Here is a 56,628-nt window from a genome sequence, read left to right as displayed (position 1 = left end):
TACGAAGAAAATAATGAATTTAATTATCCAGATATTCAATCAGATATTTTACCTGGAGTAACTACTGAGGGTATTATTGCTTATCCGACTATACCTGAATCAGGAACATTAAAAGTATTTATGGAAGGCTCATCTAATAACTATGAAGTAGACATTAAACCTTTTGAATTTGAGGTTACTTATTAATAATTCAAAGAAGCCCCTCTCAATTAAGAGAAGGGCCTTTTGTATGGAGTTTAATATCTTCTCTACTGGGTAAACTACAAGTAGACTTTGATTGATAAGTCATAAAACTTATCGAGACAATCATCCGAAAGGTGGAACTTTCGGGTGATTTTTTTATTTACTTATCAACTCTAATAAATTCTTCCTTAAACGATTTATTACAATAGCAGCTTCTTCCCTTGTGAAAGGAGATCCCGGTCTTGTACCATCAAAGTAACCATTTGCTATAGCCTCTTCCCAATCCTTTTTCGCCCAATCGCTAACCTTATCAATGTCGCGTTCTGCCACTTTTGGTTCCTCCTTCTTTTCGCTTATTAAAATCTTTCCAGAAATAACATCTTTATAATTCCATGTATCTCCCGGGCAGTTCTTCCATGCATAACCTGGGCATTCTTGATGTCCAAGAGTAATCTTCATGTTTGACAGCACTTTATATAGCTCCTTATTTAATAGATAAAGAGATTGCATTTGCTCTGCTGTTGGCTTCTCTGCTGCACCTTCTTTCCGAAAATCACCTACTAAGCAAGTTCCAATAGACCTCGTATTTATATCACCCGCATGGTAGGTTCTTCGGTCAAGATCATCACACTGATAAATAGTCCCGTCAGGCATGATTACAAAAGCGTACGCAATGCCTGGCCATTTATTTGTATCTATGTGAGTATTGGCAAAAGCTTGTGGAGTGGATCCCTTTAAATGCTGAGCAGTCATGGAGTGATGTACAACATGAGTATCTTTTATAGCAGTACCAACGACTGGGTATCGACCATTACGTCGGATGCTTCCTCGAATATCTTTGTATTTTGGTAGGTCATTAATTGCCATAAACACTAGCTCCTTTCTTTAAAAGCCATCCGTGTGGACAGCTTATTTTAATCCTTGTTTTTTCAATACTTCCTCTTGCTTTTTAGCTTTCTTCGTTAATACATACTGGTTTTTATAAACACCATATAGTGCTAAAACTAATGGAACAGCAGCAATCAAGAAATTCGTAAATGCGTCAATTGTGGTTTCATTAAACCAAGTTATCTCAAAGCCAAGTGCTTGAAAAAACAAAAGCACTGCCCCCAGGACACCGCCAATCATCGCTACATATTGTTTTGCTTTATCCAATTTAAACACTCTCCCTTTCCATGTTGTCCAGCCTCTTATGGGCCTGCTTTGAGCTTTCTTCCACACGAATTACTCGTTCTGATAACTCAGATACCCGCCTTTCATTCGCTTTTATATCAATTCTTATTGACTCAACCCCACTATTGATATTGTCCAACTTTGTTCTTATCACAGCAGATTCTGAAGCACCTGTTTTAACATCCTTATCCCTATTAAGACTGAATGCCAAAAAAGATATTACAGCCCCAATAATCGCACATAGAACCCCGATTTGTACTTCCATTCCTTCACCCCTTTTTCAAAATAAAAAGAGCCCTAAATGGACTCTTACATTGTTTAAAATATTTCATTAATCACCAGTATAAACCGCATCTTCAAATTGTAATTTATAGTCTCTTTGAAGTTTAACTGCACATGCTCCACAGAAATAATTATTTTCTTCTTCGCTGTAGTAAACTATCTGTCCTGTTATAAAATCATCACCATTACATTTTTCACCCAAATCACAATAATTTTGTTTTGTTTTTCTCAATTTTCAGTCCCCCTTTTCTATAACAATTTTTAACCTAGGAGTTTGAATCAATACATAAAAAAAATACACCTCAATGGTGTTATCGATGCTGCATTTTATCTTTCTACTGTTCAATTAATCCTAACCATCGCAACCGATCTTCTAAGTGTTCAGGAAATTCTATAATTATTGATTTGTCATCCTGTACCCAGAACCTAATAAATCCTAAAAGATCTAGTGAATTAGCTACTTTTTGAACCCTTTTTCTTATTCTAGGGATATCTGGATTAGCCATCACATACATACTTTTTTCACTACTATTACTTTTATATTCCATCAATTTCCCAATTTGATTATAGGTATGAACTTTAATTTGCCCCTGACCAAAAACCGTATCACCATCATGGTCATTTCCATGCGAACCTTTGGATTCAACATAAATTTCCCAACCAAATTTTTCTCCTTGAACATCAATACCTCGTTGCTTCCCTTTTAATGGGCTAGGACTGTCAAACTCTTTATGTTTTAGGAATTCCCATACTGAAATATTAACTGTATCTTCATTCATTACAAATGGATCAGGTATCCTCATCTTACTTAATGGCTTCGGCATTCTAATCCCCCTTTTGTTAATATTAACAAAAAAAAGGAGATACGAAAAGCCTACTCAGCGCATGCTTTACATGCAATTGCTCAATATTGCGTATAATCTTCCGATTGTGTATTAAATATTTTTAAACTTTTCATGAAACCTTTTAATTTTACCACATTTACTTCTATATAATAGGTATCAAATGACAAGGAGGAGAATTGTATGTTTGATAAAAATACCTATACAATTAGTGAAATTGATGAAAAACACATACCGTCTGAACAAATTGACCTAGCGAATAAGAACCCCATAACAACTTCAGGTAGAGATAGACAAGGTTATTCAATCCAAATTAATGAGTTTGCACTTGAACCGATTCCTACCAATGTTCATTGGGGATTGCTTGAAGCTAGGTTATCTGGTTGTAATTACTTAATAAAAAATCTGAATTATAAACCCAACTCTATATTCAAAAGCATATGTTACACTGGCGACAGAGAAATTGATCCACAAGAATGCTATTTTCAAGTTGTCAAAAGATAAAGAAAGAGGGGTTTATCCCCTCATTTAAAAATAAAAAAAGCCTACTCAATGTACGCTTGGTCAGTAATTTCCGTATATTGTTCTTTTGTAATCATGTTTGCCTTTACGAAAACCTTCAAATTCTCGTTATCGTAAGATGGATGTTTTGTATCATAGTACCTTTTAATTGTAGTAAACCACATTATAGATTACCTCCCATTTTTAGCGTCGCAATTTCCATTAACATTTCACCTTGATTAATTTCCAACTCTACAATCCGAGCTTTATCATTAGCACTTTCTAAAAGGATCATCCCTAGGTCTTGCTGTAACTGTTCAATTTCTTCATCTTTGGTTACTGGTTTTAATTCTGGGTATTCAACAATCACATCATTTTCTAATTTAAACCATCCACCAATCACTTCCATCGGTAATGATTCTGCCTCATATTCTATATAATTACCAAAAGGATATGTGATAGCATCAGTTATTCTCCCATCAGGTTGTACTTGTAGATAATACTTCACATTTGATTGCCCCTCGCTATATTAATTTAAATGGTAATGTTTTTATTTTCTTATTAGCTGCATTTGCAATGTCAGTTACTAGTGCTACACCAAAATTTATATAATTGGGATAATATAACTCAGAAATACTTCTGTATTTGTGTATAAAATCACCTAAAATATCAGCTTTATACATTGTGACGAATGGCGCTGCGGTATGAGGCACCGCTATATATGGATTCAAGTTAGCAAATCTCAAACCACCACCGTCCGATATTGGCGCTCCTGTTGGTATATCCGTAGGGGTGGCTAATTTTGTAAAATTATCACCATCTCTCTTGTATAGCCGAATATAAGGCGATTGCGTACTAGACAACCCTAAATATACATCGTCAGAACTGAAATCCACGCCGACGGAAGAACCAGTTGGGGATAATGGTAGAATTCCCAAATAAGTGTATGAGTCACCACTTCTTTTGTATACTCTGTTAGACACACTACCAGTTGCACCATGAGCGACTACTAAATAAGTTCCGTCATTACTATATGAAGCGTCATATACCGAACTACCCGGTAGTGTGGGTAAATTGGCTAGCTTAGTAAACGTATCATCTCTATTGTTTTTATAGATTGTTAAGTTTGGAGAGTTTTGATGTCCTATAACAAAATGTTCCCCATCTGGCGACCATGTGTGATTATAGATATACTGTGACGTTGGTAGAGTGGGGAGATTTGCTAATTTTACAAAAGTGTTATCAGCCTTATTTCTCTTAAACATGTGTACCCCACTACCTTGATAGGCACTTGTGTTGAAACATAAATAAACACCATCCGGACTCCATGAAGCGAATCTAATATAATAACTTATCGAATTGAAGGCAGCTGTGTCTAACTTAATAAATACGTCACCGACTCTTTGATAAACTATTGGGATGTATCCATCACCAGGTTGTGGAACTGCTAAAAGTTGACCATCTGGACTAAATTCAGGATTATGCACAGATGTTGTTGGTGCCACGCTTGGGTCTGGTAACGGAATGTAAGAATCGCCACTTTTTTTAAATAGTTTCAAATATGGAGCAACGTTGATACCCACAGCAAGGTAGTTGTCATCTGGACTGAACGATGCGCCCCTAGAGCTTCCTGAGTTCACAGGGAGTGTTAAATCCGTCATTTTCACTGGTGTATCAAAACCGAAATACCTACGTGTAGTTACGAGGTCTCCTCTATTCAGCGCTTCTATATATGTTCCATACGCTTCACCAACTCCATTGATTTCCAGACCTCCACCGCCACCAAAACCATGCAATAATTCAATGTCCATTAAACAAGCACCTCACTTACTAACGTACCAGAACCATCATAAGTTCTACTATAAACCTTTTGTCTATAGATAGTAGTACCATCATTTTCATACCATGTTGCTGTTCTTGTCGTATACAACGGCGCTATCCCACTACTAAGAACACTTTTTAGATAAAGAGTGCCATTTGCTCTTTTTAATTCTACTGTTGTAAATATCCCATCAGGATCTTTCCCAGATTTATACATTGAATATTCTCTCATCTCAGTGTCTGTCTGAGCCAAATCATCAATTTGATTCTGCAAATTACCCGCGGCGTTTGTGTCTAGTATGTCACGAATACTTTGGAACCATTGGTCAAAATCTGCTTCTTTTCCGGTTTTCATATTGTTGAACCAGGATTGATACTGATTAAAAATTGTAGTGGTATCCACTTGATCTACGGTACTGTGAACCATTCCACATAAATCTTTATTAAGACGTAAATCAGTAATATTTGCTTGGAGAATCGATATAGATCCTTTGCTAATATAAATATCAGCCAATGCTAATTCATAGGCATCTGCATCCCGTTGTAATTGTGGTGCCACAGGACTTGACGCAAATGATCCCTTTTTTACGAGGGGGGTAATCATTCTGTTTAAATAATCTAAACGAAGTACGATCCTGTCAATTCGATTTAGAACACCATCAGCAACACCAATGGTTAATGTAAAATCAGCATCATTTGTAATATAGTAACCCTTTATCCATGCTTTTCCGGCTTTTAAAGATACAGTCATATCCCCATTTGTTACAACTTGAAATCCTGTAGAGGGATTTGGGAAAACACCATTTGATATAAAGGTAGCGAAATAAGAGGCAAAATCATCTGCTTTATATTTTCGATCTCCATTCACGCTGTTGAAAATCCCACTTTTGATGGTCATTTTTTCACCGCCCTTTTTACTTTTTCTATGAAGCTAGGAATATTCGAACCAAAGTTCAATTGAATGGTTTCCCCTTGCTTGTTTTCCTTTTCTATAACCGACATAATCCTAGTGTGAAGAATAATCCCTAAATCATCATTACGTGTACTAACCTTATCCCCCATCGAATAATCCAATCCGTATATATAATTCCCTTGTGGGTCTACGTCACTTTCAAAGGTCTTTATCCCTTGATGCTCAGATAATGTATTTTTGCCCTTCTCTGTAAGTAGTGATTGATATTCAGCCTCTGTAAGATTTATTTGGTTGTTTTTATCATCCGTATAGGATTTCCTAATATCAGTAGCTTCAACTACCATTTCTTTTCTGTTAAATCCTGATTGATCATCATTCACAGTGATGATGGATTGTGGCTTCCCTTCCACAGTTTCACCTAGCACGATGGCTGTTGTTCTATGGTCTTTATTGCTTTCCGTATAGTGCTGCTTCAAAACGTTATCAAATTCTTTAGCAAAAGTAACATGAGCATGATTAGATTGGACTGTACTTCTATCTACACCTTGCCATACATCAAATACGAATTTCTTATTCTCATGATCAAGGAAGATATCAAATGACACATCATGTTTTTTGCATAATTCATACAGGTATTCATCTAATGGGACATTGACTGCTCCCTCTGTGGTTTCAATAGGAATCCCTCTGTTTGAAGCAATAACAAGATTAGGAATCATCCTATTTGGATTTGTTGGACTTACGGCATTCACCTGGACAAAAGACTTCATCACGTTTTCAATAGTTCCTGTAAACTCCTGTTGCCCTAGTACTAGACGATCATTTAGGATGAGATTCATCGAATATGCGATGATTTTTAATTCTGTGGATGCCTCATCTAGATACTCCCTGGTCTTTATGATGTAACCCCTTGTGATATCGGCTGTTTTTGTAATAATGTGGTCTATTTGCAAGAGGTCTGCATAATCTTTGGTTCCATCCACAGTGAGGCGACAGTCACTCAGTGTATCATAATTAAGGGTGAGATCAGTCGCAATAAAACCATCGATGATTCCTAAACGGTTAAAATTTATGTCAAACACATAAAACTCCACCATTACACCCCCAATAATCGCGGTGTGAAATTCATAGATACTTCCAAGTTATCTAATCCCTCGTCTGCGTTATATCGAAATAAGTTATCACCAATTTCAAGCTGCAAAAATGTGCTTGCTAAGTCTAGTTGATTAAAAATATTGGATGTGACTCCATTCCGTGTAAGAGTCAATTTTTTCTTACGTTTAAAAGTCGAAATTTCTATAATATCCCCAGCTATCATTGTGGTATTAAGTTTAAGTAGTTCATAGGTATTCACATTGACCAAAGAAGGATTTTTAAGTGTACCTAGTGCCTTAAATCGAATGATCATCCCTGTGCTTTCTTGTCCTTCGTTCTTCACATTGACAATAAGGGACTGTGAACGGTAGCCCATTTCAATTCCAGTATCTTCTGGTATTTCAAGAGGGAATTCAAAAGCGCCAACCCATAAAGCTATATCCACACCAACAGCTTCCTTTTGATAAAAGTACGGATCATTAGCACTGAATTGGAGGAACCCTTTCTGCCAAACTTTATTTTGGTTTTCAAAACCTACCGGGAAAGAAGGGGCTCCCTCTAAATTGGCATTAATGTAGTATTCCTCACCAGACTTTGTTGTAATATCAATTCGAAAAGGATTGGTCTTCGGATTGAATACTTTGAATGCATAGTTCCTTTTCTCTTCAATCCACCATGAATCAGAAATAGCATTATGGATATAAAAAGGGATATCAAAGTCTCGATTATCCAACATTGTATTTTGATAGTTAGAGCCATCTGTTGTACTTTCTGAATAGTTCACGGAAGCACTTAGCCCACTTAAAGCAAAATCTTCAATCAAACGAAAATGGCGACCGAATGTAATCGAATCGCCACGATTGTTTGTGATAGTCATATTCTTGATTAACATCCGATCACACTCCGTTTAGAATTCAAAAGCTAATCTTCTCAACATTCTTTCTGTGCTTTTGGTTGAATCAGCATTGGTAGTAATCTGAATGGTATTATGCATAGTTCTCGAATAATCATAGTTATTAGGGACATTATTGGTAGGACTTGCTTTTGAATTATTTTGGATAAAAGGACTGATAAATGAACTAACTTTTCTACCTGTGAATGTGTCAGGAATATTAGGGGTTGCTGCCTTAGCCATCATTGATGCTGTGTTCGTAATAGGTTCAAACATTTTTTGCATACCATCAATTAAACCTTCACCGACAAATGTTCCAATTTCCATCATGACACGAGATGGAGAATGGATATCCAGGGCGCCTCTTATCGTTTCTGCTACGGCATTGGCAATTGCTCTCGCTTTAGCCATCAGAGCACCTTCCATCGATTCAAGCCCTTTAATCATGCCTGTAATAGAGTCTCTTCCAATATTATTAAGGCTTGATTTCATGGCATTAAACTCACCTGTTGTACCGGTTCGAATCTGCTTGATTTTATTTTCCCATTCAAGTCGAAGTTCCTCTAACTGCTTTTCAGAGTTGCTATGAAGCTCAGCTATTTTTTTAGCCGTATCTTCTTTCATTCCTTCTAGCTCAGCTGTTGCTTGTTTACGAGCCAGGCTGTTTTTTGTTCCCCACAGACCTGCGTATTCAGCCAACTGTTCATCAGTTAAACTGTTAAGTGCCGCAATTTCAGCAGCAGCTCTTGGCCCCATATCCCGCAATTCAGAAAGAAGATCTTCACTGACACCCCTACCAGCAAGCCTTTTAATATTTGCCGACCATTCTGCAAAAGTCGCTACCTGATCCTGTAGATTCTGCATTAGTTGCTGTCCGGATACATCTGATTTCTGTGTAATTTCATCAAATATCCCTGCAAAAGAATATAGCGACTTAGCTCTATCATCGACTGTTTTTTGATATTCGGCATTAAGTGCTTTTTCACCGTCAATCAGTTTTTGATTCACATCTTGCATCTTTGCAACGTATTCGTCATTCAGGGAATTGAGTTTATCATGAATTTCCTTTTTCACACGGTAAACATTTTGTTCAGCTTCTTCACGTTCCTTCGATCCAGTCTTATATCTGTTTTGGACTCGTTCCCACATCGCTAATTCTTGAGAAAGAGATATTTCATTATCTCGTTTCTTTTTCTCAATATATTTCTTTGATGTATCGTAATTTTGCTTATCCAGTTTTTCAATATCTTTTGCATGCTTCTTCTCAATATCAAGTATGGCTAAATTAACTTTCCTGATTTGCTCAGGTGTTTTGGCATAGTTGTCACGCACTTTTTCAAGTGATTTAATGTGGGCAGATGCATCAACTTCACCCATTTTAAACTTGTAATTAGCAGCATCAAAAGCTTCTTTGAAGTTTTTAGCTGCAGCTTGGGCAACTTTCTTAGCTGCGGCTGCCACTGCTTTTTCTTGCTTGCTCAGACCTACAACTACACCAGCGCCAGTTTCTTTACCTATTTTTTCAGTTTCTTTAGAAGGTGAATGAATATCTAATGCTTTTTTCATACTGCTAATTATTCCATTGGCTATTTCTTTTGTTTTTTCCCAAACTGCAGAAGCCATTGATCCAATACCATTAATCAGACCTTTTATGATGTCTTTTCCGATCTGTGTAAGGTTAATTCCTCTAAAAAAGGACATGACCCCGTTCCAAATGGATTCGATTGTTGTTCGGACAGTGCTAAAGATATTACGAATACCAGTAACCATATTAGTAAAGTTTGTAACTACTCCATTCCAGATATTTCGAGCAATACCCAAAATAGTTTGGGAGATGGAATTCCAAATCGATGCACCGAAAGTTCGAAGTGTGCCGAATATGTTTGTAGCTTGGCTATATAAGTTTCGGAAGAAACCTAAAACACCGTCTACCATGCCCTTTGCAAGATTTGAACCAGTAGTAGTGAAACTCTTAAACAATCCTACAATGCCATCAGCAAGACCTTTAACGAGGTTTACACCTAACTTCGCAAGATTAGTAAGAAGCGTTCGCAATCCACCTACAAAAGTTAACGTCATCCAACCGATAATAACGTCAATTGCTCCCATGAATATTTGCTTGATACCTTCCCACATTTTGCCGAAGTCCCCAGTGAACAGTCCTGAAAACACTTTAATTAATCCCATAATGACATTTAAGGCTCCGTCTATCACCTGTTTAATCGCTGTCCATACCATTTGGATAATAAAAAGGACAGCAGGCATGACGAATTCAATAACAGCCATTATCCCTTTAAATACATTACTAATAGCTTCTAAAATCTGCGTTCCATTTTCGTCCCAGAATTTCTTAATTTCTGAAAACTTTTCTCCTAAAAATGAAGCAACCGCGGAAAAAATTTGAATGGCTATATCTTTAATGCCAGAAAAGGCACTGCTCATTTGATCCCTTAAACTTCCCCACACGCCGGAAAGTGAAGAAACCATGACTTCCCATTTAGATAGTACCTCTCCTGTTGTCCAATTAATTTGATCCACATGTTCTTTCGCTTGTGATTTTGCTTCTTCTACAACTTTACTATGCATATCCTCAGCGTATTTAACAGACATGTCGTGAGCTTTTTGAGCTTCACTAATCATTCTGTCGGCCTGTTCGGCTGAAATGTCCCCTGATTCATCTCTCATTCGAATAATCGAAGCAATAGTTTCCTCAAGTTGTTTATCAGCTTCATTCACTGCTTCAGTTCTTTGCTTAATAGAATTTTTGACAACCTCAGCCGCTTGTTGTGCTGATAAATTACTCGCTGTCTGTTTCATCCTCTCAAGAATAACCTTGGATTCAATTTCATTTTGAGAGAGAGATTTCACAGCCTTTTCGTTCATTTGTTCGCGAATCGTATCAAGAATATGTTGTTCTCTCTCGGTAAGTGCTCGATTTTCGGCATAAGCATTTCCGACAATTTCATTAATTTTGTTTCTGAAATTCTGCTGAAGTTCAACCTCGGATTTATTTCTTTCCTCCATTTTCCCGAGAATTTTATCTTCTTCTGCATTAGTTAAAACAGAAGAACGCAAGAAGTGAGACTTTGTTGCTTCGATCTGCTTTGCGTGCTGTTCACTCATTTTAGAAAGAATTTGTTCACTCATTTGTCCATAAGTGCTGACTAGCGCATCTTTTGTTTCTGCTGTTACTTGTTTTTGTGTAATTGAAAGTTCTTTTACTTTTAGTGAAGCTTCATCTGAGAGTTCGAAAAATCCGTCTAAAGCCTTCTTTGTGCTTTCTGAGACTTTATCACCAAAACGTTCGATTTCTGGTATAGCTTTCCCTTTAAAAGTGTTATATAAGTTCGTTGCAGCGATTCCAATACCAGCGATAGATGCTATCGTCACGCCAATTGGTCCTGTCAATAAAGCCATTGCTCCGCCAGCACTTGCGATTGATCCCGCTACAGCGCTAAACACTGAAATAAGAGCCCCTACCCCTGAGATAGCTCCACCTATTATCATAATAAATGCACCTAGTGCAGTGACAATTCCCAAAAAAGCCGCTGAAACTACTGCACCAATTGTTATAAAACTTTGCATCCTAGGTGATAAATTATTAAAAGCATCAACAGCCTTTTGAACGACTGCAACAACTTTATCAATAGCTGGTAATAATGAGTTCCCTATTGCAATTGCAGCAGTTTCAAGAGTTCCCTTTAAAAGCAAGATACGACCTTTTACGTTATCCAATTTTTGAGCAGCTACATCAGCAGATTTAATCTTATTCATTGCCTCTACCATGTGAGTAATGCCATCTGCGCCTTCTTTATACAGGATGTTAGCAGCACGAATCGCATCGGTACCAAACATAGTTTTTAATGCCATTTGTCTCTGCTCATCAGTTAATTTAGCTAGTTTTGTTTTAAGCAACTCTGCAATTTCTGACATTGATTTAATTGATCCATTTGCATCGTAAAAAGCACTTGTTCCTTTTTTGGTAAGAAGACCAAGTGAACTCATCTGAGCCGTTGCTTCTTTAGTTGATGGTGATAAATTTAATAGCATGGTTTTTAATGACGTACCGGCATCACTGCCTTTAAGTCCATTTTGAGCAAATGTTGCTAAGGCTCCTGCCGTGTCTTCAAACGTTAGACCAACACCGGAAGCGACAGCCGAAACCATTGATAATCCAAATTTCATTTCAGAAACAGAAGTGGCAGATGCGTTGGCTGCACCTGCTAATAAGTCTGCAGCACGCATAACTGACAGATTATCATCTTTAAATGCATTCAAAGCTGTGGAAGCAATCTCGGCAGCATCAGCTAGTTCTAACTCTCCAGCTGTTGCAAGGGCCAAAGCTCCTTCAAGCCCACCTGACGCTACTTGTGCAGGTGATAAACCGGCTTTAATAAGTTCCTCAATGCCTTGCGCTGCTTCCAATGCAGAATACTTTGTTTCAGCTCCCATTTGTAAAGCCAATTTCTCAAGACTATCCCCAAATTCATTTATCTCATCAGGAGCCATTACAGACTTAACGGATGACATTTGTGATTCAAAATCCATAGCTTTCTTAGCAGTAAGTCCCAAAGCGCCTCCCACTGCTAAAAATGCCACACCGAAGCTTTGAGCGATCTCAGAACCAAGACCTTGCATCCGTCCACCGATATGCTGCATCTGTTCTCCAACACTACTAAGACGAGAATTCAATCTGTTCCACGTACTAGATTGATTATCGATTTGTGCATTTGTACGCCTTAACTGCGCTTCTGTTTCCCTCATTGCCTGAGTAGCTCTATTTAGTCTAATCTCTAGCTCTTGGGTTTCCCTGGCATTTGCACCCATTTCACGAACAGCTTCACGATGAAGGCGATTGAGTTCTTCCACACGCTGTTGTTGAAGACGGAGAGAACTAGTTAAATGGTCAGATCGTTGTTGCAATTGTTGAGTTGAATTACCAAAGTCACGAATACCTGCTGTAGCAGCATCAAAAGAAGAATCCAACACTCTCATTTGTTGAGTGATTCTGTCCACACTTTGATTAATTTGGGTACTTAACTGTTGGAATCCATTAGACTGCTCCTGAATTTTACGGTTTGTCTGTTGCAATTGGTTTTCTGTTCTTCGCATAGCAGAAACAGCATTATTGTATTGAATCAATAGTTTTTCCGTGGATGCTGCTGCCGCCCCGTTAACTCTTACGCTTTCCTGGTACTGGTTGTTCAGTTCGTTCACTTTCGCACGGTGTGTTTGGAGAGTACTTGTTAAAATAGTAGATCGCTGTCTCAATGTGTCCAATGAATTATCAAAACGGCCTGCTCCAGCAGTGGTGGTCTTAAATTCACTATTTAAAGCCGTCAACTTTCGGTTTATTTCCTGCATGCCTCTTGTAAAATCAATTGAATCTAGTCCCAAGGTGACCCTTAAGGAACCAACTTCTCCAGCCATATATTAACCTCCTTTCCTAGATTGGTAACTGATCAATGGTAGTCCGTTTTTGACTAACCTTTGATTTGGATTGCTTTTTATTTCTCTTGTGTCTTGCTAGAGCAAAAAACCAGACTATATCCATTTGATCAATTTCATGTAACTTATAAGGAGTCTCACCTGACATTAGATCAAGATAGAGATCCTTAATGGCATCCAATGGGTTTACTGGTTCTTTTTCTGCAAAAAATCATCACTTTGTAATTTTGTAGCTTCATCTCCAATTACAACGTTGATTACTTCGTGGAGAGTTGGAATTAACTTGTTGGAAGCTAAGCCATCATAAAGTTCATCGAAAGTGAATTTATCACCGAAAACTTCAACAACATAACAAACTACTTCATCAATAGTTTTTGCGGTAGCTTGCCCTTGTAATTTTTCTTGCATTTCAAGCGCTTTTCGAAATTTACGAGAACTAATAAACCCTGTGGAGAATGTCTTTTCTTGTCCTTCGATTAATAGTGTAATTTGCATAATAAAATTTCCTCCTCAAAATAGAAAAAAGAGAGAACAATGTCCTCTCTCGTCCAAATTATTTAAACTGTAGGCATCTCTTTGTAAACATTTTTAAACCAGTTCCCGATGACACTTGCTTTAACATCTTCGTCGTCTGAATCTACCTTCGCTCTCCAGTTTCCTTCTTCATCTACTAAGAATTTCGCTTTCACAGTAGGTGTTTGGAATTCCACCTCTTCACCCTTTGTCTTATACGTTTCTTCTGACAATTCAAATTTACCCTTATATAGCCAAACATATCTGTATTCGCCGTTAGACTTCATTGATCTAAACCCAAGTGCAAGATATGGAGCTACATCGGAGGAATTATCAACGATAACTCCATCTGTATTTGCTGTTTTACCCATGATTAATGCGTATTTACTGGATGGTAAATCATCAATATTTAATTCAACCTCAATATCCCCCATGGAAGATGCTGTTTCTGCAGCTCCATCATCTGCATACAAAGTTACAGATGATGTATTTGGTGTGATCTTAGCTTCGATAGCCTTTGCTAGTTTTACTGGTACCTCATAAGTTCCATCATTAAATAAAGCAACGTGAATATCTTTTAAACCGACTAATGCCATAATGTTCCCTCCTAATATAAAAAGACCCTGTTAATCAGAGTCCTGTGTGAATGAAAATCGTAATACTTTATGATAGATTTGCGTGTCTTTTTCATATAGATCTGTGGCAAATGTACGAACGAACCCCACGGATTTCAGAAGTTTTTTCACTTGTTCAACCGTAGATATATAATCCCCTTTTGACCAAATATCAACTTGGAGTGAATACCTTGTTTCTTTTTCATCATCATCAAGATACAAGGTGCCCTTCTCATTGTAGAAAAAGAAGGTGATATAGGTTGGACTATTACTCCTGGCTGTTTGGAAGTCCACTGGTATTCCTAATGGATTCAGGGTGTTAATGACGAGTGCATTTAAACTCATAACCTCAGTTCCCCTTTAATCACATCTTTCATGATTTCTTGGGCGCCATCTTTCTTGTTTTCGAACACTGGCCCCATAAATGGTTGAGCATCCATTTTGCTAGTGCCAAATTCTAAAAAATGCCCATAGAAAGCTTTACCCTGTTGATCAGGACCAATATGGATTTGATTCTCTTTCAAATCCGAAATAATAATATTTTCTTTAAGATTCCCTGTAACTTTCCCTTTTCTTACTGGGGTTTTTTCTTTGATGTGTCCTTGCAAAAATTCAGCTCCTTTGGTCAGAGCTTTTTCTGTTACTCTACCATCCACAGATTTGCCCATCTGCTGTAGATGAGCCATGAGTTGTTGCATACCTTCTAATTCCATAGGCATCTAAATCAACTCCCTACCGACAATTGTGAGAGTTTTATTCAACTCTCCATCATTTATTACAGACAGGATTTCAAAGGTTCGGCCATTATACTTAATCCTCATATCCGCAGTTATTCCAGGTGTATAACGAATGACAAAAGAATTTGTATTTTGGGCATGAGTGGTAGCTGCCTCATAAAACTCATAAGCAGATCCTTTATCACTTAACGTCTTGATCATGGCCCATGCAGACTTTACATTCAGATACTTTTGTTCTTCTGGAGATCGAAAACCGTTTTCGTTAGCATCTGCTTCATGTTTTTGAATGGTGATTCTATGCCTAAAAAGCCCAGAATTCATCTTGGGCTTATATTTATTTAATTGCATTAAAATCATCCTCTTCAAGTGCTTTAGTAATTCCTAAACTATTAATCTGACTAAGAAAATTGTCATTGAAAAATTCTATTGCGTCGTTATAGACGTATCGCGAACGCTCAAAAACAAGTTCTTTAAATACCTCATCCGTATTAAGATCATAATTTCCACAGATTCTTTTTAGTTCAACGTTAGACGCAGAAAGGATGCGAATTAGGTTCTCATCTTCATCATCCCCTAAGTGCATCCTCTCTTTAAATTCTGTTAAAATTATTCCAGTGATGCTCATTCACATCAATCCTTTTCAGAAGCTTTCTTTTCCTCTTTTGCTTCTTCGATAAACACGCAATTATGCGTTGAATGTACCTTAGATAATTCATCAATACGCTTTTTAGTTGGTTTATAATCACCTTTAGGATACTCGTCACCAACAGCATATTGAGTATTTTTATTCTCTTTGTCGCGAAATTCATTAATTACTTTATACTTCATTTGCTATCACCTCCTTCGCATTAGACTACAGGCGCTGTTAAATCTAAGTCTAAATCATATACTTGTGCCGCATAGTTATCTTTCGGTTTTCCGGTAGCAAATTGTTTAGCAATATAAAGCGTTGCATCTTCTAGCGCCAATGTTTGTTCGAACTTTTTGATTGGTTCAGTCCCCCCTATTGCCGCGATGTATTCTCCCTTGACAAAGAAAGCAATTTTCCCTTGTGGAACGAACACCGATTCAGTTTGAATTGGATTAAACGGTAAATTAGTAACATAAACACCAGACGCATTCTGAGTCGTTGCATTAGCTTGAATATCAAAAGTGTCAAATGGGTTAGTCACCATAACAACCTTTCCAGCGACATTGCGAACTTTATCAACTTCATCTTTCCCGACAGGACGAATTGCCAGCTTTTTGACCACGCCCTTTAATTCATTAATTGTTGTACGACCTGGTTCAAAAGTTAGCGTACCAGCAGATGCTTTGTCAGGATAAACACCATTTACTACAGAACCTTTTAAATCCTTTAAGAGTCCAATAGGTTGGTCTTTACCTGTTCCTGCAACAAAGCCCTTTTCTAATCCAACAGCCATAGCCTCTGTAATCATAGTACGAACATAGCGTTCTACCCACACAGGACCAAGTTTTAGCATGTCATTTGCTAATGGGATAAATGCTGTTAATTTAAGTTGACTGATAGATTCTTTACGAAATGTAGCATTTAATTGCCCTTGGATATCACCGAACAATGGACCCCACACAGCTGCACCTTCTGGATCACCGTAAATAAATTCAGTTACTGCCCCTAAATTTTGCAAACCGATATGCTGCAATAGTGGGTGAGCTTCCACAAGATCATCAAAGATTCGCTCTTGAGTCGTCTTAGGCAGCGTTTCAGTATCTTTAAATCCTCCATCTTGCACAACAGCATTAAAGAACTTCATTTCCTCACTTGTAAGGACGTTAGCGCCCCTTGCTTGCATGATAGAACGGTCTAGCATAGATGTATTTACTTGATTCATAATATCGCCTTGTACGTCCTGTGCTAGGGCTTCTAGCATACTATTCAATGCAGTTGCCTGTTCTTCTGGAGTTCCTTCTTGTGTAGCCTTTGCAAATGCTAGTTTCTTTTCTTCGAAATTATTAAATGTAATTGGCATGTAATTACACGCTCCTTCTTATTTTAAATTTAAAAAGAGACTGCCCAAGTTCTGTTTAGGTTCAACAGATTTAGGATCAATCTCTTTTGGCTTTAATTCGTTTTTGATTTCAATTTTAAAGTCGGCAAACATTTGTTTAAGTGTGTTTTCATCAATGCTTGCAGTTGCAACTATTGGTTTCTTTGGTTCTAGCGATACGGAAATTTTATTATTAAATTCCTTCGCTTTATTCTGGAATAATTCAGATTCAACCTCTTCTGGTTCTGCATCAATGATCTCATCGATTAAACCTAATTCTTTCGCTTTAGTTGCAGAAAGGTAAGTTTCATCTTCTAGTAATTTAGCCATCGTTTTTTCATCGACACGATGTTTGTATGATGCTAAAACAGACTCACCAATGCTATCTAAATCATCAGCTGATTTACGTAACTGTTTCGCATTACCAGCAACAATTGTCCAAGCGTTATGAACCATCACTTGAGAATTCGAATATGCTTTAATAGTATCGGCGCCCATACATCCGATAGATGCGGCACTTGCTGCAATCCCCGGAATTACTACGGTCACGTGTCCTTTATGTTCACGTAATGTATTACATAAGTCGATGCCTAAAAACACATCACCGCCGTATGAATTGATATGCAATTCGATGTCCTCATCTTCTTTTACATTTCGCATTTTATAATTAAATTCATAAATACTTGAATTCCAACTTGTAAAATCGCCTTTAATCTTATGCTTCACTCTTTCTCACCTCCTTTAAGCGCTTCTGAGCTTTCTTGATAGTTTTTAGTGATTACAAACTTATCGAGCATTGGATCATCAGCCCTTTCTTCACCTAATTTTTCACGTAATTCATTCCCATTAAATATTCCACTTGACCTCAACTTGTCCACTGCTGTTGCAACGTCAAAAATATTACTGTAAGAAATACGTCGAATATCCATCCTTTTACCTTTCAGGTAGACGGACTTATCAATGAATTTAGCATCGCACTCATCTTTAATTTTTTTAAGCAGTGGATCAATACAGAAAATCATATAATTCCTTGTTTGCTTTTCTACATCTGCCATTTCACCTTTTAAAAGCGCTATGGGAATACCAAGTGCATTTGCAACCTGATACAGAAAACCGTCTGTGACCTTGTTTACTTCGTCCACAGGATGGGCATTAGTATTTGATTTTTCATCAAGCTTGAACCCCTTCTGCTGAGGAACAATTGCAACGGATTTTTCGGAAAATGCCTTATAAATCTTGTTTATATAGTTTTGTAGTTTAGCTTGCGCAGCTTCACTTTTGTCTTGAACAGTTTCAATATCGACAACGCCGCGTATTTGATTTTTACGTTTCTGGAATTCTACAATTCTACCGAAAAGCTCACCATAATCCGTGTATAATCCATCTAGCAAAGTCGTTAGTTTTTCATTGGTGTATTGTAAATAAAAAACATCACTCATTTTGAATGTATGATTAAAAGTGTAATTTTTTATGGTGACATCACTAAAACTATCTTCAAAAACCGCATATTCTGTATGAGTAAACGAATCCGCAATCAGCAAGTCATCTGTGTCTGATTTTATGACCAGGACCTCGTTTTCTTTTATCAACTTATGAACAAGCTCTTGCCAAAAAGTTGATGCTGTTTGGTTCAAGTTTGGCCTAACATTTAACCGATAATACAATTCGTCCTTAATGATTTCCTTTCCATTCTTCATGCGAAAATCAGACTGACTAATAGTACGTGCGATCATGTCCACACAAATTTGAATAGCAAGCTTTTTCATGTGTATTTTTTCAGAAGTACCTTCGATTAAATCAAAATCGAGCATAAATTCTAGTTCTTTGTTTCGGCTTTTTACGAGATCTAAGAATCCCAATATCTCACCTCCTTTTCTAAAAATCTATGTCACCTAAGAAAAAGTCCACATCCTCTTCAAGAATATTATCCGCTTGCCACAAGGCGTGAATAAATGCCTGAAATCCATCGGTTTTGCGACGGAATTCATCTTTCTTGAGGTATTCCTTGTTGCCGTCTTTTTTGATGTGGACGTAGACGTTGTTCGTGTACCATCGCATCAAAGGATTATCATCAAAGATGAGATTATGTTTTGCGAACATCGTTTCTACCCTTGGGGCTAATAAAGAATGAATAGCTTTAGGATTACGGATATAAAGCAAAGTAAATCCTTCCGCTTCCAATGCAGTTTTCACCAGGTCTAATCTAAAGGTATCCGCAACAATCGTTGTAAGCCCGTAAATTTCCCGCATTTCAACAAACCAATTGACGATATGACGAATATCAATTACTGGTTCGTCCACAATTGAGAGGAATCCATCTTCCTCCCATTTCTTAATTGGCACCTTTAACTTAACCGTGTCTAAAAACCCTTTTCGGACAAATGAATGGGATTTCCAAACATAATCTTCGCCAACTTTAAATAACAGACCAACTGCCGCAAAATCCTTTATACTGGCGAAATCCAAACCGCCTACACATGTGCGATGTGACAAATCTGGGAATGTTCTATTTGTGGCCATAATGTCATCCCAACTTGCAACTGCTTTTGCTAAGTCTATTTCAGGAAGATTCATACGCTTAGTCATAAATTCTTCACGATTAGATGGGTTATTAGCTAATTGCTTGAACTGCGTGAGAACCTTCTTAAACAATCCTCGAGCATAAGTGCTCATAGGGTTTGAAAACATTGGATTGGCTTTTTCCCATTGCTCAGTATCATCAACCTCTTTAGGATCATCAATCTTGCAGATAAAAGGAAAAAGAGGATCATCTAAATCCTTACCTTCAAGAATATTCATAGCTCGTTCTTTCATTTTGTCTAAAAAGCCTTCACGAACATAACCATCTGTCCCAATAAAAAATTCCCTAGCATTCGGTACTTTTCCAAGTCCGCTAGAGAATACGTTAACGACATCAAAATTTTCATAACGATGAATCTCATCATAAATTACACATCCATCACGAAGACCATCTTTAGAACCTGCGTTTGATGTGTGATATTGCAATACGCTTTTTGTATCGTTTCCATGTATTTCAACCTTTGTCCGATAAAACATATCTTCCAATAGATCGTGGGATTCAATCGTCTCATAAATTTCTCTAAAAGAAACTTTCGCTTGTTTCTCGTTGTTGGCCACAATCGAAATATTATAGCGCTGTATCCCATGCAAAGGACTTATAAAAAAATGGCTTAAGGCAGATATAAAACCATTCTTCCCACCACCACGAGCCATCATAATTAGAAACTGTTCGTAGAATACAGAGTCATCCTCTTCATAAAAAAGAAAAACAAATGCTGCAATGAATTTCTGAAATGGTTGTAAAGGAAAATACCACTTCTCAGCAAATTTAATAAAGTTTTCGATCATTTCATCATCAAAATATATATCATCACGTATTAACACGTGTTCTTGTAAATATTCAATTAGCATAATGCGTTCTTTATTGAGTTTTATCTTACCTGTTTCATACAGCTTTATATATTCGTCAACATGTCTATTCGAAATCATATGAGGTCACTAGCGCTGCGCTTGGTCTCCTTAATATCACCGAACTCAAATGTCTTTTCGATACTCAATAAAGATGCATTAATTTTATTTCGCTCACCTATCAGAGGGTGGGCCTTGGTAAAAGACTGCGATCCATTTTTTGTTGTAACAGACTCCCCTTCTTTGTTGATAATTGTATTGATCTTTCTAAACGATTTGACCAGATTTATATAACGTTCGACTTTCTCGACCTGGACTAAATCAGTTGTATCAATCTTTCCCATAAGCTGATCCTTAAGGTCTTTTATGCTTACAGCCACCTACCCACCCCCCTAACGTGAAAAAATGATGTTGAATCTGGAAAATCGAGCCCCCTCTCCGGTCCCCTGAGTTTTAAAAAATTCCAAAATATTCGACCGGGGGGCCTTACCACATCTCGTCATTCCACTTCGTCTGCTTTCCTTTCTTACCAAAACCTTTTTCAGGATGCATTTTGTTATGACAACTAAGACAAAGTGTTTCAAGGTTATCTAATACCAACGCAAGCTTCGGATGATGTTCTATCTCATACTTGTGATGCACATTCAACTCAATACTCTTGCGTTGCCCATCTACCTTAAGTGAGTCAACGTGTACCATCCCTTGTCGCTTGCACTCTTGGCACTCATAGTTATCTCTCTTTAGAGCCTCGAGTCTTAGCTGCTCCCATCCACCCGACCTATAGAACTTCTTCTTCTGTTCCATTGTTTTATACTCTGCCAAGGTAACGATTCCTCCCAATAGAATAAGCACCCATCAAGTAGATGCTTACTGTGCCTTTAGCTTATGGATCATTTCATTAGTCACTGGCTTATATGTCTGCAGCTTCTCATACTTCTTCATCCACACGTCTTTATCCCATTCCTTGCCGTTCCTTAGCTTACTCATCTTTGCCCACTCATTAGAGAACTTGCTTATACGATTCCGTATGGTTCGGTTAGTTACCGTAACTAAGTATCGATGGTTACAAAATGAACAGGAAAAGAATGTTTCGGTTATTCCTTTACCATGGTCCTTTTCTTTCAAATCAATTGCGAACATCTGCTGGCAATTAGTACACCGACATGGCTGCATGATCCTCACCTTCTTTCTACATAATAAAAAGCACTCCTTAATGGAATGCTAATATTTAATATCTTTAATTTTTTTCAAACAACATTTCAAATTTATAATTGTCGTCATATAAAGTAAATCCATTCTTGCTATAGAATGATATTTGTCTTTGATGTTGCTCGAGAGAGTCATTCACAATACTTCCGTAAATTCTTTTGGAACCAACATTTTCCGCATATTTAATTACTTCCTGAATTAATACTGTTCCATATCCTTTATTATGAAACTCTTCGCCAATGACAACAACATCTATGATTTCAATTTCATCACAAAATCTATGAAAATGAATTCTAAAACACTCTATATGTCCGAATGTATAGGTAAATAACCGAAATGTTGCTAAGCTATCAAAGACTTTAGGTTTAACTAATAATACAGGTTCATTTCTCTTAGTATAGACAATCTCATAATTGTTTTCTTTTGATCTTTCAAATTCTTGTAACCCCACAAGTTTAATACTGTTTTCAGGCTCATCGCTTGTAACTTTACGCTTTTTTATACCTAATAAATCTTCAATCGTGAATCTTTCCATGTAAAATCATACCACCATTCATATCAATTATTTATTAATTTCGGCATGGAAATCACGTTTCCTTCTATGATTAAAATTAACTATTTCCTCCTCATAACTCCCTTCTTTCTCCAAATAAAAAGCACCCTTAAAGGGATGCTTAACGTACATCAATGTATAATTGGTCTTCTTTATATAGTTCTGGATAAATCCCTAATTCATTCCATACTTTCATTACTATGTTATTTAGTTCATCAAATATTCTTGAGGACTCCCAATTTGGATATTGATCAAACATATAAGATAATGTATGGCCCAAATCATCCCATACATAACTAAGAAATGTCTTATCTATATGCTCATTTATCACCGTCATTATTTCAGTATTTTGTAAAGACAGACCATGTATTAACCCGAATACCGTCGCGCCAATTTTCATTACAGGATTAGTTAATTCCTGTACCCTATTAAATAGTTCATTTATATCATCATGACTCCTGTATTGTTTTATCTCTTCAATAATTTTCTTTTCCGAGTCGCTTATCAAGTCCAATAAGTATTCTGTAAAAAAGTCTGATTCTTCATTTATTAAATAAGTTCTTGCTGATAACCTTGGTGCAATATACTCATCCCAAATTATCCCTGAATGGGCATATAAAATTCTTAACAGAGCATTCTTATTTAATTCTTCCTCAATTTCATCATTTATCTTTTTCATCTTGCTTTTATTAAATTCATCATGTACATGACATAGTTCGTGATGAATAAGATTAATAGCTAATTGTGATTTTTTTCTATCCTCGTCAAACAGATAAAAAAATAATCCGTTTTGAATAAAAATAACAATCTTTAATTCTCCGTTTTCTATATAACTAATAGTTTTACCTGCTGCCATGCCCATCTCGTTATTAGTATACCCTACAGGCAATCCATGCTTCTTTTGAAAAAATGTAACGCTGTCTCCGAAATCTTTTGGAATTATTATTTCCTCTAACGGGTTTAGTTCCAGACCGATTCCTAAATCGGTAATAATCAATTTCTCAAATTCTATTTTCATCTGTTCACTTAATTCTACTGGTAATTCTTCGAACGAATCGATTGTGATTTTCAAGTTTATACACTCCTTCCTTGTTTAACTTTCGATAAAAGGAAACAATATCCTTCTTTCTCCAAAATAAAGAGCACCCATGTAGGATGCATTTTACAAATTATTATTTTCCTGTATTGATAAAATTCAACATTTTATCTTGATCTCTTTCGGTTACTTCATCAATTTTATTATTATATTCTTCTGCGGTAAAGTAACCTTTTTCTATCAAGATTTCTGATATAGCTCGTGTTCTAACCCAGTTTTGCATTGTAGCTATCGAAGTTCCAATTTGAGTGTTCCATTCATTTCCTTCTTCATCTTGCTCATGAAGTTCAAGAGAGAAATTAGCTAAAGTATCATCTGCTAATTTATCTTGATAAGACCTACTATAATTCTGAACCTTAGCTTTATAAGCCATTCCTAAGTCCTCTATAGAAACATTCAAAGAATTACTACCTATTAATTCAGAAAAAAGATGATATTCATTACTTCCTGAAGTTTGAAATTCCATTCTAACAACTTTCTTATCTTCACTACTTAGGTCTTCAACTCTTCCTTGGATTTCTACATCATTTAAAACTACTTTCATTATGATACACTCCCTTCACCCTCAATTATGAGCAAAAGGAACTAAATGGACAATCCCTATCGTTCGTCAAAATGTGACAATATATCTAAAATAAAAAGCACCCTCGAAAGGATGCTCCAATTCATTTTACATAGATTTTCGCTATAACCTCAAAATTGTCTCCACGGCGTTGTTCTTCAATTTCAAAATTGCTTTTATCGACCGTATACATCTTGCCTTTAACTTCAACTGTTGTTCCGATTTTAGGTAGTAGATAGCTTTCGTCCGGCGAGTCAACACCTTTTAACATTTTCATTTTCGTCTCGTGAATCATTTTCTCTTTACGATAAAATTGGATAATCATAAGAATTCCTCCCTTCACAGGAAGAATTCTACAGATAGGTAAATAGTCCTTGTTAAGATTTTGTAAATTAAAAAGCACCCATCAAGTAGATGCGTACTGTGCCTTCAACTCACTCATAATCTTTTTGTTTTCCTCAGTTAACTTGTCGATTTTCTCTTTCTTATGCTCTGCCAATTGTGGAATTCCACAACCTCTTATTTCAGCCCAAAGCTTTTGTATTTGCTTTTGACATTTCCTAGCTCGATCATTTGTAAATGCAGCACTAAATCGTGTAGAACAATGCGGACAAACGAAATATGTTTCGACTACACCTTTACCATGCTTCTTCTTTTTTAAGTTGATAGGAAACTCTTTGGTGCATTCATTACAGTTTGCTTTCATTGACCTCACCTTCTTTCTCTCTTTTATAAATCATCCAATTCAATCCATCCCTCATCATCAGGTATGATCCTATATTCATCGGACTGGATTCTTTGAAGTAATGATTCCTCAGACATTGTACCTGAAGTATCATAACAAGAATCATAATCTTCGTGGGTATAATCAAATTGAACCCACCAGAAGCTGCGTTCCTTTGTAACCAATAAGATTTCCTCGCTATCAGTACTTTCCACGAAAAACTTATCTGGTAAAGTAATCATGATCCTCACCCTTCTTTCTCCAAAATAAAAAGCCATCTCGTATTTGAGATGACTCTTAAAAGATTATATATTATATTAAAAATGTGATTGCTATTAGTTTGAAACGCTATGTATGTATTTATTATAATTAAGTTGGAATAGAACTTTTCAATCGTCTCTTCTCTTCCTGAGGAGCTCCACTATTTATCCAACCAATAACGTTTTCTTCAATATTCACCGGATTAATCCAGGTTAGTTCTTTTAATTCTTCAATTATATGAACAATACTACTAAAATGATTTCTAGCCCTTTTATCGCTTGAAATAATTATTTTATCTGTAAGCAAAGCTGCTTCTATTAAATGAAGATCTTTGGTAATTGCTTCAATTCTTTGTTTATCAGGAAGATCTTTCATTCTATCTCTAATCTCGAATACTCCTTCACTATCATGAATAAATAATACTCGTTTTCTACTTTTCATTGAAGCTAAAACTTTCATCGCTAATAGCGATCTATGGTTACTCCACTCTTCTTCTAACTGCTTTGTAAAACCTAATTTGTGCTCGCTATCTAGAACTTCTAAAAGCAATTTTCTACACATTGTTGATATAGGTTTATCTTTAGCTGATGCAGAAGAAGCAACACATGCGTCAATTATCATTACTTTTTCGCCCATATTATTAATCTTCCTCTGCTGCATCTAGATAATTTATTTCAGCCATCAGTTCGACTTCATCAAAATCGATCGGCCAATCACCAAACGCCCCATTACTATCCAGATTCGAACTGATAATTTCTGTTTCTCCAAAATCTTTATTTCTACTAAACCAATGAAGCGCAGCATCTTTATTATTAATTTCATTTTTAGCTACAGCAGTTTGAATTCCTTTGATAATTAAGGAACTGTGGGTTTCCATAACCACCTTTACACCTTTAGAAATAATCTTACTTAATATAGAAGCAAACATATATTGTGCCCTAGGATGTAAATGTATCTCAGGTTGTTCTATATATACCATTTGACCCGGTCTAGCGTAAACCAAAGCAACTAATACAGGTAATGTTTGTGATACCCCTAAACCTACATCAGCTATATTAACTAGGTCATTTAACGAATCTTTAACCCCTCTTCCTACGTTTATTGATACTTGCGTGTCATCAATTCTCGTTGTTCTCACCTTGTCAGTCAGTCCTAATAAACTTAAATAATTTCCTAACTCACTTAATTTAATCTCATCATTCGTTTGCCATTTATTTATTAAGCTCGCAACATATTTTTCAAAATTACCAGGTAGGTATGTATTTTCAAAATCAGAATCTACAGCAGTAGTAGGATATGTTCTTTCAGGATTCCCTCTTAGTCCTGGTAAGTGTAAAATGTTCCTTATAGCTCTGTCAAAAGTTTGGGATGGAAATTCAGTAAAAACAAGGTTTTTATCATTACCTAAATGTATATTCGCCTTTAAAAAACATCTATTTCTCACTACTGAAGCTTGTAAACCTCCATCCATTTTTTTCATAAGATCTGAAAGGTAAGGTGGAATAATAGATTTTATATCTTTTCTCATCTCGTCTTTATGTAGTGTTATTTCGGTTTCTTGCTTCTTATAATTTTCATCTAACTCCGTTACCTTGTAATATGTTTTATCAATTGTAAATCCATTTGAGACTTTACGATAAGTAACGTCACAACGATCCTCATTATTTATTTCAAATCCAACCTGAAATTGTTCCTCCTTCTTTCCATTAAAATTTGTATGTAATAGTTGGTCTGCGGAAGTAAATCTAACATGTGCCCCATTCAAAAGTAGTGGACCAGGATCAAAACCTTCCTCCAACGTTTGTTTCATCATTAGTAAAGGTTGTATAAAGCTAGATTTACCAGAACTATTGGTACCAGCAAGTAGCGTAAGAGGTTTTATTTTAATAGATTTACTTTCTCTAATTGATTTATACCCACTAACAGTAATTTCGGTGATTCCCTCATTTTCTCTTGCAGTTCTTCTTTTAGATAATAATTTCTTCTTATTTTTTTTACTCATATATCCCTCTCCATTTTGCAACTAGGTAAATAATAATGGAACCTAATTTGCAGCGTAATAACAACTTAAAAAGTAGACAATTACCAATCTTCTTATCGAAGAATATCATATACCAATATATAACATAAATCTACTACTTATTACATAATTCTCATTAGAATTAATGATAATAAAAACGTTATGATTCCTTTACTTCCCCCAATATAAAAAGCACCCTCGAAAGGATGCTTAATGGTTTGTTGGTAAAGAATCTTTCTTTCTCACTAAATATATTTTATAACTAAGTACCCTTGTCCTTATTCTTTCTCCTTCTAAATTTTTCAGTTCATATATATCTAAATCTGATATTAAGACCTCATTATTTTCTGTCAGAAAAACATTATATCTAAAAAACAAAAAAAGTGGATTTAAATAAACTAAACTATTTTTCACATATATAAATCCTAATAACGAGAACAAACCTAGGTTCACTAATAGACTATTAGCTTTTGTTATATCTATAGACAATATCGGAACTAAGTATGTAACAACATAACTCAATAAATTATCTTCGGTTTTACATACTCCAATAAATTTATGCTTTTCATTTAACCTTATTTTCATAATAATATAAAGTGAAATAAATGAAAGAATAATTAAAATCAAAAGTACATAACTAAATGTAGAAGGAAGAAAATTTTCATACAACAATATATTTTTAAATTCCCTCCAAGTACTGTAATATTCATAATTATCAATGATGAGTAAGACGTATAGAGGAAAAAACGATGATACATATAAACCTATTCTAAATAGGACTGAAATCATCGAAAATCACCCTTCTTTCTTCTTAAACTCCTTCATCAAATCCATCTCGGTTATTAATCCATGACCTATAAAAAGAATCCCTCATAAGTCTTGTAATATCTAACAGCTGAGATTTGTCTTCGTAGACTAATTTTGTATTTTCTTCTGCTATTTCTATATTTAATCCAAATATATCAATAACTTGAATAACATTTTCAAAATTTTCAAATACTTGGTGCATACTATCTTCTTCATTGAGCAATTTAGTTAAGGCTCTTGTAACTCTTCCATCTGACAAACAATCTTCCCGAAATTGTTCATAATTTGTAATTCGGTTTGTTCTTCTCACAAGGTCAAGTGTTTGACTTGCTTTTTCATGGTATTGATCTTGGATAGAGAATATTCTTTCTAATGAAATGTGATTTAAAATCAACATTTCTTCACCAAGAATAACAATGTCTACATTTGGGTCTATCCCGAGCAAAGTGCCATCTAATTTCATAAAATCTCCATTAGTAAATTTCCCAAAAAAACCGCCTTTTAACCGATTAAACTTGGTAACCCTTCTAAAGAATAAGATATCTCCTTCTTCAGTGTATATTTTTAGACAATAAAAAGTTAATTTACTAATTTCTTCAGGTGGAATTTCTTTACGACTTACAAAGTCTTCACTCATGCTTTCAAGTATATCATTAAAACTTGTCACTTCGTTTGGAGCGTAGGTTTCTATGCATCCTTCTATTGTACCAATTGGACTAAATGGACGCTGTTCGACATTTTGTACTTTTTCTACAGCCAATTTTACAATATCCTTTATTTCTTTTTGTAGATCTGGATCTATTGTTGGTGAATAAGATTGATATTTACCGTTAGGTTTTTTTCTTGTGAAATACAACCTCATATCTAAATCTTGATCATCTAATCCGTTAAGTATGTTTACTAAATCTGTTACATTCATTTTTATACCTCCCTCCACCAATAATTATTGATGAAAGGAAATACCTGGACAATCACTATCGTTCGACAAATCACGACAATGCACCTATACAAAAAGACCCTCTAATAATTAGAGGCTTACAAATTCCGTATATAAGGGTGACAGAAATGATTACCATCTAATAAAACCACATTAGATTTAGAAGTAAACTTCCATGCTATGAATATAACATGCCAAAATAAAAAAGTTGTCCGTGGATTGTCCGAAAATTGTCCGCGAAAAGTCCACGGCGCTTTTTGTGGTTTTGTTTTATGAATCGATATTCTCTTTAGTCCTTTTTCGCTTCAAATTTGCCTTTTTTTAGCCCTCTGAGTTATCTTCAAGACATAAAGAGTATAACTCGTCATCCCAATCAAAATGTTGCTGTAATGCACCCTCAGACCCTTTTTAAAAACCAGTTGAACAACTTGATTTTTATGACTAACTCAAAATAGTAAAAAAAGAATAAATCCGTCATATTTTAAAGTTTGTTTGATATTTATCTAGCTTATCTTGGTTAATTCCTATATACCGTTTCGTTATATCTGGATCACTGTGATTAAGCATATCCTGCAAAGCAGCCACATCTTTCGTTTGGCTATAAAAATGGTATCCGTATGTTTTTCTAAGCGAATGGCATCCGATTCGTTCCAAACCAAATTCATCAGCGATTTCTTGTAAAATCACGTAAGCCATCCCTCGTGATATTGACTTTGGCTTCCCTCGTTTATCTTTTTGCCGACTTGGGAAAAGGTAATCATTTTTATTTTTACCCTCTATATATTTACGAATAACTTTCTTTAAATCAGGTGGCATTTCTACTTCCTTTTCTTTTCCGGTTTTATTTTCTTTCAAATAAATTTTCCTCCCTTGTACATCTATAACTCTAAGCTTTAAGATATCCGATATCCGCAACCCTGTATTTATACCAAGTAAAAATAAAACATAATTACGCTCATTTCTAGTTTTTAAAAACTCCTTAATTTCTTGAATAATTTCCTTATCTCGAATCGGCTGAACGGTATTCATCAGTCGTCACCCCTTATTTTTATAGACTTCTATTTTCAAAGCAAAAGCTAAACGTAACATCGCTTCACTCTTAATCACATAAAATTTAGAACGTCCGACACCTAATTCTGCCCAAATGAGTGGATCGTAACTTGCATCATGCTGGAGGTATTTCTTGATAATGATTTCGCGCTCAATATCCTTCAATGTATTTACGGCTCCATGAATGTTTTCTAAATATGAATCTCTTTCTTCTATATATTGAATGCGTTCAATGGCAGCATCTTCTGTGCTACTATGGAAAGCATTTGTGTTTGATGGTGGTACTAGTGAATATGATGGTGTCACTTTAGGCATTAAAAACATGGGTAATGTGACAAGATAATCCCTATATCGGTAAAGTGCCTTTTCGACTGCTTTTTTGGTTGCTTTATCATCAATCTTCGGTAATTTGATCATTACTCTGCCACCCCTTATATTGTTTTATCCTCTTTGTCTAAAAGATCCAGTTTGACGCTTGTACGTAGGTCGATTCTTCCCCATGATGTCTTCCCATTCACGTTTGCTCAGCTGTTCTGTTTTCTTTTCCTTTGGCTTTTTAGCTGCTACTTTCATTAATTGATGATCTTTTTTCCATTGCTTCAGCTTTTCTTTTGCTACTGGATCCATCCCCATCTCTCCTAATAAACAAAATAAAAAGGACACCAAATAAGCGTTAGCTTACTCAGTGCCCTCGGTTTTTCCGATAAGCGTATTAAAATCTAATGTCTGTTTCTAATTTAGCGTTGCAAGGCTTATTGCCCTGCCAATTAATAATTTGCTTTCCAAATCCAGTTTCAGGGCTCTCGATTTCATGCATTTTTCCATCTTTAACGATATAAGTCGCGTTTTTATTCAAATCAATTTCGAAAAGCCTGGCAGCTTCTTTCATTGAGATCCCTCCCGTGGTAAAATGTAGTTGGGTGGACTGGGAGAAATCTCAGTCTTTATTTAATGTTCAGCGAATTACACATAATTTTCTTCCAACATTTCCTTGTAATAAAATTCAAGCTCTGAATCTTTCATCCTGGCATAAAAGGTTTTATCATAATCCCCTTTCATTGCAAGCCATTCGATATAAAATTCACGTTCGTTTTGGCTCATCAATTAAACCTCCTTCTATTCGAACTGTGTTAAAATCATTTAAAATATTTAGATTTTTTTCTAACCAATTCTTGCATTATTTTATTGCTCCCAACCAAATCCGCAGGATGTTTAATTGTTAGAGGTTTTCCCGAAATATTTGAAACATTTTTAAAATTTTCGCCTTCTTTGTGCTGTTCATATATCTCCTTCATCTTCAACAAGAATTTTCGCTGCCTCCCACTCTGCACCGCATCCTCCACAAACTGTATCATCTTCAAAATTAGCTGGAAAACCCATATCGCAAAAACGACATTCAATATGTTTAGCCATTTATATTACTCCTTCTCTCTCCGTATATTCGTACTGTTGACTAAATTAATCATTTAAAAAATCTTTGAACTAAGTTACAATTGAAAAATCACAGTATTCGAAGGGACTGAATTATGCGCAGATATCAATACTTAAATCCACTAATAAAATTTAAAATTGGAGGTTAAGATATTGATAACCGATTTATTACGTACAGAAAGATTGTATTTAAGAAAAATGACGGAAGCCGATTCCCCCTGTTTATTTAATATTTGGTCAAACCCAGACGTTACAAAATTTATGAACATCGAGAACTTTTCAGATGAAAATCAAGCGAAAGAAATGATTGATTTTCTAAATGAACTTTCTGCTCAAAACAAGGCTATGCGCTATACGATCATTGAAGCAAAAACGAATCAAATCATTGGCTCATGCGGATTTAATACACTTGATTATGAAAACATTAAGGCAGAAATCGGCTATGACCTTGATAGCACTTTTTGGGGTCTAGGTTACGGAACTGAAGCCGTTTCTTGTCTGTTAGAATACGCATTTGAACATTTAAATTTCATTAGAATTGAGGCTAAAGTTGAACCTGAAAACCTTAATTCAATTAGAGTACTACAAAAACTAGGCTTTACATTTGAAGGTACACTTAGAAAAAGCCAGAAATCTAAAGATAGATTTATTGATCTTAATATTTACTCAAAACTTAAAACAGATTAACCATTTTCAGTCTCTATTTTTTAAAAAATAGAGGCTTTTTTTGTAGTGTGCTTGATAAATAATTCACAGTTTGTGTCCACTGTTCAATATCCGTTGGCCTGACGTAAATGATTGATTTGATTCTTTTCGTAATAAGCAACTTCGATTTGCTCCCAGGTGAATCCAAGCATTTTCCCTAACGTCATATAGCAATCAAACAAAATACCGTAATGGAACACAGATTGATATCTTTTAAAGCGAGATATCATTTCATAAACAAGAGTAAACATATCTGTTAAATCATCAGCTTCAGGAGAATAACCTAATGTGCTGTATGATACGAATTCAATTTCAATCCCTAACCCTAAGACAAAGTGTAATCCGTCCACAAATTCTTCAAGAGTCGGATTATAGTATTCTTTATCCTCCTCCATCATTGTTGGCATCCTTAAAGCTTTAGTCTTTGGCTTTTGATCATTGCTCCAGAATTTGAAGAACCTAGCTTCATTAGCACATTCCCCTACTTCCACTAGTAACGCTAGAATCTTTTTAGAAATTCTATCCTCGCCTTCTTGTCTCGGATGCTTACTTTCAATATGAGCATCTAATACCATTTGTATTTCAAACAATTTTGCTAGATTCATCATTTCCAACCCCTTTATGATTTTCTTCTAAATTTAATTTGTGTGGGGAAAGTAAGCGCTTTTCTTTACCCCATCCATTACGCCACCTAGCTATAACTGTACCTGAAGCAATTCCTCTTCCTTTTGCTTCGGCTAGTTCTTCTTTCGTAAAAGGGTGATGCTGTCTGTTTCCGATTTCACCTAAAGGAGTCGTTGCGGCTTCTTTAGGTGAAAAACCAGCCTTTATACGAGACCTGTAAGTAAAATAACTAATTCCATTCTTTAAGGCTTTTTTACGCCATTTACTCCATGCATGTTTATCTTCCATAGGGGCAGTTATTGCCTTTTTCTTTCGACCAGTCCAAACTGTAATACCGATTGTAAGCAGCTCCATAGGGAACCCCATTTGCTTTAGCTACTGCGAAATCTCCTTCTGTTAGGTATTCCATAATCGAAACTCCCTTCAGTATTCTAATAATCCATCTTTTACAAAGATGTTTCTCCAGGCAGTCTTTTAGCGTTCCTTTTTAACGTATCCGTCATTTTCAGCTCTTCATAAGCTTGTTCAATAGCGCGGAGGCGTTCAACTTCTTGAATAAGCCACTCAATATCTTTCAGTTCATTTTGGGTCGTTAGTATGGGCCAGTATGGAGAAAAAAACGAGCTCCAATATTCTTTGATTTCCTGAAATTTATCCATATGCATGTACCTCTACAGAATCATTTATTTGCCTGTCATATTCACAAATCAAATGATTCATCCTAGCGTGATTGTTAGGCTTGAAATAAAGATCAAGCGCTGATACGTCATCATCGATATTCACGGTTTTCTTTTCGTAGATTAGAAATTCAATCATGAGAATAAGTGAATGATAATTGTATTTCACTGCGTCTGAGTAGAGCTCTTTTATCTTCATGCCTCTTCAAACCTTCGTTCGAGATTGACGAATTTACCATATTCTTTGACGAAAGCTAAATTCACCGTTCCAGTAGGGCCGTTTCGTTGCTTGCCTATAATGATTTCGATGATATTTTTGTTTTCTGATTCTTTGTCATAATAATCATCACGGTATAGAAAACCGATTACATCTGCATCTTGTTCGATTTGACCAGATTCACGAATATCAGACATCATCGGACGTTTATCTTGTCTCATTTCCACTGCCCTTGAAAGCTGACTAAGTGCAATTACGCAAACGTCTAATTCACGAGCCATGTGTTTAAGCATCCTACTAATTTCACTTATTTCTTGTGTGCGATTTCCTTTGTGCTTAGGTGATCCGGTTATTAGTTGCAGATAATCAATGATGATCAGAATGTCTTTACCTTGATAATCACGCTTCATTTTTCTGACTTTAGACCAAATCTCATTGATTGTGACACCTGGTTTATCGAAGATACGAAGGTTCAGGTTGCTCACACTACCCATAGCGTTTGTCAGCTTCCCCCAATCTTTTTCGGCTAGTCGGGCTGTTCTTATGTTTTGGGTATTGATATTTCCACTACTTGAAAGCATCCTTTTCAAAAGTAATTTCCGCCTCATTTCTAGCGAAAAAATTCCGGTTGCATACTCGTTCTTTGATGAAACTCCTTCAGCGATATTAAGTGCAAATGCTGTTTTCCCTACTGATGGACGAGCAGCAATAATAATTAAGTCTTGTTTTTGTAAGCCGGTTGTCATTCTGTCTAATTCGGTAAACCCAGTAGGTATGCCAGTAATTTCACCTGTTGGATTTTCTAAATCATCGTAGACTTCAACTAAATCATTCATGATGGAACCATCGTCATCATCACCTGAGCTATCATCCAGTCCCATTAATTCGTTAAGACCGTTATGTATAGCAACTGCAGGTTCTTCTGCTATCGCTTTTTCTTTAATGCGATTAGCGATTGCGATTGCTTCTCTTCGTTGATAGTAGTCATAAATGATTTTTTCATGATGAGCAAAGTTTGCAGTGGATGCAACAGAAGTCATTAATTCACTCAGATAACTTCTACCACCAATGCGACCAATATTATTTCTGCCGACTCGCTCCGTGATGGAGAGTAGATCAACCGGTTGCCCCTTACTATCCATGTCGAGTAGGGTTGCCAGAAGGTTATGATTCTTCCCTGGAGATAAATGTTCCGGCTTGGTTTTAATATCTTTGATTAGATCAGGTTCTATCAGCAAGGTTCCTAGTAAAGATTGCTCTGCCTCAATGCCATAAAGTATGATATCTTCCAAAACTAAGCCCTCCCTAGTATTCTGCGAATTTCTGCTTTTGATTGTTCGATGGACACCAGCTGACTTTCAGTGAGTTCTTCGGGCCGATCTAGCAAACTCAGATACTCTAGTGTTTCGTTGGCATTTGGAATTCCGCCCAATCGATCTAGTGGCCTTACTTTAACCAAGTCAGCAAGAGTGGGAGCAAAGACATTGGTTTCTAAGTGACGCTCGAAATTTTTCATTACATTTTCACAATCATGTTTTCGTAGAACTCGTTCCCAAGAATTTAAAAGTCCGACTGGATCTTCAACTTGAAATTTTCCGGGATAACTCGCTTGGATTGTGTTTAGTAAAATAGCAATCTGCTTTCTGTCCATGTTCAACCTCCGTTTCCGACAAGCGCGGTAAAGTTAACGACGTTTTTATTAAAGCCTGTACCTGTTCGGCGTTGTGGCGATGCAGGTTTCATTTTCTCGGCAGCTTCGTCAGCAGTGGTATTTCTAATAATCCCGATTGTATAATTCTCTTTTTTTGAGTGAAAAGCTGGATTGTCGGTATGGGTCTTTAGACCGTACTCTACACAGATTGTTGGGTACTTGTCCCAATCTTGGTACATCTTCAAAATGACAGATTCAGAAATCTTAGCACTGACTCTTGTATGGCGAATTATTTCAAGATAATCATCAATGACCTTTAATTGAGTTTCGGAATACCTGAGACGCAAATTTTTAATTTGTTCGGGTATATTGTTTTTATTCCTTTCCTTTTCTTTTCTTTTCTTTACTTTACTTTGTGACGTTTCTACCTTGGTTTCTTCACTAGTTTCTGCGTCAGAAACATCTTTGGATTTTTGATATTTGTCACGCATCATCACTCGTTTCTCAACAACAATAGATGCTCGATTTTTAATTCCAGTAGATGTAAGAACACGTTTTTCTTCATAAGCGACTCTATCAAAACAACTTCGCTTCAAAGATGTTTCTAAAATCTGATGAAATTTTTCCTCGTTTACACCAATTTTTCTGCAAAGTATCTGAATAGTTTCTGCGTCAGAAACATCTAACTCAAATTCTTTTGCTCGATAAATCCGTTCAAGCAGGATGAAATAGAAGGCGTATCCATCGTTTCCATACAAGAAACGTAAAGCTTCAATTTTTTCATCGTTTACCGCATCAGTATCGTGAGGGAAATAATCCATACCCTCTTTTTTTGGTCTGGCCATTACCAACTCGCCTCCTTGCTAATAATTTTTATTACAGATAGCAAATCCATCTTTTATGTTGATAACCCTGTAATCTGGATAACGGACCATAATGTATTCAACAACGAGTCTGTTTAGATGTTCCTCGTCATCAGCTCGCTCCCCTAAACGCTTAGGAAACACAACATGACGAGGACTTTGATCACCTAACATTCAGAATCTAGCTCCTTTTCTTCAGCAGAGAAATATGCTATAATTAGACCATCTAATATTTAATAAGTTTTTAAGAGTGGTGAGTTGCAGCTCACTGCTTTTTTTTGTGATCTTTTTTAATAAGAATTGCTTTGTCACCCCTGACAGGCGTAGCCATTCTTCAGCCGTGATTTTCATAAAACCACTCCTTCCTTAAGAAATCATGAAGTCCTAACCACCAATTCTATATGTATCCCTCTTGCTGCCATTATGCGAACAAGTTCAGCCTTACGATCAAGCTTCTTTTTTCTTTCATGTAGTCTTTCAATTTCACGAATCGAATTAAGAAGGTCACGTGTAGTACGTTTTGCTTCTTCAAAATCCCCTTTAAAAACAGACTCTTCGATACGGCTATAGCAAGTATTAATGCAACGATATTCCATAACTGCCGACTTATTATCCTCTGGCAAAAAACTCATTCTTGTTAAAACCATAAAACTAATCCTCCTATCAACGGTAATAACTGGTGAATCATTGTGATTCCGTCCATTCCATATAGGAATGCGACTGCCACTTCTTGCGCATTAGTAACCCGTACCCATTCCATGAAGGTTGGCATATCTGGCACCTTTCGTTCTGTCTCCATTTTAGAAACAGCAGATTGCGAAAGATTCAATTGATGCCCCATTTCTTCTTGAGAGAAACCAGCCTTTTTCCTACAAGCCTGCAACACTAACCCGAAATTTAAGCTCATATGTATCACCACTCTTTCTCAATTATTCCAAATTGGAATAATCACATTTCATCTGGAATACTATTACTTGGTAAAACTTGCTAGTATTATAGTTAAGAAGCTTTCTTCGGCACCCAGTTTTCTATGAATCTAATAGCAGATAAAAGGTATCGTCGATCTACTTCTTTATAGCTTGTAACGCCGAAATGTTCTTTAATATCGTGAAACAAGTTTTCGAAAAGCCTGGCAGCTTCTTTCTTGTCCTTCGTAAATTGGAATACTCGGCGTGATACACCTATCCGTAAACGAGTTTGTTCACCCTTGCTTAACATCATGCTCATACATAACCTCCCTAGAGTTGGTTCATTTGTTAATGGGTTGGCTGTTCTTTAATCCACATAAGCAAAAACGATTCAGCTTCTGCAGTTGGGAAGTACCACTTCCCACCAATTTTATATTTTGGAAAACGTGTATCAAAAAAGAATTTTTCCTTAATGCTGTTCTCGCTCATGTTTGTTTGTCGGCAAAGCTCTTTCATGTCCCAAAAGGTTTGCTTATTCTGAAGTTGATCAAGGCGCTTTTTCAACTCTGTAAGAAACGTTTTCTCGACCATTTGTTCATCAATTTGAATATTAAGCATTTGCTTTCCCTTCTTTCTGCAAGATATTTTTGTTACACTCCATCAGATGGATAATTTCTAATAAATCACTGACCGCATCCTGACGTTCATAGTTGCGATCAGATTCAAGATAATGTGCTACTATACAATTTTGATAAAAGGTCGTAGAAGGTGCTGTAATACGCGTGATCGCTCATAAGCATTTCCTCCTTCTGTATCACTGTTTGCCAGCTGAACCCAACCAAAGGTTACTCTTTACGTGTAACTTTTGTTCAAAAAAAAGCTCATTCACATCAACCTGTAGTATTTCAGAAATATTTTTAGCCATAATCAAACTTGGTTTTGTTCTACCCATCTCAATATTTGCATACCCACTAACAGATTTATAGCCAAGTTTTTTTGCCATAAATGTTTGAGATCTACCTTGAGATAAACGAATATTTCTTAATTTATGAAGGGTCATTTAATCACCTCTATTACTCAATATGTGTAACTCTTATTTGTATTATAAGTTACCCTTTAAGTGTAAGTCAACTATTTCTTATTCTTTTTGTGTAACTTTTTATCTAATGCGTGTAAAAAATGATAAGATTTATATAAAACTCAATTAAGGTGTGGAATATGAGTAATTTAACTCCAAAAATACTTGAAAACTTAAGAGAAAAAAAGGGATGGACAAAGACTGAGGTCGCAAGAAGATTAGGTATGAAAACTGTCTCTACATACGCCAATTGGGAATATGGAATCAGAACACCTGATAAAGATATGCTTGCTAAGATATCAAAACTATATGGTATTACTACAGATTATTTAATTACTGGTATCGATAAAGACTTCTCTCCCCCTTCTACAGATGACGAATTAGATTCTTTAAAAGAAATTAATGCGATGATTAAAGAATTTGGTATCGAGCAATTGGGATTCTTTGATGTCGAGAAGTGGAAGAATTTAAGCGCTGAGGATCTGGACGAGATTAGACGACATTTTGAATGGGTTGCTCAGAAGGCGAAGGAACGGAATGAAGAGGGAAAATAAATATGCCTATAATTTGGGCATTTTCTTTTTATTGTAAAAAGGAACATATATTCGTATAATGGTTTTAGAGGTGATAAGATTGAACCTGTCGAATTATCCTACAACAGTTCTGGAAGATTGGGTTACACATTTTTATACTGCACTAAGAATTAGACACCCTAGACAAATTAGCGAGGAATACATAGCAAGGTATTATCGAATTTTTATCCACCGAAAACCGTTACCTTCCTATTTTCAAGTCAATGGAAACTATATAGGTATTACTGTTGACAATAGGACTACAAAAGAAATGCAACGCGAGATGTTCTTTCACGAATTGTGCCATATATTGCGGCATACAGGTGTTCAAAGCATGATGCCGCATGCGTTCCGTGAGCTGCAAGAATGGGATGCTCAGCATTTTGTCCTCTATGCAGCTATTCCACATCACATGTTGCAATTCATTGATGTGGATGATCCTTATGTTATTGATCAAATGGTCCATTTGTTTAAAGTAACGGATGACCTGTGCTTTAAACGACTTGAACAAATTCAAAACCGCCGTATGAATAGAATAGCCGAAACCACTTATACATATAAGGTATGAATGAGGAGTATCCATTCTTTGAGAGGAGATGAAATAATGGCGACGTTTCATAAGTATAAAAAGAAAGGTTCGAATAAGGATTTTTGGGAATATCGAATCTATTATCAAGATCCAATCACGCGAAAAACTAGAGAAAAATCCAAAAGAGGTTTTCTAGGGAAAACGGAAGCAAAGTTAGCAGCAGAAAATGAAGAAAGAAGAATTCGTGAAGGTCTTGAAATAACGGATGAATCATTGAAAATATGGTTAGAAACATGGCTATTAGAATATAAAAAAGGAACTGTGGCTAAAAACACGTTTGAAATACACGAGCGTAACGTCAAAAATCACATTATTCCCTATTTTAAAAATATCTTATTAAAAGATGTTAAGCCTTTAATGTATCAAAAATTTATCAACCATCTTACAAAGCTTGAGTATAGTAAGCGAACAGTTGAAATTGTCCACGGTACCATGTTCAACTCGTTTGAAAAGGCTAAAACGTTAGGGAAAATCGAAAAAAATCCTTGTGTTGGAGTAGAAATAAAAGGTGAAAAAAAAGAGCAAGAATTACAGTTTATCGAATCAGAACACATTTCTGATTTTTTAAAAGCATCCTATGAATATGGGTACATTTATTGGATGTTTTACAAACTCTTAATTGAAACCGGAATGAGAAAAGGTGAAGCAGCTGCCTTACAGTGGATGGATGTCGATTTGAAAGAACAGACAATCAATATTAATAAATCTTTAGATTTCAAAGAAGCTTCTAAAAATCCAGATGAAATGTTTGGAAACGTAAAGACCTATCATTCAAAACGCGTCATCACAATTAGCCAGGCACTTGCTAACGATCTTCGATTCCATCAAAAATATCAGAACCAAAATAAGACGATATTAAATGAAAATTATCATTTTGACTTAAATTTAGTGCTTTGCAGAGACGATGGAAATTACATGCCAAAATCAAGTTTATTTAATTCATTTTCTAGGATTTTAAAAAAGTGTGGGTTATCCTCTCTTCCTATTCACTCTTTAAGACACACACACGCAGTTTTACAATTGGAAGCAGGCACAGATATGAAATATCTACAAGAACGCTTAGGTCACGGAAGTATGCAGATCACAGCAGATGTCTATTCACATATCAGTAAAACAATTGAGAAAGATAGAATGAACAAATTTGAGGAATATATGAAAAATGTCCTCGAATAATTTTTTAAAAAAAATCGGGCATTTATCGGGCGTTTTATAAAATCGAGTAAACAGCTCGAAAAACGCCCGATAAACAAAACCCTTGATACCAATGATATCAAGGGTTCTAACTCTTAGTACATGTTCATGTATTGTTCGCGTTCCCATGGGTGAACTTGCGTTCTAAACATATCCCACTCAATCTCTTTCGCTTCGATGAAATGCTCTAATAAGTGATCGCCTAAAGCCCCCATAATCACTTCATCTTCTTTTAATCTTTCTAACGCAGCATATAATGTTGCAGGAAGATCTACGATACCATTTTCTTCGCGTTCTTCTTTAGTCATTACATAAATGTTACGGTCAATCGGAGCTGGTGGAGTCATTTTATTCTTAATCCCATCAAGACCTGCTTTCAGTATGACAGCAAGTGCTAAATACGGATTAGCTGCTGGGTCAACACTTCGTACTTCAACACGAGTGCTTATTCCACGAGAAGCCGGAATACGCACAAGTGGGCTACGGTTCTGAGCTGACCACGCAACATAGCAAGGTGCTTCATAACCCGGTACTAAACGTTTATACGAGTTAACGGTTGGATTCGTTACCGCAGTAAAGTTCGGAGCATGCTTAATAATCCCTGCAATGAATTGTTCAGCCGTTTCACTTAATTGAAGTTTACCTGATTTGTCATAGAATGCATTCTCACCATCTTTAAATAAAGATACGTTACAGTGCATACCAGATCCACTTACTCCGAACAGTGGTTTTGGCATAAATGTTGCATGCAAACCATGTTTACGAGCAATTGTTTTTACTACAAGTTTGAACGTTTGAATATTATCACAAGCACTCACGGCATCTGCATATTTAAAATCGATTTCATGCTGACCTGGTGCTACTTCATGGTGAGAAGCTTCTATTTCAAAGCCCATTTCTTCTAGTTCAAGTACGATATCACGACGGCAATTTTCACCTGAATCTGTTGGTGCAAGGTCGAAATAACCACCTCTATCATTTAATTCAAGTGTAGGTTCTCCATTCGCATCCAATTTGAATAGGAAGAATTCTGGCTCTGGTCCAAGATTAAACTCTGTAAAGCCCATTTCTTTCGCTTCAGCTAGGACTCGTTTCAGATTGGTACGTGGATCACCACTAAAAGGAGTTCCTTCTGTCGTATATATATCACAGATTAAACGTGCAACTTTCCCTTTTTCTGAAGTCCACGGAAAAATCACCCATGTATTAAGGTCTGGTTGTAATAACATATCAGATTCTTCGATACGCACAAACCCTTCAATTGAAGAACCATCGAACATCATTTTATTATCTAGTGCTTTATTTAACTGGCTTACTGGGATTTCTACGTTTTTAACTGTTCCTAGAATATCCGTAAATTGAAGACGGATATATTTCACATTTTCCTCTTTGGCCAAACGAATAATATCTTCACGAGTATACTTTACCATGAACAACTTCCTCTCTTAATTCTGTTTTTTGATTTTATTTAATGAAAAAATCTGGACATATCTCCTTGACGCAGCGTTGTGCGATGTCTGCCACCATGCAAAAGTTCTGATTTTAAAAGCTTCCGCAATTCTCCGTCACTGAGATCTTTCCTAATTTCTTCTGACTTCTGAATCGGTTTATTCGAAACAAATTCCGTTTCATTTACAATTATAAGTTTTTTAATACCGGCTAAGTTGACACCTTGTTCTAGTAGATCTTTTATCTCTAAGAGACGATCTATGTCATTCAAGGAAAACAGTCGCCTATTTCCATCTGTTCTCATAGGAGTAATTAATTGATGCTCTTCGTAATAACGAATTTGACGAGCGGACAATTCGGTAAGCTGCATGACAATTCCAATTGAGAAAAGAGGCATCGAACGCCGAATGTTGCTACTACTCATCTTCAGCATCCTCCTTATTCGTTTTCTTGTTTATATTATATTCAATGTTAGTTTTATTGTCAATTGTATGTTACATTTCCTAACATACAATTTGTTTATTCTTTATTAAACAAAATTGCTTTTAAAAGTTTCCAAACCCATTCGTTTGAATCCGACATTTCATACGCCTTTTAGCATAGCCTTCTCCTAGATAAGTTTCATATCAATCAAGGAGTCTACCGCTGTTAACACAGCAATTTTTACATGCTCATATGTTAAGCCACCTTGAACATACGCTACATATGGCGGACGAGTTGGACCATCTGCGGTCAATTCAATGCTTGCACCTTGAATAAATGTACCGGCTGCCATAATGACGTCATCAACATATCCAGGCATATAATTCGGATAGGGTGTAACATGGGAATTTATCGGTGATGCATACTGGATCGCTTGACAAAATGCTACCATTTTATCCCGATCATCAAATTGCACAGATTGAATTAAATCTGTTCGCTTCGCATTCCATTTTGGTGAAGTGTTCATACCCAACATTTCAAGTAATGCTGATGTAAAAACCGCGCCTTTTAACGCTTGTCCTACTACATGGGGTGCAAGAAAAAAGCCTTGATACATTTCTTGAAGGCTATAAAGAGACGCCCCCGCTTCCGCTCCAATACCTGGTGACGTTAATCGGTAGGAACACGCTTCAACATATTCTTTTTTTCCGACAATATAGCCGCCTGTTTTTACAAGGCCACCACCTGGGTTTTTTATTAAGGAACCTGCAATTAAATCAGCACCTACATGACAAGGCTCTCTATCTTCAACAAATTCTCCATAACAGTTGTCAACAAAAACAACGAGGCTAGGATTAATATCTTTTACAAAAGATATCATTTCTTCAATTTCAGCAATCATAAAGGATGGACGCGTTGCATATCCTTTCGAACGTTGAATACCGATCATCTTTGTTTGAGGAGTAATTGCTTTTTTCACAGCATCAAAGTCTACTTCCCCTTCACTAGTCAACATAACAGAATTATAGTCGATATTAAATTCTTTTAATGAGCCAATACCCGTACCACGAATCCCTACTATTTCTTCTAATGTATCATAAGGCTTACCCGTAATGTATAAGAGCTCATCTCCTGGCCGTAGGATACCAAACAAGGCAATGGATATCGCATGAGTTCCGGAAATAATTTGCGGTCGTACTAGACCCGCTTCACCACCAAATACCTCGCTATAAATTTTTTCTAATGTATCTCTTCCATAATCATCATATCCATACCCTGTAGTAGGAATAAAATGCGAATCACTTACTTTATTGCTTTGAAAGCTTTGTAAAACCCGAAACTGGTTTAGTTCCATCATAGTATGAATATCATGGTGTATGGGGGCTATTTGAGCTTCAGCCTGTTCTGTTAATTTTTTTAGTCGATCTCCATTTGTTAGTAGCTGATACATGTCCGAGTCTCCTTTTTAATCCAATCAGTAAAATCATATTTTTAAGATAAAGTAGTGATGAATGACCTCATCATATCAAATCAACATACATTGTCACAATTCATCCTAAAAAACATCCATGAACATCTGAACCCAACTAAAACGTTGAAAAAGGTTCAGGTTCTCAAATTGCATCACCTTATGAAGGTGGCGGAGAGGTGCTGATTTTGCGAAGCCCCACCCCTCTTCCACAGAAAAGTCGTTTATAATCATAACATCTTCTAATCTTGTTAGCAGTAGAAAACTCTTGAAAAATCAGTCGTTTCTGCTAAAATCATATAGGTTGTCATTAAAACAGAATAATGAATGAACTGCGAGGAATTCCGATGACATGGGAAATATTAACGATAATTGGCACGATTGCTTTTGCTATAAGCGGCGCAATTATTGCGATGGAAGAAGAGTATGATATATTAGGTGTTTATATTTTAGGCGTTGTTACCGCTTTTGGTGGGGGAGCCTTACGAAATCTCTTAATTGGTGTTCCCGTTTCCGCGTTATGGGATCAAGGCACAAACTTTATTATTGCAATAGTATCTATAACGATTGTATTTCTCTTCCCCCAAAATTTAATAAAACATTGGAAAACATGGGGGAATTTTACCGATGCAATCGGGCTCTCTGCTTTTGCCATTCAAGGTGCACTCTATGCCATTGACTTAAATCGTCCTTTAAGCGCTATTCTCGTAGCTGCTGTACTTACTGGTTGTGGCGGTGGAATGATTCGGGATTTATTAGCAAATAGAAAACCCCTTGTTCTAAAGGATGAAATATACGCTTTATGGGCAATTATTTGCGGTCTTTTCATTGGACTTAACAGTTCAACAGAACCTTGGCAGTTATATAGCCTATTCCTTGCGATTACAGCATTAAGAGTTCTTTCCTACTCGCACAACTGGAAACTTCCGACAAGGAATATTAAACAATTCAGCTGATTGTTATCGTCGTTACAAATGGTGAATATATGTGAATTAGGGCTACATTTTAGGTATTTCAACTTCCTGGAAGTAGCCCCTTTTCACGATCACCTTCTTCAGATTTTAACAACGATTTATTTTTTCAGTAGATCGACCTTATTACTCTAAATCCTAATCTTCATCTTCTTCAAAAACAAGGTCCTGACTCCTTAAGGTCACAAGGTCTCCTCGTTCATATGAATCTTCAATCAATAACCTCATTGCCTGTGATCGTATCGATTTTTCGATAATATTTCGAATGTATCGGCCATTAGAAAAAGAAACCAATCTCGGGTCAGCCTTAATTATTATTAAATGCTCTTTCAATTTGCGCTCCGCATCTCTGCTAAGTACATATTCCCGATCATCAATCATTCTTTGTCCGATTTCCATCAATTGTTCAATCGAATAATCCGGGAAATCTACCACAATAGGAAATCTTGAATGAAGACCAGGATTCAAGGTTAAGAAATAATCCATCTCTTTTGAATAACCGGCAAGGATTAATATGAATTCGTGCTGGCGATCTTCCATATGCTTTACAAGCGTGTCGATTGCTTCTTTTCCAAAATCCTTTTCTCCTCCTCTACCAAGAGAATAAGCTTCATCAATAAACAAAATTCCCCCGATTGCTTTTTTAATTAAATCACGCGTTTTTTGAGCTGTATGCCCAATATACTCGCCTACAAGATCCGCTCTTTCCACTTCAATTAAATGACCTTTAGATAAAACATTCATCTTATGGAACAGCTTACCAATTAACCTAGCTACCGATGTTTTCCCCGTCCCAGGGTTCCCTTTAAACATCATATGAAGAGCTTGCCGCCCAGCCTTCAACCCTCGCTCCTCTCGTTTCTTATTCACATAAATCCACGCGTATATTTCTTTAATCATCCGTTTCATTTCATCCATCCCGACCAATACTCCTAGTTCCTCTTCCATTTCTTTCAGCGCTATATGTTGAGGAGGTATATCTTGATCGTGTCTTTCACGTATCGGAGGATCTTTCGGAATAGGCTTCCGCTTTTGTCCATTTAAGACAATATTAATCTGTCCGTTATTTTTTTTACGGATCGGTTGTTCCAATGTATTCACCTCTCATAGAACGAATAAAAATGACTAATTCTCATAATGTTCGACAATCATTTTGTTTTTTCATAATTAAGTTGGAATCATGTCATTTCCTGCGCTTTCCCAAGAAATAATTCCTCATTTATTTATATTCATTAACGAGTTATATCAGTAGTAATTGTTAAAAATAGTCCATCCGAACAAAAGCACAAGCACCGTGTTCAATTGAATGGCAAGGATAAGACAAGCAAAGAGCATGAATAGTGGGGGTTCCCTCCAAATAGCTTGATTGTCTGAAATGTAAAAGCTCCTTGGACAGTTCGCGAAGATAATAGAAGCACTAGAACTAGACAGGCTAACCGTAGAAGGCTAGCGCATGCTCTAGACACCAAAATTTATAAAAAAGCATTGATACTTATAGTGCATGTTCAAAAAAAAACGAGAAGTTCGAGGGGCGATTGTCTTTAGACCTGCGCGTATACAGTAATCCGTGAGGACCGGTGAGACAGAGCGATAAAGAAATTCGACAGCTATTTTTACCGGACTTTTTAAACAACCTCTTATAGTACAACTACCTTAAAAAAGTAAGAATGGTAAAGGTCGCCCCATGAAAAACAAGGCAGATGATTTGGATACAAACACCCCACTTTAATGATCTACATCCCCATCTCAACTATATTTTCTAGATCAAATAAAAATACCCACTTAAAAACAGAAGATTGTTTCTGTTTTTAAGTGGGTATCGTTGTACGTATTATTTCATTTATTCTTTTGCTTCAAAATCGATTTGTACATTCTTTTGTGGAGCGAAAGTAGAAATTGCATGTTTAAAGACCAATTGCTGCTTTCCTTCGGATTCAAATAAAACAGTAAAGTTATCAAATCCTTTAACAAGACCTCTGATTTGAAAACCATTTAATAAAAAAACAGTCACATATGTACCATCTTTTCTTAACTGATTTAAAAATTGATCTTGAATATTTACTTGTTTCATCATTTATTCCTCCTCAATTCTCTCTATGTATTACATATTCGCGTTAAGTGATAGCTTTCCTGCTATATACGTGGATATTTCTTCAGAAACAGATGAATTATTTCCCTGTTCCTGCATCTCATACCATTGTACATCCATTTTATTACGAAACCAAGTAAGTTGACGCTTAGCGTAGCGACGTGAATTTTGTTTTAATGCTTCAACGGATTCATCTATTGTTAGTCTACCATCGAAGTAATCGTATAATTCTTTATAACCAATAGCCTGTATCGACTGACAATCTCGCAATCCTTGTTCATAAAAGTTCTTTACTTCTTCCATTAATCCCTGCTCAATCATGATATCAACACGGTGATTAATGCGTCGATAAAGCGCTTCACGCCCCATCGTCAAACCGATAAGAGCTGTATCATACTTTAATTCGGATGTTTGCTTGTCAAGTTGATCAGACATCGTGATTCCTGTACAATAATAAATTTCCAATGCTCGAATAATACGCCTAACATTGTTAGGATGAATTCTCTCGGCACTTTCAGGATCAATTGATCGTAACTTCTCAACAAGAGGTGCAATTCCATCTGTTTCCACAATCGATTCCAAGCTTTTCCGATACACCAAATTAGAAGGTGCCTCAGAGAATTGATAGTCATAAATAACAGATTGAATATACAGACCTGTACCTCCAACAATAATCGGCAGTTTACCTCGCTTCTGAATATCTGCAATGGCAAGATTCGCCTGCTCTTGAAAATCAGCCGCACTAAATGATTCATTTGGTTCTTTAATATCTAGCAGAAAGTGAGGGATGCCCTCCATCTCATTAGGTGTTATCTTAGCTGTTCCGATATCCATTCCTTTATAAACCTGCATAGAATCTCCACTTATAATTTCACCATTAAAGCGTTTCGCCATTTCTATACTCAGTTTTGTTTTCCCAACTGCTGTGGGACCTATAATGACAAGTAACTTATTGTTCTCTTGTATCAAATCTTTCACTGCCTTATATAATTTTTACTTTTCGTACGTGTAAAGCAGTCAAACATCATCCATCATAGACAAATGATAAACTGTTTATACCTTTAAATCGCACGAAAAGGTATTTCCTATTTCCCCTAGATTTCGTTCGCTGAATTTGCTGCACCTTCTTAAAACTAACTACATCACTCTTTTAAACATCTTCTCCATGTCATAGCCCGAGTAATGAATAATAATCGGTCTGCCGTGCGGGCATGTAAAGGGATCAGATGATTGACGCAGCTCATCCAAAAGCGCTTGAATTTCATCATTACGTAGATGACGATTTGCTTTAATGGAAGCTTTACAACTCATTAGGATGGCTGCTTCTTCTCTAAGTTTTCCGATACTCACCTTTTTCATGGATACTAGTTGTTCAATCATTTCTTCAATGATTTCCTGCTCAATTCCTTTTGGGAACCATTGCGGATGAGCTCGTACAATGAAGGAATTGTACCCGAATTCTTCTAGGAAGATGCCAACTCTTTCTAGTTCTTCCATATTCTCATTAATGCGAATACACTCGTCATTCGAAAATTCCAATGTAATAGGGACGAGCATTTCCTGCAGTTCATTTTCAACGCGACCCACTTTTTCTGAAAAATACTCATACTTAATTCGTTCTTGAGCTGCATGTTGGTCGATAATATACAGGCCATTTTCATTTTGGGCAAAGATATACGTTCCATGCATTTGACCTATCGGATAAAGAACAGGCACTCTTGGCACATCTTTCGCAATGATTTTAGCCCCATCTGAAAATACCTCATCCATATTTGCTTCGTCATGAAATTCAGTAAGTGAGTCCTCATATGCTTCTTCATGCCTCACTACATCTTCTTGGTCTGGATGAATAACTCTAATTTCTTCATGTATACTTTCAGGATCTGTTCTGTCAAGTTGCAAAGTAGACTCATTTTGAATATACGACTGACCATTGCTTTGATGATTTTCTCCTTCATTCCTCAACGTTTCTTTTATAATAGTTGAGTCTTTTTGAGCACTTTCAATCATTTCTTTTCCCTTTTGAACAACATGTCCGAGATCTAGTGACGTCTGCTCACTTATTACCTGTTCTTTTTTTACAGGGGCGAATCCATTTGGAATTAAGGCTCTTTCCTTAAAGGCTGATTTTATAGTTTCAGTGACAAGTTGGTTCAACTCTAGTTCTTTACTCAATCTCACTTCCATTTTTGCAGGATGAACATTGACGTCTACCAATATTGGGTCCATTTGAATCGAAAGAAGGACAATGGGATATCGTCCGATTGGAAGTAGAGTGTGAAAACCATCTGAGATTGCTTTTGCTAATGGATAGTTCTTAATAAATCTTCCATTAATCATTGTAGTTATATAGTTTCTGGATGCACGTGTAATCTCCGGTAAGGCTATATACCCATTGATGGTAAAATCTAATGATTCGCCTGTGATTGGGATCATTTTCTTTGCAATATTAATCCCATAAATGGCAGCAAGGACTTGGCGAACATCGCCGTTTCCATTCGTATGAAGCAGGCGTTTTCCATTGTGTGTAAGCCGGAAAGAGACTTCTGGATGAGAAAGAGCCAGCCGGTTCACAACATCTGTAATATTGCCTAGCTCTGTATGGATCGTTTTCATATATTTCAAGCGGGCAGGTGTGTTATAAAACAAATCAGAAACGAGCAGATCCGTGCCTTTTCTACTAGAATGGGCGGAGAACTCTTTAATCAATCCCCCTTCAAGCATAATCTTTGTTCCCGGGCCGTCTCCTGTGCTTGTTTTCATTTCGAATTTAGAAACGGATGCAATACTTGGGAGTGCCTCACCACGAAACCCCAAAGTACGAATCCTAAATAGATCATTTTCATCTTTGATTTTACTAGTCGCATGACGATGAAATGCTTTTTTTACATCCTCTGACAGAATCCCATCGCCATTGTCGATAATCCGAATGGAGGATAACCCCGCTTCTTCAATTTCAATTTCAATGATTGAGCTGTTCGCATCAATCGCATTTTCTGCAAGTTCTTTGACAACTGATGCAGGTCGTTCAACTACTTCGCCAGCAGCGATTTTATTCGATAACGCTTCATCGAGTTGGACAATGTTTCCCAAGTTATCACCTCACATTTATTTTAGTTTTTTTTGCAGTTTATAAAGCATATTTAGTGCATCAAGTGGTGTCATATCCAATATTTCTACTTTTTTTAGATCCTCAAGTACTTTAATTTCCTTTGAAGAAGAACCCTTCTCCTCTGGAGGCAACGCCTGTTCAAAAAATGATAATTGAGCTTCGTTTTCTTCTTCTTGTTTATGTTGAATATTTGTTTCGTAAACAATCTCAGAACTAGCTGCTTGCGGAACAACTAATGAATTTCCTTGTTCAAGCTGTGAAAGAATGACATTTGCACGGTTGATTAGCGCTTCTGGCAACTGAGCAAGCTTTGCTACATGAATTCCATAGCTTTTATCTGCCGGTCCTTCTTTTATCTTATGAAGGAAAACAACATGACCATTTTGCTCAACAGCACTTACATGAATATTCTTCAACTTCGGTAGTTCTTCTGCCAAAACGGTAAGCTCATGATAATGGGTCGAAAAGAGCGTCTTCGCTCCTATTTCTCCATGAATATATTCAATGATTGCTTGAGCTAGTGCCATTCCGTCATATGTGCTTGTACCGCGGCCTATTTCATCAAATAATATTAAACTATCTGCAGTCGCATTCGTAATGGCATTTCTTGCTTCTAACATTTCAACCATAAATGTACTTTGCCCAGAAATTAAATCATCTGCAGCCCCAATTCGGGTAAACACTTTATCAAAAATCGGTAATTCCGCTTCATCCGCCGGAACATAACAACCGATTTGCGCCATGATAGACGTTAAGGCAATCTGACGCATATACGTACTTTTCCCCGACATATTCGGTCCTGTAATGAGGAGAACTTCCCGTTCTGCGTCCATAAAGCAGTCATTGGGGACATATTCCTGTGATTGCAACACTTTCTCTACTACTGGATGTCGGCCATTCTTCAATACAATTTTTCTTTCCTCTGAAAAGATAGGTTTTACATAATGTCGTTCTTCACTTATGGTCGCAAAGCATTGTAGCACATCAAGCTCACTGACTGTTTTCGCCAGAGCTTGTAAGCGTGGGATAAACTCTTTCACGCGCTCGCGAATCCCCATAAATAGGTCATATTCAAGACGTATGCTATTTTCTTCGGCCTGAAGAATTAGTGCTTCTTTTTCTTTTAATTCAGGAGTGATAAACCGCTCTGCATTCGATAAGGTTTGTTTCCGTTCATAGCGGGTATCATCCAGATTCTGAAGATTTGCACGCGTCACTTCAATATAGTAACCAAACACTCGATTATAGCCGATTTTCAGCGATTTAATCCCTGTTTTTTCACGTTCTTCCCGTTCAAGCGTAGCAATCCACGTTTTCCCATTTCTACTTGCATCACGGTAAGTATCCAGTTCTGCGTGAAATCCGTCTTGAATGAAATTCCCTTCTTTTATCGAAAGTGGTGGATGATCGACTAGGGATGTTTCCAATAAATCGGTCAGCCCTTCGCAAGGATCGATTTCTTCAGATAGTGATGCCATGTCTTCATTTTCAATGCTTTCAATAATGTCACGTATATGAGGGAGTTGCTGAAGCGAACGCTTCAACTGAATTAAATCTCTAGCATTGACATTGCCAAACGCGACCCGTCCAGCTAATCTTTCCAGATCATATACTTCTTTCAGACGCTCGCGAAGGTCCTGTCGTTCAAAATAATGACCGATTAGTGTTTCGACAAGATTACTTCTATGACCGATTTGAGTCCTATCAATTAAGGGACGATCAATCCATTGCTTTAGCATCCTTCCACCCATCGCTGTTTTCGTTTCATCAAGTAGCCATAAAAGGGAACCTTTCTTCCCTTTACCACGAATAGTTTCGGTGAGTTCTAAATTTAACTTGGAGTAATAATCCAACTTCATATAATGATCCGTTTCATAGGACTGTACATTTTGTAAATGATCTAAGCTTCTCTTCTGAGTCCGAAATAAATAATGCATCAGTCTTGAAGCTGTCTTTATACTCTTTTGATTCTGTACCTTTGTTAATAAGTTTGCAAACTGATCGTTTACATCGATTTGATCTTCAAAAGAAAGCGCGGAAACACCACGATCCTTCAGTTGCTTTTGCCGATCTTCTTGGAAATTAGCCGCTAATACGACCTCTTTCGCCCCAACGATCGCTAATTCATTAAACATACTATCAAATGAACCATTTGTAATGGTAACCTTGCATTCCCCAGTCGTTAAATCAGCATAGACAAATCCGAATGTCCCGTCGAAAAAATCAGTAATAGAGGCAATATAATTATTTTCTTTCTCGTCCATCCCTTTACCATCCATTTTCGTACCTGGGGTGATTAATTGGACGACTTCACGACGAACGACACCTTTTGCTTGCTTAGGGTCTTCGGTTTGCTCACAAATCGCGACTTTATATCCTCGCTCTATTAAAACATCTATATAAGAAGCTGCAGAGTGATAAGGGATTCCACACATCGGAATGCGGTCTTCACTACCACCACGACTTGTCAACGTAATTTCGAGTTCTTGTGAAGCCGATACGGCATCCTCAAAGAACATTTCATAAAAATCGCCTAAACGAAAAAATAAAAAGGCATCCTGATACTCTGCCTTAATTTTTAAATATTGTTGCATCATTGGCGTATTTGCTGCCATCGTTTCAAAACCTTTCCTGCTAAGATCTATGTTTGGATTCATTATAACATACGGCCCCTGCTGGTTTCACGCATACTCTTTTGGAAAAGCGTCAAGCAAAAGTTTCAAATCATTTTATTTACAATAAAAAAACAGCAATATTTTTCCATAATGAAACCGGATGAACGATTGCACATCCGGTCTTATTGCAGGTGCTAAAGTTATGCTTTTGATTTATTCATCTTCAAATTCATCTAGAAAATCTGGATCTAGATCTTCGAAATCATCGTCTAAATCGGAATACCAGTCATCATCATCACAGCCATTTGGATTAACAGCAACACAAACCTTCGTTTCTCCAATGACTTCCACAAAGAATTCCCGTTCCACATGAACTATAATTTTTTGTCCACATGGGGAAATGCAGGCTTCAATACAATTTGGCTGTTGTACAGCTTTTGCTATGACATCTTGATCATCATGACAATCAGGATCACGATATTTTAACGAGATAATGTCACAATACGTAACCTTTTCCGTAACGACTTCGGTTTTTGTATTATGATTATACGAATACCAAACGTTTATCTCGTAGCTGCCGCGAATTTCTACCTTCTTGCCAATTTTCTCTGCTTCATACTTATGGTTGATGATCCAACAGCCTAGAATGCTAGTGGGATGATGAGCCGGGCAAATGGTGTGTTGGGACTTCGTAAATTTTCGTCCTTTTGCCACCACCGCTTTCGTTATAATCTCTCTATAGTGTGACATGCTAGCGAACCCTCCTCATACAGTTTCCATTCATCCTATGCTTGTAAAAAGTCTAGTGTGCAAGTTAATTTTATTTAGAAACTGGATGTAATTAGTTTTTAACCTACACTAGTCTATGCGTCCTCATAGGGATATGTGTCATGGCTTATTGGTGTTCGACATAGAGAGAATTGGTAACGACATCACCATGTTTTTGGTCAAAAGAAAGAGGATATCCCAATCCTAATGGGACATCCTCTTTCCTATTTATGAACAACCATTACCGCCTGCGCGCACTTTAGAACCGGTTTCGCCACTTAAGAGATCGCCTTCAGTCGTTTCAATAATAATATCTGTTACTCGGTTAGAAACTTGTGAAGCAACCATCTGCAATAAGTCGTTTACATCTACCTGAGATTGCTTGAATTCCTGAACAATTGGTAATTCATCCAATTCTTCTTCAAGAGCGGTAAGTTTGCTTTGTGTTTGTTGATAGGCCTTTTCTTTTCCGTAATTTTGGAAATTAACAGCTTGCTTTTGCAGACTTTTCATGCTCGCAATCATTTCACGTACTTTTTGATTTTCATTGATTTGTGCTTCTGCGCGTTTGAAAAAGTCGACTTCATCTGTTTCTGCAATCATTTTCGCTAAATCTGCCGCTTTAGCTAGAATCTCATCTTTTGTAAAGTTCGCCATCTTTATTCCCCCTTGATCGCTGCCACTTCTTCAACCATATCACCTTTTAACGACCATGTTTTTGCTTCGATTACTTTCACCTTCACAATTTGGCCGACCGCAGATTTAGGTCCTTTGAAGTTGACTAGTTTATTTTTAGTTGTATATCCAGCTAGAACGTCTGGATTGTTTTTACTTTCACCTTCGACAAGAACTTCAACGATTTGACCTTCATATGCCTTCATTTTTTCGGCGGAAGATTCATTTACAAGTGCATTCAATCGTTGTAAACGTTCTTTTTTGACTTCCATCGGTATATTATCTTTCATTTTCGCAGCGGGGGTCCCTTCACGTGGTGAATAAATGAACGTATACGCCGCATCGAATCCGACTTCACGGAATAAAGATAATGTTTCTTCAAATTGTTCATCCGTTTCATTTGGAAAACCGACAATAATATCCGTTGTTAATGTAGCATTCGGAATCGCTGTTTTAATTTTTCTAACAAGCTCCAAATACTGCTCTCTCGTATATTTACGTGCCATGATTTTCAAAATATCACTGCTTCCAGATTGAACTGGTAAATGGATATGCTCAAGAAGATTGCCGCCTTTTGCAAGAACTTCAATTAAATAATCATCAAAATCTCGTGGGTGGCTTGTTGTGAATCGAATACGCGGTATATCAATTTTGCGTATTTCGTCCATAAGGTCTCCTAGACCGTATTTGATATCTTCCAAATCTTTTCCATAAGCATTTACGTTTTGCCCAAGTAAGGTGACTTCCTTATAGCCCTGTGCTGCAAGATGACGTACTTCCTGAATAATTTCCTCAGGCCGGCGACTTCTTTCTTTCCCTCTTGTATATGGAACTATACAGTACGTACAGAATTTGTCACACCCGTACATGATATTAACCCAAGCCTTTGTTTTCCCTTTTCGGATTTTAGGAAGGTTTTCAATCACGTCGCCTTCTTTAGACCATACTTCAATGACCATTTCCTTGGACATATAGGCATCATGTAAAATATGAGGCAATCGATGGATGTTATGTGTACCAAAAATCATGTCAACGAAACCATGCTTCGAGAGAATTCGATTTACGACCGATTCTTCTTGAGACATACAACCACAAACACCAAGTAATAAATCAGGCTTTTCCAGTTTTAATGATTTTAAATGTCCGAGTTCTCCAAACACTTTATTCTCTGCATTTTCTCGTATTGCACATGTATTAAGCAAAATTACATTGGCATCATCAACTGTGTCTGTTGCTTCATATCCTAATGCCATAAAAATACCAGCCATAACCTCTGTATCATGTTCGTTCATTTGACAGCCGTATGTACGAATAAAAAATTTACGGCCCTTACCCATTCCACTTAATTGTTCCGGGATGGCAAATTGATCATATTTCACTTCTTCTTTTCCACGTTTTTTCGCTTCCTTCAAGGAAGGAGGAACGTATACGGCTTGGAAGTATTTGCTGTAGTCCTTTTCGGATTTTTTGTCCGCTGGCTTTTCAGCAGTTAATTGTTGCGTTTCCAGGCGTTGTTTTTCGTTCAAGAATATCCCCTCTTTCAATTCCATTTGCATGTACCATTCATACATCCTATTATACTTGACTTACAACATACCATTTTAAACTATTTAAGGAATTTCAACAATCCTTTCTCCTTTTTGTTCGGATTTCACCCATGAATTGATGATATCCCATAAGTTAAGGGTCAGACCCTTAACTTATGGGATATCTCCTTTTTAGATAATTCCAAGCTCTTTTCCAGCGTTTTCAAAAGCTTTTAACGCTTGTTGTAATTCATCCTGCGAATGCTGAGCTGTTACAATTGTTCGAATTCGAGCCTTTCCTTGCGCTACAGTTGGGAAAGCAATACCTTGTGCAAAAACTCCATTTTGAAGCAATTTATCCGAAAATTGACGAGACAATCCTTCATCACCAACTATTACCGGTGTTATAGGCGTTTCACTATGTCCTGTATTGAATCCCAATATGTTTAAACCTTCCTTTAAAAATTTGGTATTATTCCAAAGCTTATCAATCCTTTCAGGTTCTTCCAGCAAAACGTCTACCGCCTCAATACAAGCCATGGTTACCGCAGGTGGGTGCGACGTACTGAATAAAAACGGGCGGGCCTTATGAATTAAATAATCAATTAATGTTCTTGTGCTTGCAACATATCCGCCAAGTACCCCAATTGCCTTACTCAGTGTACCCACCTGAATATGTACTCGACCATCCAGACCAAAATGGTTAACAGTTCCACGGCCATTCTCCCCTAATACGCCTGATCCATGCGCATCATCAACCATAACAAGTGCATCATATTTCTCTGCCAGTTCGACAATCGCAGGAAGAGGAGCAATATCTCCATCCATCGAAAATACTCCGTCTGTGACAATTAGTCTTTTTCGATACTCTTGTGTTTCTTTTAGTGTCTGTTCCAGAGATTCCATATCAACATGTTGATATACCTTACGCGTTGCTTTCGTTAAACGGATTCCATCAATGATAGAGGCATGATTCAATTCATCCGAAATAACAACATCCTCATCTGTTAAAATAGCAGAAAGCACGCCCTGATTGGTAGTAAATCCTGATTGAAACACAAGAGCAGCTTCAGTATGTTTAAACTTTGCAAGCTTTTCTTCAAGCCTATTATGCATGGTGAAGGTTCCTGCAATGGTTCGGACAGATCCTGTCCCAGCTCCAAATTGCTCGATTGCAGCCAATGCTGCTTTTTTCAATCGTGGATGATTGGTTAAACCTAGATAGTTATTTGAAGAAAGCTGAATTACATTTCTTCCGTCAATCATGACTTTTGATCCTTGTTCGGATTTCAATTCAATTAAATTTCTAAATATACCTTGCTTTTGCATAGCATCTAATTCTTTCTGCAAATATT

General features: G+C 36.7%; 74 protein-coding genes (2 of these 74 cut by a window edge). 7 read left to right on the top strand and 67 right to left on the bottom strand.

The genetic code is table 11. The features are described 5' to 3' along the window. Positions 1–186 carry the final stretch of a hypothetical protein gene (locus AC625_RS08515; RefSeq protein ID WP_049680914.1) on the top strand. The gene continues 636 nt to the left of window position 1, outside the view, so 186 of the gene's 822 nt are visible here — the last part of the coding sequence; its start codon lies beyond the left edge, outside the window; the stop codon is at positions 184–186. Positions 187–339: 153 nt separating this feature from the next. Here the strand turns inward: AC625_RS08515 and AC625_RS25070 are convergent, their stop codons facing one another. The 5 genes from AC625_RS25070 to AC625_RS08490 form a co-directional block, all read right to left on the bottom strand. Further along, a complete protein-coding gene (locus tag AC625_RS25070) occupies positions 340–1,050 on the bottom strand; it encodes a peptidoglycan recognition protein family protein (protein ID WP_053178034.1) in 711 nt (236 codons plus the stop codon). Between the two features lie 42 nt (positions 1,051–1,092). Next, positions 1,093–1,338 (bottom strand): phage holin, encoded by a 246-nt coding sequence (locus AC625_RS08505; RefSeq protein WP_245644953.1) that lies wholly within the window; start codon positions 1,336–1,338, stop codon positions 1,093–1,095. Position 1,339: 1 nt separating this feature from the next. Next, positions 1,340–1,621: a hypothetical protein gene (locus AC625_RS08500; protein ID WP_049680913.1), complete on the bottom strand. Its 282-nt coding sequence runs from the start codon at positions 1,619–1,621 to the stop codon at positions 1,340–1,342. Between the two features lie 66 nt (positions 1,622–1,687). Next, a complete protein-coding gene (locus AC625_RS08495; protein ID WP_049680912.1) occupies positions 1,688–1,870 on the bottom strand; it encodes a hypothetical protein in 183 nt (60 codons plus the stop codon). A gap of 103 nt (positions 1,871–1,973) precedes the next feature. Then, entirely contained in the window at positions 1,974–2,462 is a 489-nt protein-coding gene (locus AC625_RS08490; protein WP_049680911.1) for a hypothetical protein, read from the bottom strand. A 201-nt stretch (positions 2,463–2,663) separates the two neighbouring features. Here AC625_RS08490 and AC625_RS08485 point away from each other — a divergent pair, with 201 nt between their 5' ends. Beyond that, on the top strand, positions 2,664–2,984 hold the full coding sequence (locus AC625_RS08485; RefSeq protein ID WP_049680910.1) for a hypothetical protein: 321 nt from the start codon (positions 2,664–2,666) through the stop codon (positions 2,982–2,984). A gap of 41 nt (positions 2,985–3,025) precedes the next feature. On the opposite strand, the gene AC625_RS25550 is transcribed toward AC625_RS08485, so the two are convergent. The 36 genes from AC625_RS25550 to AC625_RS28135 form a co-directional block, all read right to left on the bottom strand. Then, positions 3,026–3,166, bottom strand: a complete 141-nt coding sequence (locus tag AC625_RS25550; protein WP_082190986.1) for an XkdX family protein — start codon at positions 3,164–3,166, stop codon at positions 3,026–3,028. Beyond that, positions 3,166–3,489 carry a hypothetical protein gene (locus tag AC625_RS08480; protein ID WP_049680909.1) on the bottom strand — a complete coding sequence of 108 codons (324 nt, stop codon included), beginning with the start codon at positions 3,487–3,489 and terminating at the stop codon, positions 3,166–3,168. Before AC625_RS08480 ends, AC625_RS25550 begins: the two co-directional genes overlap by 1 nt. Before the next feature lie 16 nt (positions 3,490–3,505). After that, entirely contained in the window at positions 3,506–4,792 is a 1,287-nt protein-coding gene (locus tag AC625_RS08475; protein ID WP_049680908.1) for a WD40 repeat domain-containing protein, read from the bottom strand. Further along, positions 4,792–5,700, bottom strand: coding sequence for a hypothetical protein (locus AC625_RS08470; protein ID WP_053178033.1), 909 nt, complete (start codon positions 5,698–5,700; stop codon positions 4,792–4,794). The genes AC625_RS08475 and AC625_RS08470 overlap by 1 nt, the downstream gene beginning before the upstream one ends. Further along, positions 5,697–6,797 (bottom strand): siphovirus ReqiPepy6 Gp37-like family protein, encoded by a 1,101-nt coding sequence (locus AC625_RS08465; RefSeq protein WP_180320077.1) that lies wholly within the window; start codon positions 6,795–6,797, stop codon positions 5,697–5,699. The genes AC625_RS08470 and AC625_RS08465 overlap by 4 nt, the downstream gene beginning before the upstream one ends. Positions 6,798–6,811: 14 nt before the next feature. Next, entirely contained in the window at positions 6,812–7,702 is an 891-nt protein-coding gene (locus tag AC625_RS25065) for a phage tail family protein (protein ID WP_053178032.1), read from the bottom strand. A gap of 15 nt (positions 7,703–7,717) precedes the next feature. Further along, positions 7,718–13,132, bottom strand: coding sequence for a phage tail tape measure protein (locus tag AC625_RS25060; RefSeq protein WP_053178031.1), 5,415 nt, complete (start codon positions 13,130–13,132; stop codon positions 7,718–7,720). Between the two features lie 204 nt (positions 13,133–13,336). After that, positions 13,337–13,645, bottom strand: coding sequence for a phage tail assembly chaperone G (gene gpG / locus AC625_RS08445; protein ID WP_049680905.1), 309 nt, complete (start codon positions 13,643–13,645; stop codon positions 13,337–13,339). Positions 13,646–13,707: 62 nt separating this feature from the next. Beyond that, positions 13,708–14,259: a major tail protein gene (locus tag AC625_RS08440; RefSeq protein WP_049680904.1), complete on the bottom strand. Its 552-nt coding sequence runs from the start codon at positions 14,257–14,259 to the stop codon at positions 13,708–13,710. 30 nt (positions 14,260–14,289) lie between these two features. After that, positions 14,290–14,622, bottom strand: a complete 333-nt coding sequence (locus AC625_RS08435) for a hypothetical protein (protein WP_049680903.1) — start codon at positions 14,620–14,622, stop codon at positions 14,290–14,292. Continuing rightward, on the bottom strand, positions 14,619–14,996 hold the full coding sequence (locus tag AC625_RS08430; protein ID WP_049680902.1) for an HK97-gp10 family putative phage morphogenesis protein: 378 nt from the start codon (positions 14,994–14,996) through the stop codon (positions 14,619–14,621). The genes AC625_RS08435 and AC625_RS08430 overlap by 4 nt, the downstream gene beginning before the upstream one ends. Continuing rightward, the gene (locus tag AC625_RS08425; RefSeq protein ID WP_245644951.1) at positions 14,997–15,362 is read right to left on the bottom strand and encodes a phage head closure protein; all 366 of its coding nucleotides are present in this window, start codon (positions 15,360–15,362) and stop codon (positions 14,997–14,999) included. Further along, positions 15,349–15,639 carry a hypothetical protein gene (locus tag AC625_RS08420; protein WP_049680901.1) on the bottom strand — a complete coding sequence of 97 codons (291 nt, stop codon included), beginning with the start codon at positions 15,637–15,639 and terminating at the stop codon, positions 15,349–15,351. Before AC625_RS08420 ends, AC625_RS08425 begins: the two co-directional genes overlap by 14 nt. A gap of 5 nt (positions 15,640–15,644) precedes the next feature. Beyond that, positions 15,645–15,842 carry a hypothetical protein gene (locus AC625_RS08415; protein WP_049680900.1) on the bottom strand — a complete coding sequence of 66 codons (198 nt, stop codon included), beginning with the start codon at positions 15,840–15,842 and terminating at the stop codon, positions 15,645–15,647. 20 nt (positions 15,843–15,862) lie between these two features. Beyond that, entirely contained in the window at positions 15,863–17,005 is a 1,143-nt protein-coding gene (locus tag AC625_RS08410) for a phage major capsid protein (protein ID WP_049680899.1), read from the bottom strand. An 18-nt stretch (positions 17,006–17,023) separates the two neighbouring features. Beyond that, positions 17,024–17,749, bottom strand: a complete 726-nt coding sequence (locus AC625_RS08405) for a head maturation protease, ClpP-related (RefSeq protein ID WP_049680898.1) — start codon at positions 17,747–17,749, stop codon at positions 17,024–17,026. Next, entirely contained in the window at positions 17,746–18,834 is a 1,089-nt protein-coding gene (locus AC625_RS08400; protein ID WP_049683641.1) for a phage portal protein, read from the bottom strand. The genes AC625_RS08405 and AC625_RS08400 overlap by 4 nt, the downstream gene beginning before the upstream one ends. A 64-nt stretch (positions 18,835–18,898) precedes the next feature. Beyond that, positions 18,899–20,533, bottom strand: a complete 1,635-nt coding sequence (locus tag AC625_RS08395) for a terminase TerL endonuclease subunit (protein ID WP_049680897.1) — start codon at positions 20,531–20,533, stop codon at positions 18,899–18,901. Continuing rightward, positions 20,530–20,832 carry a P27 family phage terminase small subunit gene (locus tag AC625_RS08390; protein ID WP_049680896.1) on the bottom strand — a complete coding sequence of 101 codons (303 nt, stop codon included), beginning with the start codon at positions 20,830–20,832 and terminating at the stop codon, positions 20,530–20,532. The genes AC625_RS08395 and AC625_RS08390 overlap by 4 nt, the downstream gene beginning before the upstream one ends. Before the next feature lie 106 nt (positions 20,833–20,938). After that, the gene (locus AC625_RS08385) at positions 20,939–21,274 is read right to left on the bottom strand and encodes an HNH endonuclease (RefSeq protein WP_049680895.1); all 336 of its coding nucleotides are present in this window, start codon (positions 21,272–21,274) and stop codon (positions 20,939–20,941) included. Between the two features lie 415 nt (positions 21,275–21,689). Further along, positions 21,690–22,196 (bottom strand): GNAT family N-acetyltransferase, encoded by a 507-nt coding sequence (locus AC625_RS08375; protein ID WP_049680893.1) that lies wholly within the window; start codon positions 22,194–22,196, stop codon positions 21,690–21,692. 139 nt (positions 22,197–22,335) lie between these two features. Beyond that, entirely contained in the window at positions 22,336–23,286 is a 951-nt protein-coding gene (locus AC625_RS08370) for a hypothetical protein (protein WP_049680892.1), read from the bottom strand. Between the two features lie 100 nt (positions 23,287–23,386). Continuing rightward, positions 23,387–23,854: a DUF3219 family protein gene (locus AC625_RS08365; protein WP_049680891.1), complete on the bottom strand. Its 468-nt coding sequence runs from the start codon at positions 23,852–23,854 to the stop codon at positions 23,387–23,389. A 121-nt stretch (positions 23,855–23,975) separates the two neighbouring features. Beyond that, entirely contained in the window at positions 23,976–24,197 is a 222-nt protein-coding gene (locus AC625_RS08360; protein ID WP_049680890.1) for a hypothetical protein, read from the bottom strand. A gap of 81 nt (positions 24,198–24,278) precedes the next feature. Beyond that, positions 24,279–24,578 carry a hypothetical protein gene (locus AC625_RS08355; RefSeq protein ID WP_049680889.1) on the bottom strand — a complete coding sequence of 100 codons (300 nt, stop codon included), beginning with the start codon at positions 24,576–24,578 and terminating at the stop codon, positions 24,279–24,281. A gap of 23 nt (positions 24,579–24,601) precedes the next feature. Beyond that, positions 24,602–24,838 carry a hypothetical protein gene (locus AC625_RS08350; protein WP_049680888.1) on the bottom strand — a complete coding sequence of 79 codons (237 nt, stop codon included), beginning with the start codon at positions 24,836–24,838 and terminating at the stop codon, positions 24,602–24,604. A gap of 127 nt (positions 24,839–24,965) precedes the next feature. Beyond that, positions 24,966–25,493, bottom strand: a complete 528-nt coding sequence (locus AC625_RS08345) for a hypothetical protein (RefSeq protein ID WP_049680887.1) — start codon at positions 25,491–25,493, stop codon at positions 24,966–24,968. Between the two features lie 4 nt (positions 25,494–25,497). Continuing rightward, a complete protein-coding gene (locus AC625_RS08340) occupies positions 25,498–26,859 on the bottom strand; it encodes an AAA family ATPase (RefSeq protein WP_049680886.1) in 1,362 nt (453 codons plus the stop codon). Positions 26,860–27,688: 829 nt separating this feature from the next. Then, entirely contained in the window at positions 27,689–28,603 is a 915-nt protein-coding gene (locus AC625_RS08330; RefSeq protein WP_049680884.1) for a Kiwa anti-phage protein KwaB-like domain-containing protein, read from the bottom strand. Positions 28,604–29,095: 492 nt separating this feature from the next. Further along, positions 29,096–29,650 (bottom strand): tyrosine-type recombinase/integrase, encoded by a 555-nt coding sequence (locus AC625_RS08325; RefSeq protein ID WP_049680883.1) that lies wholly within the window; start codon positions 29,648–29,650, stop codon positions 29,096–29,098. A 6-nt stretch (positions 29,651–29,656) separates the two neighbouring features. Further along, on the bottom strand, positions 29,657–30,088 hold the full coding sequence (locus AC625_RS08320) for an ArpU family phage packaging/lysis transcriptional regulator (protein ID WP_049680882.1): 432 nt from the start codon (positions 30,086–30,088) through the stop codon (positions 29,657–29,659). A 24-nt stretch (positions 30,089–30,112) separates the two neighbouring features. Beyond that, a complete protein-coding gene (locus tag AC625_RS08315; protein ID WP_049680881.1) occupies positions 30,113–30,298 on the bottom strand; it encodes a hypothetical protein in 186 nt (61 codons plus the stop codon). Between the two features lie 85 nt (positions 30,299–30,383). After that, a complete protein-coding gene (locus AC625_RS25545; protein WP_082190985.1) occupies positions 30,384–30,560 on the bottom strand; it encodes a DUF3954 domain-containing protein in 177 nt (58 codons plus the stop codon). 74 nt (positions 30,561–30,634) lie between these two features. Beyond that, positions 30,635–30,772, bottom strand: coding sequence for a hypothetical protein (locus AC625_RS27235; protein WP_180320076.1), 138 nt, complete (start codon positions 30,770–30,772; stop codon positions 30,635–30,637). Between the two features lie 35 nt (positions 30,773–30,807). After that, positions 30,808–30,975 carry a hypothetical protein gene (locus AC625_RS26520; protein ID WP_180320075.1) on the bottom strand — a complete coding sequence of 56 codons (168 nt, stop codon included), beginning with the start codon at positions 30,973–30,975 and terminating at the stop codon, positions 30,808–30,810. Next, positions 30,950–31,084 carry a hypothetical protein gene (locus AC625_RS28135; protein ID WP_281177218.1) on the bottom strand — a complete coding sequence of 45 codons (135 nt, stop codon included), beginning with the start codon at positions 31,082–31,084 and terminating at the stop codon, positions 30,950–30,952. Before AC625_RS28135 ends, AC625_RS26520 begins: the two co-directional genes overlap by 26 nt. 171 nt (positions 31,085–31,255) lie before the next feature. Between AC625_RS28135 and AC625_RS08310 the strand changes: the two genes are divergently transcribed. Then, positions 31,256–31,789 (top strand): GNAT family N-acetyltransferase, encoded by a 534-nt coding sequence (locus tag AC625_RS08310; protein WP_049680880.1) that lies wholly within the window; start codon positions 31,256–31,258, stop codon positions 31,787–31,789. A gap of 83 nt (positions 31,790–31,872) precedes the next feature. On the opposite strand, the gene AC625_RS08305 is transcribed toward AC625_RS08310, so the two are convergent. The 14 genes from AC625_RS08305 to AC625_RS08250 form a co-directional block, all read right to left on the bottom strand. Continuing rightward, entirely contained in the window at positions 31,873–32,412 is a 540-nt protein-coding gene (locus tag AC625_RS08305; protein ID WP_049680879.1) for a dUTP diphosphatase, read from the bottom strand. Next, positions 32,390–32,785 (bottom strand): hypothetical protein, encoded by a 396-nt coding sequence (locus AC625_RS08300; RefSeq protein WP_049680878.1) that lies wholly within the window; start codon positions 32,783–32,785, stop codon positions 32,390–32,392. The genes AC625_RS08305 and AC625_RS08300 overlap by 23 nt, the downstream gene beginning before the upstream one ends. Positions 32,786–32,877: 92 nt before the next feature. Continuing rightward, a complete protein-coding gene (locus tag AC625_RS08295; RefSeq protein ID WP_049680877.1) occupies positions 32,878–33,090 on the bottom strand; it encodes a hypothetical protein in 213 nt (70 codons plus the stop codon). Further along, positions 33,083–33,307 carry a hypothetical protein gene (locus AC625_RS08290; protein WP_049680876.1) on the bottom strand — a complete coding sequence of 75 codons (225 nt, stop codon included), beginning with the start codon at positions 33,305–33,307 and terminating at the stop codon, positions 33,083–33,085. The genes AC625_RS08295 and AC625_RS08290 overlap by 8 nt, the downstream gene beginning before the upstream one ends. Further along, the gene (gene dnaB / locus AC625_RS08285) at positions 33,304–34,617 is read right to left on the bottom strand and encodes a replicative DNA helicase (protein ID WP_049680875.1); all 1,314 of its coding nucleotides are present in this window, start codon (positions 34,615–34,617) and stop codon (positions 33,304–33,306) included. Before dnaB ends, AC625_RS08290 begins: the two co-directional genes overlap by 4 nt. 2 nt (positions 34,618–34,619) lie before the next feature. After that, positions 34,620–34,976, bottom strand: coding sequence for a replicative helicase loader/inhibitor (locus AC625_RS08280; protein WP_049680874.1), 357 nt, complete (start codon positions 34,974–34,976; stop codon positions 34,620–34,622). 2 nt (positions 34,977–34,978) lie between these two features. Then, positions 34,979–35,821 carry a DUF4373 domain-containing protein gene (locus AC625_RS08275; protein WP_049680873.1) on the bottom strand — a complete coding sequence of 281 codons (843 nt, stop codon included), beginning with the start codon at positions 35,819–35,821 and terminating at the stop codon, positions 34,979–34,981. A gap of 18 nt (positions 35,822–35,839) precedes the next feature. Beyond that, entirely contained in the window at positions 35,840–36,013 is a 174-nt protein-coding gene (locus AC625_RS27230; protein WP_180320074.1) for a hypothetical protein, read from the bottom strand. A gap of 21 nt (positions 36,014–36,034) precedes the next feature. Then, positions 36,035–36,190, bottom strand: a complete 156-nt coding sequence (locus tag AC625_RS26515; RefSeq protein ID WP_156187447.1) for a hypothetical protein — start codon at positions 36,188–36,190, stop codon at positions 36,035–36,037. A 23-nt stretch (positions 36,191–36,213) separates the two neighbouring features. Continuing rightward, a complete protein-coding gene (locus AC625_RS08270; RefSeq protein WP_049680872.1) occupies positions 36,214–36,486 on the bottom strand; it encodes a hypothetical protein in 273 nt (90 codons plus the stop codon). Further along, the gene (locus AC625_RS08265) at positions 36,477–36,746 is read right to left on the bottom strand and encodes a helix-turn-helix domain-containing protein (protein ID WP_180320073.1); all 270 of its coding nucleotides are present in this window, start codon (positions 36,744–36,746) and stop codon (positions 36,477–36,479) included. Before AC625_RS08265 ends, AC625_RS08270 begins: the two co-directional genes overlap by 10 nt. Before the next feature lie 92 nt (positions 36,747–36,838). Continuing rightward, positions 36,839–37,066, bottom strand: a complete 228-nt coding sequence (locus AC625_RS08260) for an ORF6C domain-containing protein (protein ID WP_049680871.1) — start codon at positions 37,064–37,066, stop codon at positions 36,839–36,841. 29 nt (positions 37,067–37,095) lie between these two features. Beyond that, entirely contained in the window at positions 37,096–37,365 is a 270-nt protein-coding gene (locus tag AC625_RS08255) for a hypothetical protein (protein ID WP_049680870.1), read from the bottom strand. A 196-nt stretch (positions 37,366–37,561) separates the two neighbouring features. Next, entirely contained in the window at positions 37,562–37,807 is a 246-nt protein-coding gene (locus AC625_RS08250; RefSeq protein ID WP_049680869.1) for a helix-turn-helix transcriptional regulator, read from the bottom strand. 158 nt (positions 37,808–37,965) lie between these two features. On the opposite strand from AC625_RS08250, the gene AC625_RS25055 reads away from it, so the two are divergent. The 3 genes from AC625_RS25055 to AC625_RS08235 all read left to right on the top strand — a co-directional run bounded on the left by AC625_RS25055 (position 37,966) and on the right by AC625_RS08235 (position 40,159). Further along, positions 37,966–38,379, top strand: coding sequence for a helix-turn-helix domain-containing protein (locus tag AC625_RS25055; protein WP_053178030.1), 414 nt, complete (start codon positions 37,966–37,968; stop codon positions 38,377–38,379). A gap of 79 nt (positions 38,380–38,458) precedes the next feature. Then, entirely contained in the window at positions 38,459–38,965 is a 507-nt protein-coding gene (locus AC625_RS08240; protein ID WP_049680868.1) for an ImmA/IrrE family metallo-endopeptidase, read from the top strand. 36 nt (positions 38,966–39,001) lie between these two features. After that, the gene (locus tag AC625_RS08235; RefSeq protein WP_049680867.1) at positions 39,002–40,159 is read left to right on the top strand and encodes a site-specific integrase; all 1,158 of its coding nucleotides are present in this window, start codon (positions 39,002–39,004) and stop codon (positions 40,157–40,159) included. A 113-nt stretch (positions 40,160–40,272) separates the two neighbouring features. Here the strand turns inward: AC625_RS08235 and glnA are convergent, their stop codons facing one another. The 3 genes from glnA to AC625_RS08220 form a co-directional block, all read right to left on the bottom strand. Continuing rightward, complete coding sequence (gene glnA / locus AC625_RS08230) at positions 40,273–41,607, bottom strand: type I glutamate--ammonia ligase (protein ID WP_049680866.1); 1,335 nt, start codon at positions 41,605–41,607, stop codon at positions 40,273–40,275. Positions 41,608–41,645: 38 nt separating this feature from the next. After that, positions 41,646–42,050, bottom strand: coding sequence for a MerR family transcriptional regulator (locus AC625_RS08225; protein ID WP_049680865.1), 405 nt, complete (start codon positions 42,048–42,050; stop codon positions 41,646–41,648). A gap of 186 nt (positions 42,051–42,236) precedes the next feature. Then, positions 42,237–43,499, bottom strand: a complete 1,263-nt coding sequence (locus AC625_RS08220) for a methionine gamma-lyase family protein (RefSeq protein WP_049680864.1) — start codon at positions 43,497–43,499, stop codon at positions 42,237–42,239. A gap of 365 nt (positions 43,500–43,864) precedes the next feature. On the opposite strand from AC625_RS08220, the gene AC625_RS08215 reads away from it, so the two are divergent. After that, on the top strand, positions 43,865–44,473 hold the full coding sequence (locus tag AC625_RS08215; protein WP_049680863.1) for a trimeric intracellular cation channel family protein: 609 nt from the start codon (positions 43,865–43,867) through the stop codon (positions 44,471–44,473). Positions 44,474–44,626: 153 nt separating this feature from the next. Here the strand turns inward: AC625_RS08215 and spoVK are convergent, their stop codons facing one another. The 9 genes from spoVK to AC625_RS08170 form a co-directional block, all read right to left on the bottom strand. Further along, entirely contained in the window at positions 44,627–45,580 is a 954-nt protein-coding gene (gene spoVK / locus AC625_RS08210) for a stage V sporulation protein K (protein ID WP_049680862.1), read from the bottom strand. A 748-nt stretch (positions 45,581–46,328) separates the two neighbouring features. Then, complete coding sequence (hfq, locus tag AC625_RS08205; protein WP_049680861.1) at positions 46,329–46,559, bottom strand: RNA chaperone Hfq; 231 nt, start codon at positions 46,557–46,559, stop codon at positions 46,329–46,331. A 30-nt stretch (positions 46,560–46,589) separates the two neighbouring features. After that, positions 46,590–47,543 carry a tRNA (adenosine(37)-N6)-dimethylallyltransferase MiaA gene (gene miaA / locus AC625_RS08200; RefSeq protein ID WP_049683638.1) on the bottom strand — a complete coding sequence of 318 codons (954 nt, stop codon included), beginning with the start codon at positions 47,541–47,543 and terminating at the stop codon, positions 46,590–46,592. Positions 47,544–47,714: 171 nt separating this feature from the next. Then, positions 47,715–49,670 (bottom strand): DNA mismatch repair endonuclease MutL, encoded by a 1,956-nt coding sequence (mutL, locus tag AC625_RS08195; protein WP_049680860.1) that lies wholly within the window; start codon positions 49,668–49,670, stop codon positions 47,715–47,717. A gap of 15 nt (positions 49,671–49,685) precedes the next feature. After that, positions 49,686–52,304, bottom strand: a complete 2,619-nt coding sequence (mutS, locus tag AC625_RS08190) for a DNA mismatch repair protein MutS (RefSeq protein WP_049683637.1) — start codon at positions 52,302–52,304, stop codon at positions 49,686–49,688. A gap of 213 nt (positions 52,305–52,517) precedes the next feature. After that, on the bottom strand, positions 52,518–53,054 hold the full coding sequence (locus AC625_RS08185; protein ID WP_049680859.1) for an outer spore coat protein CotE: 537 nt from the start codon (positions 53,052–53,054) through the stop codon (positions 52,518–52,520). A 246-nt stretch (positions 53,055–53,300) separates the two neighbouring features. Then, complete coding sequence (locus AC625_RS08180) at positions 53,301–53,729, bottom strand: YlbF/YmcA family competence regulator (protein ID WP_049680858.1); 429 nt, start codon at positions 53,727–53,729, stop codon at positions 53,301–53,303. Positions 53,730–53,731: 2 nt separating this feature from the next. Further along, entirely contained in the window at positions 53,732–55,273 is a 1,542-nt protein-coding gene (gene miaB, locus AC625_RS08175; protein WP_049683636.1) for a tRNA (N6-isopentenyl adenosine(37)-C2)-methylthiotransferase MiaB, read from the bottom strand. Positions 55,274–55,465: 192 nt separating this feature from the next. Beyond that, positions 55,466–56,628, bottom strand: the 3' portion of a protein-coding gene (locus tag AC625_RS08170; RefSeq protein WP_049680857.1) for a glycine C-acetyltransferase. It continues 13 nt past the right edge of the window; the window shows 1,163 of its 1,176 coding nt (coding positions 14–1,176); its start codon lies beyond the right edge, outside the window; it ends in the stop codon at positions 55,466–55,468.

It is taken from the genome of Peribacillus loiseleuriae (genome assembly GCF_001183985.1).
In the GTDB taxonomy this organism is placed as follows: Bacteria; Bacillota; Bacilli; order Bacillales; family DSM-1321; genus Peribacillus; species Peribacillus loiseleuriae.
This window is presented reverse-complemented; position numbering and strand designations above follow the sequence as displayed.

Excerpts from the sequence above, each read along its gene's own strand:
- AC625_RS08350 (WP_049680888.1), bottom strand. The coding sequence starts at position 24,838 with ATGATTACTTTACCAGATAAGTTTTTCGTGGAAAGTACTGATAGCGAG.
- AC625_RS08225 (WP_049680865.1), bottom strand. The coding sequence starts at position 42,050 with ATGAGTAGTAGCAACATTCGGCGTTCGATGCCTCTTTTCTCAATTGGA.
- AC625_RS08435 (WP_049680903.1), bottom strand. The coding sequence starts at position 14,622 with ATGAGTTTAAATGCACTCGTCATTAACACCCTGAATCCATTAGGAATA.
- AC625_RS25550 (WP_082190986.1), bottom strand. The coding sequence starts at position 3,166 with ATGTGGTTTACTACAATTAAAAGGTACTATGATACAAAACATCCATCT.
- gpG (WP_049680905.1), bottom strand. The coding sequence starts at position 13,645 with ATGCAAATTACACTATTAATCGAAGGACAAGAAAAGACATTCTCCACA.
- AC625_RS08265 (WP_180320073.1), bottom strand. The coding sequence starts at position 36,746 with ATGAGCTTAAATTTCGGGTTAGTGTTGCAGGCTTGTAGGAAAAAGGCT.
- AC625_RS08395 (WP_049680897.1), bottom strand. The coding sequence starts at position 20,533 with ATGATTTCGAATAGACATGTTGACGAATATATAAAGCTGTATGAAACA.
- AC625_RS08305 (WP_049680879.1), bottom strand. The coding sequence starts at position 32,412 with ATGAATCTAGCAAAATTGTTTGAAATACAAATGGTATTAGATGCTCAT.
- AC625_RS08235 (WP_049680867.1), top strand. The coding sequence starts at position 39,002 with ATGGCGACGTTTCATAAGTATAAAAAGAAAGGTTCGAATAAGGATTTT.
- AC625_RS27235 (WP_180320076.1), bottom strand. The coding sequence starts at position 30,772 with ATGAGCCAAAACGAACGTGAATTTTATATCGAATGGCTTGCAATGAAA.
- AC625_RS25070 (WP_053178034.1), bottom strand. The coding sequence starts at position 1,050 with ATGGCAATTAATGACCTACCAAAATACAAAGATATTCGAGGAAGCATC.
- AC625_RS08415 (WP_049680900.1), bottom strand. The coding sequence starts at position 15,842 with ATGAAGTATAAAGTAATTAATGAATTTCGCGACAAAGAGAATAAAAAT.
- AC625_RS25065 (WP_053178032.1), bottom strand. The coding sequence starts at position 7,702 with ATGTTAATCAAGAATATGACTATCACAAACAATCGTGGCGATTCGATT.
- AC625_RS08440 (WP_049680904.1), bottom strand. The coding sequence starts at position 14,259 with ATGGCATTAGTCGGTTTAAAAGATATTCACGTTGCTTTATTTAATGAT.
- AC625_RS08360 (WP_049680890.1), bottom strand. The coding sequence starts at position 24,197 with ATGATTATCCAATTTTATCGTAAAGAGAAAATGATTCACGAGACGAAA.
- AC625_RS08410 (WP_049680899.1), bottom strand. The coding sequence starts at position 17,005 with ATGCCAATTACATTTAATAATTTCGAAGAAAAGAAACTAGCATTTGCA.
- AC625_RS08345 (WP_049680887.1), bottom strand. The coding sequence starts at position 25,493 with ATGGGCGAAAAAGTAATGATAATTGACGCATGTGTTGCTTCTTCTGCA.
- AC625_RS08315 (WP_049680881.1), bottom strand. The coding sequence starts at position 30,298 with ATGGATCCAGTAGCAAAAGAAAAGCTGAAGCAATGGAAAAAAGATCAT.
- AC625_RS08290 (WP_049680876.1), bottom strand. The coding sequence starts at position 33,307 with ATGAAGATAAAAGAGCTCTACTCAGACGCAGTGAAATACAATTATCAT.
- AC625_RS08500 (WP_049680913.1), bottom strand. The coding sequence starts at position 1,621 with ATGGAAGTACAAATCGGGGTTCTATGTGCGATTATTGGGGCTGTAATA.
- AC625_RS08485 (WP_049680910.1), top strand. The coding sequence starts at position 2,664 with ATGTTTGATAAAAATACCTATACAATTAGTGAAATTGATGAAAAACAC.
- AC625_RS08220 (WP_049680864.1), bottom strand. The coding sequence starts at position 43,499 with ATGTATCAGCTACTAACAAATGGAGATCGACTAAAAAAATTAACAGAA.
- AC625_RS27230 (WP_180320074.1), bottom strand. The coding sequence starts at position 36,013 with ATGTTAGGTGATCAAAGTCCTCGTCATGTTGTGTTTCCTAAGCGTTTA.
- AC625_RS08340 (WP_049680886.1), bottom strand. The coding sequence starts at position 26,859 with ATGAGTAAAAAAAATAAGAAGAAATTATTATCTAAAAGAAGAACTGCA.
- AC625_RS08375 (WP_049680893.1), bottom strand. The coding sequence starts at position 22,196 with ATGGAAAGATTCACGATTGAAGATTTATTAGGTATAAAAAAGCGTAAA.
- AC625_RS08475 (WP_049680908.1), bottom strand. The coding sequence starts at position 4,792 with ATGGACATTGAATTATTGCATGGTTTTGGTGGCGGTGGAGGTCTGGAA.
- AC625_RS08250 (WP_049680869.1), bottom strand. The coding sequence starts at position 37,807 with ATGACCCTTCATAAATTAAGAAATATTCGTTTATCTCAAGGTAGATCT.
- AC625_RS25060 (WP_053178031.1), bottom strand. The coding sequence starts at position 13,132 with ATGGCTGGAGAAGTTGGTTCCTTAAGGGTCACCTTGGGACTAGATTCA.
- AC625_RS08295 (WP_049680877.1), bottom strand. The coding sequence starts at position 33,090 with ATGGATAAATTTCAGGAAATCAAAGAATATTGGAGCTCGTTTTTTTCT.
- AC625_RS08270 (WP_049680872.1), bottom strand. The coding sequence starts at position 36,486 with ATGGTTTTAACAAGAATGAGTTTTTTGCCAGAGGATAATAAGTCGGCA.
- AC625_RS08320 (WP_049680882.1), bottom strand. The coding sequence starts at position 30,088 with ATGATCAAATTACCGAAGATTGATGATAAAGCAACCAAAAAAGCAGTC.
- AC625_RS08365 (WP_049680891.1), bottom strand. The coding sequence starts at position 23,854 with ATGAAAGTAGTTTTAAATGATGTAGAAATCCAAGGAAGAGTTGAAGAC.
- AC625_RS08330 (WP_049680884.1), bottom strand. The coding sequence starts at position 28,603 with ATGAATGTAACAGATTTAGTAAACATACTTAACGGATTAGATGATCAA.
- AC625_RS08255 (WP_049680870.1), bottom strand. The coding sequence starts at position 37,365 with ATGCTTAATATTCAAATTGATGAACAAATGGTCGAGAAAACGTTTCTT.
- hfq (WP_049680861.1), bottom strand. The coding sequence starts at position 46,559 with ATGAAACAAGTAAATATTCAAGATCAATTTTTAAATCAGTTAAGAAAA.
- glnA (WP_049680866.1), bottom strand. The coding sequence starts at position 41,607 with ATGGTAAAGTATACTCGTGAAGATATTATTCGTTTGGCCAAAGAGGAA.
- AC625_RS25545 (WP_082190985.1), bottom strand. The coding sequence starts at position 30,560 with ATGAAAGAAGCTGCCAGGCTTTTCGAAATTGATTTGAATAAAAACGCG.
- AC625_RS08430 (WP_049680902.1), bottom strand. The coding sequence starts at position 14,996 with ATGCCTATGGAATTAGAAGGTATGCAACAACTCATGGCTCATCTACAG.
- AC625_RS28135 (WP_281177218.1), bottom strand. The coding sequence starts at position 31,084 with ATGGCTAAACATATTGAATGTCGTTTTTGCGATATGGGTTTTCCAGCT.
- AC625_RS08300 (WP_049680878.1), bottom strand. The coding sequence starts at position 32,785 with ATGGAGCTGCTTACAATCGGTATTACAGTTTGGACTGGTCGAAAGAAA.
- AC625_RS08280 (WP_049680874.1), bottom strand. The coding sequence starts at position 34,976 with ATGGACAGAAAGCAGATTGCTATTTTACTAAACACAATCCAAGCGAGT.
- AC625_RS08490 (WP_049680911.1), bottom strand. The coding sequence starts at position 2,462 with ATGCCGAAGCCATTAAGTAAGATGAGGATACCTGATCCATTTGTAATG.
- AC625_RS08355 (WP_049680889.1), bottom strand. The coding sequence starts at position 24,578 with ATGAAAGCAAACTGTAATGAATGCACCAAAGAGTTTCCTATCAACTTA.
- AC625_RS25055 (WP_053178030.1), top strand. The coding sequence starts at position 37,966 with ATGAGTAATTTAACTCCAAAAATACTTGAAAACTTAAGAGAAAAAAAG.
- AC625_RS08325 (WP_049680883.1), bottom strand. The coding sequence starts at position 29,650 with ATGAATACCGTTCAGCCGATTCGAGATAAGGAAATTATTCAAGAAATT.
- AC625_RS08180 (WP_049680858.1), bottom strand. The coding sequence starts at position 53,729 with ATGGCGAACTTTACAAAAGATGAGATTCTAGCTAAAGCGGCAGATTTA.
- AC625_RS08275 (WP_049680873.1), bottom strand. The coding sequence starts at position 35,821 with ATGGCCAGACCAAAAAAAGAGGGTATGGATTATTTCCCTCACGATACT.
- AC625_RS08400 (WP_049683641.1), bottom strand. The coding sequence starts at position 18,834 with ATGCTCGATTTTGATTTAATCGAAGGTACTTCTGAAAAAATACACATG.
- AC625_RS26515 (WP_156187447.1), bottom strand. The coding sequence starts at position 36,190 with ATGAAAATCACGGCTGAAGAATGGCTACGCCTGTCAGGGGTGACAAAG.
- AC625_RS08425 (WP_245644951.1), bottom strand. The coding sequence starts at position 15,362 with ATGCAATTAAATAAATATAAGCCCAAGATGAATTCTGGGCTTTTTAGG.
- AC625_RS08185 (WP_049680859.1), bottom strand. The coding sequence starts at position 53,054 with ATGTCACACTATAGAGAGATTATAACGAAAGCGGTGGTGGCAAAAGGA.
- AC625_RS08260 (WP_049680871.1), bottom strand. The coding sequence starts at position 37,066 with ATGAGCATGATGTTAAGCAAGGGTGAACAAACTCGTTTACGGATAGGT.
- AC625_RS08470 (WP_053178033.1), bottom strand. The coding sequence starts at position 5,700 with ATGACCATCAAAAGTGGGATTTTCAACAGCGTGAATGGAGATCGAAAA.
- AC625_RS08420 (WP_049680901.1), bottom strand. The coding sequence starts at position 15,639 with ATGAGCATCACTGGAATAATTTTAACAGAATTTAAAGAGAGGATGCAC.
- mutS (WP_049683637.1), bottom strand. The coding sequence starts at position 52,304 with ATGGCAGCAAATACGCCAATGATGCAACAATATTTAAAAATTAAGGCA.
- AC625_RS08215 (WP_049680863.1), top strand. The coding sequence starts at position 43,865 with ATGACATGGGAAATATTAACGATAATTGGCACGATTGCTTTTGCTATA.